We start from the raw sequence: 57,671 nt of genomic DNA on the forward strand, positions 1-57,671 counted from the left end.
CCCAGTAATGTTATAGGTGCCAGCGTCATTCCCAATTTTCCGAGTTAACGTCACTCCTAATGTAGCCTGAGTATCTGGATCAACTAACGTACCGTTAGTTTGACCGGCGGCAGTGGTGGTTGGAATGGTAAACGTCAAGGCTGGATCGTTCGTAACGCCATAATCCTTGCCACCATTTTCAATGTGAACCGTAATTGCCCGTTGTGAAACGGTCAACTTGTTCGCACCAAAGCTAGGCTTGTAATTAGGATTGGCAGTCTTCAAACTGTCTTGGGCCGCCTGAGTCAATTGAATCGTGTAGTCGCCACCGGCTTGTAATTGACCCGTAGCAACCGCTTTTGCCTTGTTATCAAAAATTTCAAAATCAGTATTATCGAGTGTGGTCTTTAAGCCCGTATCACTGTTAGTTACCGTAAATGTCGGTAAAGTATCCCCATACCCCACGGTAGCGGCATCGGCAGTAATCGTGGCATCTTTTTGCGCAATGGTCAAAGTTCCATCATTGACAGTGACGTCATAGTTTGCTGCCGTTGAGGAACCCGAAATGGTATACGTTCCAGCGTTGGTTTCGGCGCTTGGCGTCAACGTCACCTTCAAATCGGCCAGTGTATCGGTACCAACTAACTTATTATCATCACCAGAATCAAGCTTGAAGCCTGCTTGATCAACTTGATGTGCTGTACCGTCATAATCGACGTTAACATTATTGGCTGTTACCGTGATTGGCTTTTTAGCAATAGTAAAAGTCCCGTCCGTAACCTTTACGGCATAGTTCTGGTTTGCCGTGGCAGTACCGGAGATCTTATAGCTACCAACATTTTCGCCAGTCTCCCGCGTCAGAGCGGCACCAAGACTAGAAACGTCATCACCGTTGACTAAAGCAGCTTTGGCAGAATCATTGTCCAAGGTCAGAGCCGGATCGGTACTGTCGCCATAGGTCTTCCCGGCTTTTGCAGCAACAATCGAAACTTCCCGTGGTGTCACAGTTAATGGGGCCGTGCCAAACGTGAAGTTGTAATTCTTATCGTTCTTCAGGGTAGTCTGAGCAGCATCGGTATAACGAATCGTATACTTGCCACCGACTTGCAATTTGCTGATTTCGACCTTATTGCCATTGGCATCGTCAATTTCAAAATCGTCCTGAGTAATTTTAAGCGCCGGATCATCATCACCAGCCACCGTACCCAGATGGTAGTTGATATTGGCTAATGGTAACATGCCGGCAACACCGCCATATTGCAGACTAGAATCTTCAAGGGTTGGCGTCGCATCAACTGGCGTAATCGTAAGTGCCGCTGACGTGTAGAGACCAGCATTAGTATTAGTTGTCAAGCTCTTAAGATAAGTACGACCAGCATCAGTCAACTTGAAATAGTAGGTCCCCACATTTTTAGGCGTCACGTGTGCATCTGAATCCGTGGCATCAATGTAGTAGTAGTAATCCGGATTGTTAAAACCGTCCTTTTGGGCTTGAGTCAGCGTTGCACCAAATCCATCCTCATTAACATTCACGACAGGGATGCCGACAGTTTGGCCATAAGCCTGTGACCAAGACATAAAGGTCGCTAAACTAGCAACTGCCGCATCGTTGGTCGTAGTCAAATTATCCAAGTCATCTTGGAACGTTTTCAGGGTGTCATCCATGTTAGCCATGGCATTATACCCAGCTTGACCTTTTTCAAAAATTGTCTCTGGGTCCGTAGCATCTTCGGCGGCCTGCAAGTCATCCTTAGCCGTGGCATTATCTGTCGAAAGTTGCGCGTACATATCATTAACAGAATCCAAGAGTTTCTGTGCGGCGGCCTTCTGTTCCGGCGTAATCCCAGTTAAACCAACAAATTTGTCATAAATATCTTGCGTTTGCTTTTGATAATCTTTCGCCTTGGCTTGGTTGTCAGAAGCCGTTTGAAGCCATTTATCCAGTGTGGCCTTTGTTGGCACTAAAATACTCTTACTATCCTTAGGAGCCGTAGAATCTGTAGAGTCCGTTCCAGCAGCATTAGGCACCGTCGACCAAGTGTAGGCTGGCGTGCTACCATCCGTGACAGGTTTACCATCTTCACCGATTGGTGTTGCATTGAGGGCATCCGTAACGGATTGGTTCGTCCCTACCGTCACATTAGCAGTAACTGGTGTCCCATCAATCGTCTCACCAGCAGCCGTGTAATAATGTTTGATTGGGTTAACTTCCCCAGTAGTCGTGGTTCCTTCAGCCGCCGTCGTGCTCATATCAACTGGTAAATTATAGTTGACTGGCTGGCCATCTACAGGTGTAGGAATCGTAATCGTCGTTGACGTAAATCCTGGGATTTGCACTACAGTGGTCTTACCAGCGATCGCATTCACTTCTATGGGATTAATTCCTGAAATTGCTTTCCCCGTGGCCTTATCGACTGGTGTTATGGTGGCCTTAAAAGTCAAACTAACTGGAACCGCCACACTTTGAGTCTCAAGGTTAGTCACCACATAACTGTAGTAAGCACCATCGGATACAGTTTGATCATCACCGATGTAATGGATTGAGCCATTCGTAGAGGCTTGGCTCCCGTCAACAACATACACATTCCCGTCTGCATCGGTTGGAAGCACCGTCATCAAATCAGGATTAAGTGTTGGGTCTTTCTCGAGTGCTCGCTGAGCAGCAGCCACCGAAGAGAATACTAAGATAGTATCCCCAATATTAGCAGTCACCGGTGCGGGTGTAGTGGCACTAGTCGTACTCAAGGGCGTTGTCGTTGGTGTCGTGAAATTAACATTTACTTGTGCGGTCTTAGGTGTGTAATTAAACGTATCGATTCTAGCCGCATAATTATTCGTCTGTGCACCAGTAGAAGCGGCGATTGAAATTGAATAGCCGGAAGTAGTATCAGTGATTGTTCGTGTAAAATCATGCCCACCCAAACTAATCTTCAATTGTTTCGATTCAGCATCATAGGTCATTACGAAGTCATTGAACGGAGTATCTGTCCGAGCATTCAATGTCAGCGAACTTGCGGGTACTACTGTGTCAGTATCCGCTTGTAAATATCCATTACTATCCGTGGTCCGCCATCCAAAGTAATCTGCCGTACCGGGATCGGCAACATAACCATCCTCAGGACCATTGTGATAGTTATCGTAGACGAATCCAAACGCATTTTTCAAGCCGTCTAATCCCAGGCTCCGTCCTGCATCACCCTTGGTTGCAGCTGCAGGATCACCAGGAACAAAAATAATTCCAACACTATCTGCACCATCCTTGCTGTTGGTCCCAATTCCCAAAGCTCCGGTCATTGAAAAGTTATGACTAAAGTCGATGTCATGTTCAAAGGAAACATTGGCTACTTGGTGTCCAGTGATCAAATCTGGTTTGAGATCCCCAAACGTGTTATAAACTTGGTGAGCATCTGTACTGGTCAATACAACGGAGCCATCATCACCGATGGGAATGTTAGATGTATTTTTTATCCGGCCCTTCCCGCTAGTTGTATTAGTAGTATCATTATTCACAAGAGTTCCCGTGAAATGGTCCTTAATCTGGTCGGCTGAGAGCTTGACTGTGCCGTCTGCACTATTAACCTTGCTAACGTCAATCTGCTGACCCGGTGTTAACGTTTGATAGGTCGCAGCATCATTAGTTGTATCTGTTGCCACACTATCAAGCGAAAAGCTCTCTGGGGCAATCCGCATAGACGCTGGGGAAATTGATAGGTTAGCTGAAAGCGATCCTGTTGCTAATCTTCGGCTTGCTGGTGCTTGGATCGTTAACTCTTCACTTGCAGGTGCCTGGCTACCTGATGCTTGGCTTGCTGATGCTTGGCTTACCGGTTCCTGACTTGCTGGTGCCTGGCTACCTGATGCTTGGCTTACCGATGCCTGACTTGCAGGTGCTTGGCTGCTTGATTCTTGGCTGCTTGCAGGTGCTTGGCTACCTGATTCCTGGCTACCTTGGCTTGCCGGTGTTTCACCAGTACCACTATTTTTAAGTACTGCAGTCCCAGTCGTTTTCGGTGCCGGTTTTTGAGAAGTATCCGCAGATGGCGTTGCTTCCGTTGCGGCATGGGCATCAACCGTCCCTGCGCTTTCTGCGATAGTCATCGCGGAAAGGCCAACTAATAGCGTTCCAAAAATACGGGTCTTGATTTTCCAACCCGTATGGCCCTTGTATAAAATGAAATTCTTCTTGATTGATTGATTTGCTATTTTTTGTTTCAAATTTCCCGCTCCTTTTTAAACGACGGCGAATCCCCCGTGATCAATTTAATTGTCAAGCCGGCTGTCTTCAAAAGACCAGTTCGGACAATTAATTTTCAATGATTGGTTTGCTTATGGGTATTGCCATTAACTGGTACAACACCCTTAAAAATCAGTTGTGCTGTCAACGGATTCTTCCCCGTTTCTTTGCTATGTTTCCTTTTAAACCATTACACACTTTTAACCTCTATCAAAGTAAAAAGTTTCAGCATCTTCATCATCTATCAGACAGACTTATTTATATAAGTGAATTAATAAATATATTATAAGAGTGACGGGGCAAACATTCAAGCCGTTAATTATTTGAGGGGCGTCCGAGATAACAAATAATCTATACATATCCTTAAGTTGCAAGCGTTAACACTCGGAAAATTTTCTTCCTAAAAATTATTTATAGCCTGATAACATATCAATTGTTTCTATATTATTGTTTCCTTCCAACTAAATTAGCGACACGCTTGATCACTTTAAATCACAAAATGGGTTCTAGAAACCGACGACCGATTTCTAGAACCCATTTTTAATATCGCACTATTGCACCTAAAAAAGCACCCAAGTCATTACACTTGAGTGCTTCATTTAAATAACTTATTTTGCTTTACCAGTCACATTGGCAGCGTCGATGAAGGCTTTGAACAAGCCTTCTGGACGGTTTGGCCGTGACAAGAATTCTGGATGATATTGGCAACCAACGAAGAAGCGTTTCTTAGGTAATTCGATCACTTCAACTAAACGGTTGTCAGGCGAAGTCCCAGAGAAGACCAAGCCCTTTGCTTTCATTGCTTCACGGTAGGCGTTGTTGAATTCATAACGGTGACGGTGACGTTCCATAACAACTTCTTCATTATGGTAAGCCTTCGCTGCAACCGTTCCTGGCTTCAACTTGCAAGGGTAAGCACCTAAACGTTGCGTCCCACCCATATCTTCAACGTCTTCTTGATCCGCCATCAAATCAATAATGTTATCTGGCGTATTTGGATCGATTTCTGCCGAGTTGGCATCCTTTAATCCTAAAACGTTGCGGGCAAATTCAACACTGGCCATTTGCATCCCTAAGCAAATCCCTAAGAATGGCACGTCGTTTTCACGCGCGTATTGAATGGCCGTAATCTTACCTTCGATCCCACGGTCACCGAAGCCACCGGGAACCAAGATCCCATCAGCATCGCCCAGTAAGTCCTGAACGTTATCTGGTGTCACGTCTTCAGCGGAAATCTTGTTCAATTCGATTTCAGCATCGTCCGTGTAACCGGCATGCTTCAAAGCTTCAGTCACAGAGATATAAGCGTCTTGTAACGCCACGTACTTCCCAACCAAGGCGATCTTGATGGTCCGTGATAAATGTTGCACGTGATGTTCAAGGTCTTCCCACTCGCTCATATCAGCTTCTGGTGCCTTAATACCAAAGTGGTCCAAGACGATTGAATCCATATTTTGCTTTTTAACGTTCAATGGAATTGAGTAAATTGTCTTAACGTCTAAGGATTCAATAACGGCTTCGGGTTCAACGTCACAGAAGGACGCGATCTTGTTCCGCATTTCCCGCGTGATTGGTTTTTCAGTCCGAACAACTAACATGTTCGGTTGAATCCCATAGCTCCGCAATTCTTTAACAGAATGTTGGGTTGGCTTCGTCTTCATTTCACCAGCGGCCTTCAAGTAAGGAATCAAGGTCGTGTGAATGTAGAAGACGTTGTCAGAACCCAAATCACTCTTCATTTGACGTAAGGCTTCAATGAATGGTAAGGATTCAATATCCCCAACGGTCCCACCAATTTCAGTGATCACGATGTCGGAATCAGTGGTGGTCCCGGCCCGCATGATCTTTTCTTTGATTGCATTCGTAATATGTGGAATAACTTGAACCGTCGCGCCTAAATAATCTCCCCGACGTTCTTTTTGCAGAACTTCTGAATAAATCTTACCCGTCGTAACGTTGGAATACTTGTTCAAGTTAATGTCGATAAACCGTTCGTAGTGTCCTAAGTCCAAGTCGGTTTCCGTACCATCATCCGTCACAAAAACTTCACCGTGTTGATAAGGACTCATCGTACCAGGATCAACGTTGATGTATGGATCAAACTTTTGAATGGTGACTTTTAAGCCCCGGTTCTTCAATAATCGGCCCAATGAGGCTGCGACAATCCCTTTACCAATTGATGAAACAACGCCACCAGTTACAAAAATATATTTGGTCATGTGATAACTCCTTAAAGATTTATTTCGTGGGGTTTGGTTAAATAAAGAAAACTCCCTATTCCAAAAGAAATAGGGAGCTAATTACGTTCGTTTGTCTCGGTATTTCTACCAGAGAGCCCAATTAAGATAATACAAGGAGATTGCCTTTTCGTCAAGGTTGAATCTCGAGAAGCTTATTTATTTTCGTCTTCTTCGTCGTCATCGAAGTCATCATCATCGTCGTCATTTAACTCGGATAATTGGCCTTCAATACCGTCTGGTAACGTTTCGTCAGCAGCGTCATCGTCACTGTCATCAACGCCGGCTAATTCATCGTACTTGCCTTTGCCTTCTGAATCGTCGTCATCGTCGTCGCTCTCAGAATCGTCATCATCATAATTGTCATCGTCTTCGGGATCGTCGTCATCGTAATCGATCACGTCGTCATCATCCCCAGCGTCAGCTAAGAAGGCGTTAACTTTCTTACGCTTCTTACGCTTTGGCCGATCATCATCTTCGTCGTCATCGGTATGGATAACGGCTTCGTCAATGGATTCAAATGGGTACCATGCACGCAAGCCCCACATATTGTCACCGAGGGAAATGAAACTACCGTCGATGTTCAGATCGGTATAAAATTGTGATAAACGCTCCCGAATTTCTTCGTCGCTTTTACCTAAATATGATTGCACAGCATTGGTTAAATCGGCAAATGCCATCGCATCACCATGTTGTGATAAGATCGCGTGCGCAACCTCGATTAAAGATAATTCGGACTTTTTTTGTCCATCAAATTGTTTAAGTTCCAAACTGGTGCACGTCCTTTCCACAGTTTACAGTTCATCATACCAAATCAGGCCGTGAATTGCAATCTCAACTTGTAGTTACCAACCAGCTGTTCACCCGCGTATAAGTCGTAATTAACGTTGACTTCACCGGAAAATGGCCGCTCACGAAGCCGCACTTGTAACATCGGCGTCACCGTCTCAACGGGTAACATCCCCATCGGCGTTTGGTAATGTGCGCGCACCCGTTTTCCGTTTGCAAAGTGTAATCGCAACCGGTTCGTTGCACTGCGCGTCAAGACCACGTCACCATTACTTGCGAGTTTAATCGTCACCGGAATGGGTTCAGGCGCATCATCATTGACTTCCTTGTAGCGTAAGTAAAATGCCCCGCCCATTTGAACCAGCTGACCATCAACATCTAACGCATAGTTGGCCGTATCGCCGTCTTGAAGGGCCTGCGTCTCTAAATGAATGGCTACGGGTACTCCGGTTGTTAAATCATCCATAACTTTCTTTCCTCCTAATTACTGGACGTATCCGCACGACTCGATACGTCCATTATCTCCAAGTTTGTTGTGCGTTGCACGCGACTGCGCTTGCGCCTTCAAACGTCATCTTAATTATAAGCCATTCATCTTAAAATAACTAAAAATCAACCTATCGTCTAGCTCGACCTGCGCCGTAGTAGCAATTCGAGTATAATTAAGGATGAAACTGATGTCTAAACGGGGTGAATCAATTGACGCAACCAACCATTGCAACTTTAAGCCAACACTATGAATCAGCCGCGATGCTTGATAGCTTTGCGTATACGAACGCGCTACTCTGGCTGACCGCAAAACGCCGACAACCGATCGTTCACTTTTGGCAGCTCTCACAGACCGTTATTTTAGGACTGTTAGATCAGCAGTTACCACAACTAGCGACCGGTTTAACGGGACTTCAGCGGGCCGGTTATCAGACCTTGCTACGTAATTCAGGGGGTCTCGCCGTGGTCGCGGACGACGGCGTCCTCAACGTCTCGCTCTTCTTACCCGCTAATCGTAGCGACTATTCCATTACGGACGCCTACCAACTGATGACCAAGTATGTCCAGGCGGTGTGGCCCACCCTCGTGATTACCACGGGTGAGATCACCCGCTCGTATTGTCCCGGTGATTATGACCTGAGTATTGATGGTCAAAAAATCGCGGGCATGTCGCAACGCCGAACCGCCGACGCGCTGGTCATCATGCTGTACGTCAGTATCAACGGCGACCAGACCAGTCGTAGCCAACTGATCAGACAATTTTATCAGGCGGGCCTCGCTGGTCACCTAGACGACCGGTTTCCGGATATCGATCCCACGGTCATGACGACCGTCAGCGCAAAGCTCGGCACACCGTTGAGCGTGGCCGATGCCCAGCACCGATTTATCCAGGTCCTAGCGCAATTTGGCACGGTTGATACGACGACCCTACCGTTACTCACCGAGGAACCAGAATTTCAAGCCCACTTAGCTCAGGCTTACCAACAAATGCAACGCCGTCAGCAACGCTTGCGTTAACGAACGGAGGAATTTTTTTGACTTACCGCCAACAATTATTACCCATGGAAAAGGTCTTTCGGGACCCCGTCCACGATTACGTTTACGTTCAACACCAAGTCATCCTAGACTTGATCAACACATCTGAATTTCAACGGCTTCGCCGAATCAAACAACTCGGAACCACGTCGCTGACCTTTCACGGCGCGGAACACTCCCGCTTTGGGCACTGCCTAGGCGTTTACGAAGTGACCCGGCGCATCTGTGACAACTTTGCCCGTAACTATCCCACGAAGACCCCCGGCGACGGCGGTTGGGACGATAACGAGCGGTTAGTGGCCTTGTGCGCCGCACTGCTGCATGACATCGGGCACGGCCCGTATTCACACACGTTTGAGCACATTTTCCACACCGACCACGAGGCCATCACCGCACAAATCATTACGTCGCCAGAAACTGAGGTCAACCAAGTGCTCCGACGGGTCGCTCCCGACTTTCCCGAACAGGTCGCAGCCGTGATTCAAAAAACGTATCCCAATCCCCAGGTTGTGCAAATGATTTCCAGTCAAATCGACGCCGATCGGATGGACTACCTCTTGCGGGACTCCTATTTTACGGGTACGAACTACGGTAACTTTGACCTGACGCGGATCTTGCGGGTCATGCGGCCCTACCAAGGTGGCATCACCTTCATGATGGAAGGTATGCACGCCGTGGAAGATTACATTGTCAGCCGGTTCCAGATGTACATGCAGGTCTACTTTCACCCGGTCTCCCGTTCTATGGAAGTCATCTTGGATCACCTCCTAGAACGCGCTAACGACCTTTATCAAAGTCATGCTAGCGATGCCGAAGCAACGCCGCACATGTTGTTGCCATTTTTCAATAACAACTTTACGTTGCATGATTATTTGCGGCTGGATGATGGCGTCCTCAACACGTACTTTAACCATTGGCGCGATAGCCGGGACAACATCCTAGCAGACTTGGCCACCCGCTTCTTAGACCGGCGCCCGTTAAAGTCCGCCCGCGTTGACCACCTGACGCAGCCGTTAATTCCTGATTTACAGCAATTAATTGAACAGGCCGGCTTCGACAGTCACTACTATACCGATACTAACGATAGTTACGACTTGCCGTACGACGCGTACGATCCTAAGATGAAAAAACCGCGGACCCAAATCGAACTGATGCAAAAAGATGGTTCCTTACTCGAATTATCAACCGTCAGTGACCTCGTGCGGGCCATTACGGGTAAAGTCTCCGGGGACCAACGATTCTTCTTCCCGAAAGAAATGCTCAGTAAGGACGCCGAAAGTGACCTGTTCAAACCAATCTACCAAGAGTTTCAAAAATACATTTTAAATGATCGTTTAATTTTACCCAACTAACCTGGAGGAATCTAAATGTCAGTCAAGCTAATCGCCATCGATATGGATGGCACGTTACTCAATGAACACAGTGAATTAAATCCCGCAACCATCCAAGCAGTCCACGATGCCCACGCGCAGGGCGTAAAAGTCGTCATCTGTACCGGTCGCCCGTTGAGCGGCGTGACCCCCTTCTTAGAACAGTTGGGCTTAAGCGGTGACGACGATTACGTCATCACCTTCAACGGCTCGATGGCACAAACCGTGACCGGTAAGATCATTACCAGCCTGACACTGTCGCACGAAGACTACATCGACATCGAAGCCTTGAGCCGCAAACTCAACGTTCATTGTCACGTTGAGAGTGAAGACCACATCTACACGGCTAACCGCGACATCAGTCCTTACACAGTCGGCGAAAGTTCCCTCGTCAACATGCAAATTCGTTACCGGACACCGGAAGAAATGCGCCCAGACTTGCCAATCGTCAAAGCAATGGTCGTTGACGATCCAGCTTTACTGGAAGCCGCGATTAAAAAAATCCCAACCGATTTTTACGACCGTTACCACATCGTTCGCTCCGCACCTTACTTCCTAGAAATTCTCAACAACCAAGCAAGTAAAGGGAATGCGTTGAAGATGTTGGCAGAATACCTGCACTGCTCCGCCGACGAAGTCATGGCCATCGGGGATCAGGGTAACGACCTCAGCATGCTCAAATACGCCACCAACAGTGTCGCCATGGGCAATGCCATTCCAGAAGCCAAACAAATCGCAAAGTACGAAACTAAAACTAACGTTGAAGACGGCGTCGCTCACGCCATTCATACTTGGGCACTTGCCTAACGTCAGCGCACTTTAAATTGGTCGCTTCGGCGGTCAGAGCCAGTGTGCGGTGGGGTCCGGTCCCAGCCAAAGTTCGGTCTGGCACCTCGATTCAAAGCCGACAATTCACGTCTTTGAATCGCCCCGCAAGATTAGCCCGCTCAAAACCGCCGGCTAATCTTACGGCCACTGCACACTAACTCTGACCGCCTTCGCTAAACACGACCTGTTTGTTGTTGATATTATCCAAACTTTAGTCCAAAAAATAGTGCGTTGCTAAATCGTATTGATTTAGCAACGCACTATTTTTAATGACTGAAAACTCAGTTAAATTCCCCGGTTGAAGCATCTTGCTTCGTCACCTTGCCACTGTCTGGATAGTACCGATACGTTTCAGTACTGGAATCCTTCGCGTTCGCAGCAGGAATCACGTCAATCTGGTAATACGTACTTGTCTTTTTAGTGATATCAAACTCAGTGTCGTTCGCAAACGAGCCGCCCGCAGCATCTTGGAACTGTTTAATAATATCCGCAGTCGTCAAGTCACTGTCGCTACTACTGCTACTGTTGGCCGAACTCGTCGCCGTTGATGAGCCGTTCGTGTCAGAACTGCTATCACTGCTAGTCGAACTCGACTGACTATCGGAACTCGTCGCTGATGACGTACTGCTACTGCTACTCGTCACGGTCGAACTGGCACTGCCTGAACTCGTTGATTGTGAAGCCTCATAGTTCATGATGGCTTGCTTCATATCCAACGCATTTTCTTGTAACTTCTTAATAATAGGATGAATTGTATCCAACCGATCTAATTTATCAATATTTGCTTTAGCATCCGACAAATCGTGCATACTTAAGTCGTCACGCGCTGCATTATAATAACCATTAGCTAGCTTGACAGCCTGGTACTGCCGGACTAGTTTGCGGCGGGCTGCAATGAAGGCTGCATCCGTTGTCCCTTGATAATCGTTCAACGTTTGAAAATAACCCTTAGCCGAACTAAGCTGATTATCTTTCAAGGCTTCTTCTGCGTCCTGGTAATATTTTAGTCCGGTCGCTAAATTTTTAACCGCTTTGGTTGGGGCGGTTGCCCGATCCAACGTTTGGCGTGCGGCGGAAATTTTTTGTTGTGAAATTTGCTGATCTGCTTTTGTTAAAACGGCGCCGGAACTGTCGGCGGTCGTCGCTGAACTTGCGGTTGCGCCACCGGTCGTTTTCGCACATCCCGATAACGTCACTAGTCCAATCAGGGCGATCAAAATCAGGCGCCAAGGTGCTCGATAGGCATGAGCCACGGCAAACCCCTCCTTTTACTCCGTCCATTATAACATTAACCGCGAAAAAACTAATTTTAATTATCGGTAGCGGTTTCTATTTAAACTAACCTTACTAACACAGCGACGTACCAGACCGCAATTCCGAGCACGACGGTCAGGTTCGTCCAGCGATACATTAGGATCAACGCTAAGTACTCCCGAAACATTGCAAATGGCAAATAGTACCACGGCGTCCGCGCACCAATACCCGTTAAATTTAATGATAATTGCCGGGCCAAAATGTTTGCGCGCAAGACGTGGTAGTCACTCGTCACCATTACCGCATGGTAGAACGGATTCTTCCGCACCATTAACGCGTGGGAATAGCGCAAGTTTTCCTGAGTCGACGTCGACTGATTCTCTTCTTGAATCGCATCACGCGGCACCCCGATGGCAACTAAGTACCGCCGCATCGCCGTACTCTCAGCAACAACTTCATCACTACCCTGACCACCAGAAACCACGATGGTCACCGGTTCATGATACTTAGTCCGTTGCGCGTGATAAAACTTCGCAGCGGTTTTCAACCGGTAACTCAGCGTGCGCGTCGGACGTCCATCCGGCATCAAGCCAGCTCCCAAGACAATGATGTGGTCAATCTTGCGAGGCCGTCCTAGCCTGGTCGTCAAACAAGCAACCAGGTAAGCTAAAAAACTAAAGGCAAAAAAACCGGTCAATAATAATGCTAATCCTAATAATTGCCATAACTGCTTATTCTGCCACCGCTCATAATTAACAACGGATAACCCTAACATTAAGATGAGTAACGTGCCCACAATCGCTAATAGGCTGTAGTGGAAATGCCACCCTTCTTTTCGAATCAAGCGGTAGCTGTAGCGGACAAAGCTAACCGCAACCACGAAAATAATAATGGGTAGTAAAACATAGGCCAAAATTTTTAGTCCGACAATGATTAATTGCCAAAGCGGACTGGCCTGCGCACTAAACCGGTGGTAGGCCGCCAACATGAACGCCCCGATGGCAAATAAAAATAAGTGGCCCGTTAGCCAGTGCCGCCGGTCTGTTAATTGCAACGTCACGGCACCAACCAATGCTAGGCTACCCCAATAAAATGAATCCACGGCTGAGCCCCCCTTCAATTCTATTGTAATCATTTTTGCTGGTGAGACCAGTTTATTTGATTGGTCACAAAAAGACGCCGGTTGGACGATCCAACCCGACGCCTTAAAAACAGTGTTAGTTTTCTTCGTTGTGGAAACGGTTCTTAAACAACGGACTAACCGGTTTATTTTCATGGATAAATTTAATTGCTTGACCCATCAATTGACCAACGGAAACTTGTTCGATCTTATCGATCCGTTTTTCAGCTGGTAAAGCGATTGAGTCAGTCACAATTAACTTCTTGATTGGTGACTTTTCGATCCGTTCGATGGCTGGGCCAGAAAGTACCGGGTGGGTACAACTAGCGTAGACTTCGGTTGCACCGGCATCGACTAAGGCTTGTGCGCCTAAAGTAATCGTTCCGGCCGTATCGATCATATCGTCAATCATAATGGCCCGTTTACCCTTAACGTCCCCAATAATGTTCATCACTTCAGCAACGTTCGCCCGTGGACGACGTTTGTCAATGATGGCAATTGGTGCCTTTAAGAATTCGGCCAATTTACGGGCCCGGGTCACACCACCATGGTCAGGTGAAACGACAACTGCGTTTTCAGCCAAATGGTGAGTTAAGAAGTAGTCAGCCAACAGTGGCGCACCCATTAAGTGGTCCAATGGGATATCGAAGAAACCTTGGATTTGAGCCGCGTGAAGATCAAGGGCTAAGATCCGAGTTGCACCAGCGGTTTCCAGCATGTTAGCAACTAACTTAGCGGTAATTGGTTCGCGAGAACGGGCTTTACGATCTTGCCGTGCATAACCATAGTAAGGAATAACCACGTTAATGGTCTTGGCACTGGCACGCCGTAACGCGTCGATCATAATCAACAATTCCATCAAATTATCATTAACGGGAGCGGAAGTTGATTGAATGATGTACACTTGGTCACCACGAATACTTTCCTCAATGTTAATGCGAATTTCGCCGTCGCTAAAGCGATCAACCGAGGTCTTACCTAATTTAACCCCAACGGCGTCCGCAATCTTTTCTGCCAATGGTTTATTTGAATTCAAAGCAAAAATCTTTAACTTTGGATCAAAATACTGTTCTGACATAATTTCCTCCATTCGAAAATTTATTACTTACTAAATAATAGGCATTTTAGGCCGGAAAATCAAGCCCTGTTACGGTTATAAATTGCGCTAGACTGGGCTGGAGGCGCGTCTTTCGGCTTTAAGCCGGCCATTACCGCCTAAAAATTAAAGTTTCGTGAGCCCAACCAATCAAAACTTCGGGTTTAAGCGTCGTGACCGTCTTATCAGGCTGTTAGCGCTACCAGTCATTTCACGACGCAAATCCCGATCTGACGTGCAATTAACGGTTTAAATGAAATTAATTACAGAAATGAACCCGAACTTTCATACAAAAAAGTAATTTCAATTGATGAACACCCTTAAAACTTTCCCCAGCTCTGATTTTCATTCTTTTGCTATAGTAAACGGATTCGTTTAACCGCCGGAAGTAGCAAAAAAGCCTAGGATAAGATGTCCCTAGGCTTTTAGCTAAACGAAAGCTTATTTATTTTCTGGTTCGTGTGGTAATTTCTTCCAGTAATCAGGTTTGTTGGTTTGACGGGCACGGGCAATAGCCATGTCGTGGAAATCAACGTCATCCGTAATCGTGGAACCAGCAGCAATGAAGGAATGGTCCGCAACTTCAACGGGAGCAATAATATTAGAATTGCTACCGATAAAGGCGGAATCACCAACATTGGTATGGTGTTTGTTGACGCCATCGTAATTGATGAACACAACCCCACAACCAACGTTAATGTCCTTACCAAGCGTTGCGTCACCAACGTAAGTTAAATGACCGACCTTAGTCCGATCACCAATCTGGGCTTTCTTCACTTCCACAAAGTTACCTAAGTGAACGTGTTCGCCGATTTCAGCTTGAGGACGTAAGTGACTGTAAGGGCCAATGTTGCTGTCCGCGTGCATGATTGAGTCTTCTAAGAAGGAAGCAGTCACCCGAACACGGTCTTCAATGACCATGTCATGGATTTCAGAATGAGCACCAATAAAGCAATCTTCGCCAATCGTCGTGTGACCCTTGATCAAAACGCCGGGTTCGATGATCGTATCCGCGCCAATTTTGACGCCAGCGTCAATGTACGTGTCTTCCGGATTGATAATGGAGACCCCGTTTTCCATGTGAGCTTCGTTGATCCGCTTTTGCATCACTTTGGTTGCTTGTGCTAAAGCGGAACGTGTATTGACACCCATGGATTCGTCAAAGTCAGACATCCGGTAAGCCGCAACCACGTCGCCTTGATCCTTCATAATCTGAATAACATCGGTCAAGTAGTATTCACCTTGAGCGTTATCGTTCGTCACTTTGTGCAGTGCTTCGAATAACTTCTTGTTATCAAAACAATAAACACCAGTGTTGATTTCGTGGATTTCTTGTTCTTCTTTCGAAGCATCTTTTTGTTCCACGATTTTTTCAACGATACCTAAGTGATTGCGAACCACGCGACCGTAGCCTTGTGGGTCTGGCGCTTCCGAGGTCAAAACAGTCCCCGCAGCACCCTTCGCTTGATGATATTCAAATAATTCTTGGAACGTTTCCGCACGGAACAATGGGGTATCACCGCTAACGATCAGCGTCATCCCATCAGCGTCCTTCAATAAAGGTTCCGCTTGTAAAACGGCGTGGCCAGTACCGAGTTGTTCGGTCTGGGCCGCATACTTGGTCCGGTCGCCTAACGCTGCTTCAACATCGGTTGCGCCGTGGCCCACGATGGTCACAATATTGTCCATGTGAGTGGCTTCAACTTGGGTCAGCACGTGGTCGACCATTGATTTACCGCAAACTTTATGCAGTACTTTGACTAACTTGGATTTCATCCGGGTCCCTTTACCAGCGGCCATGATGATTGCATTTTTGGTTGTCATTAGAAATTTCTCCTTAGTCCTCAGATAAGTCCATCATACCAAAAAATTGGTATGGGTGACACATGTGCTTAAGCTTCCGCACCAAAAACCTTTTCCAGATAGTTACCTGGTTCGACTTTAATGGCTTTATCGCTATCGTTCACATTAGTGACTTGTAGTAAAGAGGTATAGTCATCAATCAACCGGTTGCCCGTAAAGGCAGCTTCCGCAAATACGGTGATGCCGATTAAGTTCGCGTCGAATTCTTCAATCAAGGTCTTCATCCCGTTAATGGTACCGCCGCCCTTCATGAAATCATCCACGATTAAGACGTTAGCGCCTTCCGTTAAACTCCGCTTTGAAAGTTCCATTTTCTTGATCCGTTCAGATGATCCAGAGACGTAGTTCACACTGACCGTTGACCCTTCCGTAATCTTAGAATCGTTACGGACGATGACAAACGGCACGTTAAGGTACGTTGCAACGCTTTGCGCAATCGGAATCCCCTTCGTCGCAACCGTCATCACGGCGTCAATTTTTTGATTCAAGTATTGCGTGGCAATGACCCGACCAACTTGGCGTAAAATATTCGGTTGTCCCAAAATATCGGATAAGTAGATATAGCCGCCAGGTAAAACCCGGCTCTTGTCAGCGACTTTATCCGCCATTTCGTCGATAAAAGTTTGTGCTTCGTCCTTTAAAATGTAAGGAATAAAGCGCGCCCCACCGGCAGCACCAGGAATGGTCTCCAAAATACCCGTTCCGCGGGATTGAAAAACCTTTTTCAAGATCGTCAAATCTTCACTAATAGAAGACTTTGCCGATTCATACCGTTCCGCAAAATACGTCAGTGAGACTAACGTATGGGGACGTTCCAATAAATAGCGCGTCATATCGATTAAACGTTCGCTTCTACGTACTTTCATGTTTCCACCTCAACCTAAATCATCTTTTTTATAGTCTATGCAAAATGATAACACAAACGTTCGGGAATAAGGTAGTTTTTTACAATCTTTTTAGCGAACTATCGGAATTTCTTAAGATTTGCGTTTCAATTCGGCTCGAACGACTTTTTTAGCCCCTAAAAAAGGAACAATAAAAAAAGTGATACTTAGGTACTAGCCGATTGTTAATTAACGCATATTTGGCCTTTTACTCACTAAAGGTTGAAAAGGCTAAAACTGCTATTAACACCGGAACAGTAGCGATAGTTATTCCTAAATTATCCGCTTCGTCGGATAGCCTCGGTGTGCTATGGGGGACGGTCCCAGCCAAAATGCGGTCTGCTCCCTCAATTCCAAGCCGATAACCCACGTCTTTGAATCGCCCCGCAAGATTGGCAGATAAGAAACACCTGCCAATCTTGCCGACACAGCACACCAAGGCTACCCGACTGCGCTCAAAACAGACTTACTATTATGATTTGGATAATCAGAGGTTGCCACTGATGGCATCGGTCGTGATGGTGGTGTTGGCGCGGCGTTTCTTTTGCCGAGCTTACACCACGGACGGTCCGGGACAGTTGCGCATTTTGCAAGTGTTCCGGGCGAGGGACTAGACCGCTCCCCAGGCTAGCCCCGGTCCCACGACCGCATGTCATCAGTGGCAACCGGAATAGCTTTTCCTTTTACTCACATAAAAACGCCGTTCAGCTTAAAACTGAACGACGCTTGTTTTTAATGATTAACTGCCGACGTGAATGCGTTGATACCCTAACGCAGCAAAGTAAAAGACACATTCAATTGAAGCGATAAAGAAACTGACGGGGAGGTTGGTCAAGTAACTCAGGTACAACCCGACCCACACCCCAACGAGGGCAAAGCCAATCGATAGAAAAATCATCTTGCTGACCGTGTGAACAAAGTACCGTGCGGCCGCGGCGGGTAACGTCAATAAGATAAAAATCAACAGTGACCCAACGATTTGAGCAGCCACACTGACACTCATCGCCACTAGGACTAGGAACACCACGGAAATCGCCGTGGTCCATAATCCACTGACCTTGGCCCCAATGGCGTCAAACGAATCGAACTTCAACGGCCGGTAGAGGCCTAACATGGCTAGTAACACAATCCCGGAAAGTAAAGCAACCCGTAACACATCGGTGTTGGCAATCCCTATCACACTCCCAAATAAAATACTGGTGGCATAACTGGACGTCTGATTAGACAAGGATAAAAACAAGATTCCGAGTCCAATAAACAGGGCGGAAATGGCCGAAATCGACGCCTCGCGCCGTGACTGTTTCACACTCATCTGACCGACAATGACCGAGCTGACTACGGTAAAAATCAGCATCCCACTTAGCGCGGTCCAACCCATAAAGATCCCAAACGCCGCACCGGCAAAGCCGATTTCGGACAAGGTATGGGTCAGAAATGACAGGTTCCGGGCAATGACGAATACGCCAATCGTGCCACAGATAATTGCAATAAACGTTCCGGCTAAGTAGGCGTTACGCATAAACGCTAAACTAAACATCGCTAACATTGGTGACCTCCTTCAGCGCTTCGACCGACATATCCGCAATGTTGCCGAATTGTTGTTGGCCCGGCTTTAAAGCTAAGTAATGTTTGGCGTACTGCTTAGCCAGCGGTAAATCATGGGTGACAAAGAACACCGTGATGTCACTCGTCTGGTTAAGGTTCTGCACGAGATCGAGCAGTTCATACTTCATTTCGTTATCCAGACTCGCCGTTGATTCATCTAAGATCAAAAGCTGCGGCTGTTCGACAATGGCTTGTGCCAAGTAAGCACGCTGCTTTTCGCCCCCCGAAGCCATGCCGAGTGGCCGCTGGCGAATTTTCTTAACGTTCGTCACCGCCATGGCCGTTTCGACCTGTCGCCGTTCCGCTTTAGACAACCACGGGCGCCAGCCGCGTAAGTTTAAACTAACAAAGTCTTCAATTGTTAACGGATATTCTTGGTCAAGGTTCCGAAACTGTGGCACGTAGCCCACGCGAATGGCCTTTTTATTCGGGTAATATTTGATCTGGCCCGCCGCTGGTTTCACCATGCCTAGCAAAGCCCGGATCAAGGTCGTCTTCCCGACACCATTTTCACCAATGACCGTTAAGAAATCCCCGCGTTGAATATCAAAATTTAGATCTTTAAAGACCTGATTATTTGGAAATGCAATTTCCAAATGTTGGACGGCAATTAAGGGTTCCGTCATTTCACTACCCCCATCTCAAAAAGTAAATAGTAATGATTACTGTTTTAGTTTACCTGAACCGGCCCATTTGTCAATAGAGTGCCGACACTAAAAACCACGCAATCAAAAGATTACGTGGCTTTTGGTTACGCTTCCGTTGGCTTTAAATCAGCTAATAAGCGTTGGACCTGTTGTTGATAATTTAAAAATAAACTCGTAAATTTACTATCACTAGTCGCGTCCCAAGGCTTCGGCGTGCCGCAATAATGTAAAATGCGGGTATGGCGCATCACCCAGTGAATATCGTGCTTGCTTAGCGTCCGCGTCTGGTACACCAAGTACTTTCGGGTATCGTAGTTCCAGACTTCTTCATCGATTTCCAAGATGGCTTCACCGTATAAGAAGTTCAGCACGTCTTGATCCGGCAAGATCAAATAATCGTGGTAAGCCTCAATGGCCGCCGTAATGTCTGACAAATGAATCTTCTCGCGGGCTTGGTCCACGTCGATGACCAAGACACCCGAATTGAAGTAACTCGTCGTGGTCCCTAACCGCAGCTGGTTCACATTATCAACCAGCTTAGTCACACCGCGGTGTGCGGCCGCCGCCAACATGTTACCTTGCAAGTCGAGTTCCCACAACGGCGTGATGTCATTGATGACGATAGTATCGGGATCTAAGTAGATCACCCGGTGCACGTCGGCGGGCAATACCTGCCCACAGAGTAACCGAAAATACATGGCTGGCGGGTAGCGTTTGATTAGCGCCGGTTGGTCCGTCAAATCGATTTTAGTCGTTAACGCCGTCAGTTTCCATCCCAGCGCATCGGTCAAATCCTGCACTTCTTCAATCTGGGTCGCGGTCAGTTTTTCATGTACTAACCAAATGTGAAAATCCTGGTTGCGATTATTGGCGGCTAGCGACCATAGCATCACTTTCAATGGCGGTAAATAGCCCGCATCCAAGGTCACTAGAATGTTAATTGGTGTTGACATTAGTTCTCTCCGTTTCCACTTAGTCCGGCTTCTTCACGTAAAAATTCATCGACCACTTCCTGATAGCGGTCAGGGTGGGTTCGAATCGCTTGCACGTGGGCGGCATCCGGGTCAATGTAGAGTTCTTTTTGTTGTGGCAATTGATCGTATAGTTGGTGTGCGTTGCGCACCGGCACCGTTTTGTCACGGGACCCGTGAATCATCAGAATCGGTAACCCGCTGATGGCGACCTGGTGCAAAATGCGGCCGTCTTTAAAGGCGTACCCCGCGCGCCGACTTGCAATCAAGTTGGCGACGGGCATGATTGGGTAAGCTGGCAAATGGAACTTATGCGTCAAGCGATATTTCGCCTCATCATATAGGTCCACGTACCCACTGTCTTCAATAATGGCCTTCACGTTTTCGGGTAGCGGTTCACCACTCGTGGCCATGACGGTTGCGGCGCCCATTGAAATTCCCATTAAGACAATTTCAACGTCGTCACCCAACTGGTTTAAAGCCACCGTGATCCACCGCTCATAATCCAAACGGTCAAGCCAGCCGTAACCAATCGTATGCCCTTCACTATCGCCAAATGCCCGGGCATCCGGCATCAAGACGTCATAGCCCAAGCTCATAAAAATCCGGGCGTACGGAATCATTTGCTCCCGTGAATGGCCGAGGCCGTGTGCTAGGATCACTAGCCGACCCACCGTCTTCGGGTTGGGAATATAGGTGGCCACCAAGTTTAAGCCGTCAAACGACTGGATCACCCACTCTTGTTGGGGTTGCTTTTCATACCAAAAATTTTCGATTTCGGTATTTTCAGATCGTGATAATTCCTGTCCACGGCTCTTTTGCGCATCGCTAACGTGCATCGCCATCTTATAGGCTAACACGCCACCGACTAATGAACCGGCATAAGTCGCAGTACCCACAACGCCGGCCAATTTTAATCCTAATTTCGTTGTCTGTTTCATCTTAGCCACCTCATTTCAACTTCATTTAATCATAATTTGCCACATAACACGTCATAAACCGCCTTTTCGTTATGATTCACCCTAATTGTTAACAGAAGTTCACCGCTGTAGCAAGCGCTTTCATCATCTTTTTAAAAAAAAGCCCGAGACAGCCCAGGCTTTAATACCACTAATGTTCGACTAAATTAACCGGTCGCACTAAATACACTTCGCGGCAAAAACCCTTTAGTGAATTGTAAACCCGCTGTGCGCGAGACTGCTTGCGGCAGACGCCGAAAACGGTTGGTCCGGTGCCACTCATCTGAGCGGCGTCCGCACCAAAGTTCAATAATTGTTCCTTAATTTGCGTAATTTCCGGGTAACGCCGTGACGTAATTGGTTCTAACACGTTCCCCATATTGGCAAAAACCTCAGCCGAATTCTGATTCTGAATGCCCGCCAACAACCGTTCGATGTTCGGATGGGTCGTTAGCTGATCGTAGTCGACTTGCCGTAAAATGTTAGGCGTTGACACGCTGACTTTCGGCTTGGCCAACACGATCCACATCGGCGGGAGCTTTGGTAGCGCCGTGACGATTTCACCCTTACCAGTAACGTGGGCCGTTTGGCTAAAGACGCAGTACGGGACATCGGAATCAATCTGTAGTCCGAGCCGCGCTAACGTCGCTAAGTCTAAATGTAATCCCCACATCCGGTTGAGGCCGCGCAAAACCGCCGCGGCGTCCGATGAACCGCCACCTAAACCCGCTGCGACCGGAATCGCCTTTTTGATCGTAATCCGAACGCCCCGGTCAACATGGTAGTGCCGTTTCAAGACACTGACCGCCTGAAAGGCTAAGTTACGCCGATCATTGGGCAAAAAGCCACTGTCAGTAACGATCTCAATTCGGTTCGTCTTCAGATCCTCTAGTTGCACGTAGTCGGCTAAATCGACCGACGTCATCACCATGTCCCACTCTTTATCCCCATTAGGATGTTCAAATAAAGTATCTAACCCCAAGTTAATTTTGGCTGGCGCTTTTTCCACGATTTGCACGCGTCTCACCCTCTTCCATCCCCGTGCTCGCACGAGTGCTAGCTTGCTTTGATACAATTATACTAATATCAGAGCAAAATAAAAAGACCTTGCTGGGGGTCTTAATATTGAGAATTCACGTGACGCGAATTAAGCTTCAGTTGTTTCGTCTTCAAAGGCGATTTGAACGTTTTTCGTTAACACATCGGTGTAGCTGTAGGAGACCCGTTCAAATGCGTTTTCCTGTTGGTCTAAATCTACAACAAACACAGAACGGTACGTTTCTTTTAAGATACCATGGCGTTCAGTGGTTTTCTTTCGACCCGCTTGAGCGACGACCTTCATACGTTGGCCGATCCGGGAGTCGAGTTTATCTTTAATTGCAGCTAATGAAATTGGCATTCAGAATCCTCCTCATGAAAGCTACTATACTAGCTTTTCATAGAAAAGTCAATATTATATCACAAGGTTTTCCAATGTGCAACCATTTTATAACCAGACCAATCTTAAAGTAAGCCGGCTTGGTGCAGGGCGTCCGTCAGGGTAATAAACTCGTCCACTGTCAACCGTTCTGCCCGAATTTTAGGATCGATTTCAGCTGTATCCAAGGCCTTTTGAATGGCTTCCTTAGTTTCTGGGAGCTTGCCAAAAAGGCTCTGTAAATTGTTCCATAAGTTTTTCCGCCGGTGGGCAAATCCCGCCTTAACCACTTTGAAAAAGGCGTCTTCGTCAAATGGTAAATGGGTCCGTGGCGGTAAGGCCGTTAACTTTACAATCGCTGAATCCACGTTTGGTGATGGTACGAAAACGGTCCGTGGTACCACCATTGCCATTTCAGCAGCCATCCGGTATTGCACGGCAATCGTTAACGCACCGTACGCCTTAGTGCCGGGTTCAGCGGCAAGCCGGTCCGCCACTTCTTTTTGCATCATAACGACGATGTTTTCAAAGCGCACGTCTCCCGCCAATAAATTCATTAAGATTGGCGTCGTAATGTAGTACGGCAAGTTTGCGACTAATTTCAACGGACGGCCGGGTTCCAGATGTTCTTGGATCATCGCTGGCAAGTCGACTTTTAAAATATCCTGGTTAACGATGTCGATATTATCGTAGTCGGCTAACGTTTCATCCAAAATAGGCAGGAGCCGGTCATCAATTTCAAACGCTAAGACTTTGTGGGCCGCCCGTGCTAAGTATTCCGTCAGGGCCCCAATTCCGGGCCCGATTTCAATCACGTTATCTTCTTGGCTGATGTCCGCCGTGAAAACAATGTTGTGTAAGACGTTTTGGTCCGTTAAAAAGTTTTGGCCCAGGCTCTTTTTGACTTGTAAGCCGTACGTGCGCATAATCGCTTGCGTTCGAGCTGGGTTGGCAATATCTAAAGCTTTACTCATTTGTTCACCTCTGTAGTTAGTTGTTCAACAGCGTGCCAGAAATCATCTGGCTGGACTTGAAAAAGTTGGAGTCGCTTCGGCAACTGCTTGCCGTTGACGTACCCAATTTTCAATAATTCTCCGAGTTGTTCGCGGCGTTGGCGGGCTTGTGGCCCCGCTAATAAGCCCGCTCGAATCAGGTCACCCTGACTGATCAAGGTCGCTGGTTCATCGACGCGTTCCGTGTACAAGTTCGCCAGTGCCGTCTGAATTGCTTCCGGACTAGCGTGTTCAACGCCAAGACTGCCACCCGCCTTCGTTGGGACCCCCGCTTTACGGGGCAAAAAGGCGTGCTTCACTCCCGGAACGTTGGCGGAAATAATCTTGCGAATCCGTTCACCAGAAAAATCTGGGTCGGTAAACACGATGACGCCGCGCGTCGCTTGGAGCTGTTTAATCTGGGCCAACGTTTCTTCGGAAATCGCTGAGCCGTTCGTTTCTAACGTATCGGCATCGACGGCCAAAGCTAAGCGCTTGGTATCATCCTTGCCTTCAACGACAATTACTTCTTTAATCTTTTTCAATCTTAAAAAATTCCTCTGCATTTTGATAAGTTTGGCTTGCGATGGCTTCCGGTGTGGTTTCCCGCAACTTGGCAATCGCTTCGACAACGTAACGCGTGTAAGCCGGTTCGTTCTGCTTGCCGCGGTATGGTTCGGGCGTCAAGTACGGCGCATCGGTCTCCACTAACATTTTGTCTAGCGGGGTAAGCTTAACGGAATCATGGACTTCGTCGGCGTGCTTAAACGACGCCACCCCACTATATGAGATGTGCATGCCGAGGTCCAAGAACCGCTTCAGCCATTCGGGATCACCGTTAAAGCTGTGCATCACGCCACCGGTATCACGGATGTCCGCAGCCTTTAAGATCTTGTAAGTATCTTCAAAGGCGTCGCGGTTATGCACAGAAATCGGTAACCCCATGTCCTTAGCAATGGCCACTTGGCGCGCGAACACCTTGCGTTGGGTTTCTTGGGGTGACGTATCCCAGTGGTAATCCAGCCCGATTTCACCTAAAGCAACGACCTTAGGCTTCTGCAACTGTTCAATTAAAACTTTTTCAGTTTCCTTCGTATAGTTCTTTGAATCTTCCGGGTGCCAACCAACGATTGCGACTAACTCCGGATACGTTTCCGCCAACTTGATGGCATCAGCGTTTAACTGGGTATTGGACCCCACGATGGCCATCCGAACCACGCCGAGGTCTTTAGCCTGCTGTAAGTAGCGCGGCACGTCCTGAATAAACTCTTCACTATTTAAATGGGTATGAGAATCAAAAATACGCATGTCAGAACCCCTTTTCGACTTTTGTTATCTTAGTTGATTTTAACATGGGACGCAAGCGCACAACAGATAACAGGCTAAAAGACGGGCCATTAACGTAGAAATACTAACCCGCTTCCGGTTGCCAGTGACGCCCTCTGCCGTGGGGACCAGCCTAAGCCCAAAAGCGGTCTTAGGCTTCGCTTTGATGCTTTGCCCAACCCGCAAATCATCAAAGTCGCCCCGGGTTGTCAGCCCGACAAAAACCATCGGACTAACAACCCCTTCACCGCAGAGAACGTCACTGGCAACCTACAGCTAAACTAGAGCTATCTAATCAGTCTGCATAAATACGATAAGACAAAGCAAATCAACAATTGGACCATTATTCTGAAAAAATTATCTAATTTTTTCACTTAACCATGAACATCAAAAAACACTTGCCATCCTTTACAGTAAAGTCGGACGACAAGTGTTCATCTAGTTCATAATAACCGTTTTAATTTCGTGACACAGCCGTTCGCCGACATAGCCACCCGTAAACAATACTCATCACTAGGCAAATTCCTAGAATATAGGCGGGTAAGGTCGTAATACTGCCATGATGCAACCAGCTCATCAAGTACGTCAGGGCGCTGACCGCCAAGTAGTAGCCGAGACTGAACCAGCCACTGGTACTGCCCATCACGGACTCGTAACCAATTAAGGCTCGGTTGAGCGCGTTGGGTAACGTCACGTTCAGTCCTAGGAAGACGACGAAAATTCCAACCAACATCCCGAGAACTTGATTCAAACTAGCCGCCATGACTAGCCCAACAGCCGCGACGCTACTGAGCATCAAGCCACCCAACGCGATGTGCATCGGTGACCAGTAATTGACTAGCCAGTTCACTAATAGCGCACCACCTAAGCTGGCGGCTGCCAGTAATAAACCGAGACTGCCATAAGCGACGGCTGAAAAACCAAAGTGCGCTTCAAAAATAAACGGCGCTTCGGCGTAATAACTAAACAAAATTCCATTGATCCCACTAATTAAAATCCCGTAGGTCCACACGACCGGGTCACTCAACAGCCGCTTGACGACCAATTTTTGTTGCGACCAGTTGGCCACTTTTACCGTAGTTGGACGCGTTTCGGGCAAACAAACCCCTGCATATAAGAGGCAGGCAATCGCCATCATAATCAAAACGGAAAAGACGTTGTGGTAACCCCACATGGTCTGCACACTTCCGCCGATCACCGGCCCAAGTGCTGGCGACAACGCCATAGCGGCACTGACCTTCGCAAAGACCTTGGCTCCGCTCACGCCACTAAAGCTTTCGCGCATGATAGTTTGCGTGACGACCGACCCGGCACTCGCCCCAAACGCTTGCACTAAGCGGCTCCCTAATAGCCAGTTAAATCCGGGGCTTAAAAGCAACCCTAAGTTGCCCAGTAAATAAAAGACGAGGCCGCCGAGCATGGCAGAACGCCGACCGCGGTAATCCGCGTACTGGCCCCAGAAAAGGACCCCGATGGCAAACGCCACGAAGTAAATGCTCATAGTCAGCTGACTACGACTGGCGCTGACGTGTAAGGCATTGCTTAGTGCCGGTAGGATGGGGGTAAAAATCGATTCACTGATTTGTGGGAACCCCACCAACGTGATTAATAATAGTAGTGATGGAACTTGTTTTTGGACGTTTTTCATTTAATTTAGACTCCTATTTAAATTAATTTGCGGAAAAACGTCCTTTTCCATCTACGGCCACACACACTAAAATTTGTTCGTATTTCATGCGTAGTCACCTCATTTCTTGCTCGTATCACTGTACGGGATATAATTAAATTTGTCAAAAACCATTTTTTAGCAAACTAAAAGGCCGCTCCAAATTCGAGCGGTCTTTCTGATTCAGTTATGTTTAAAGATCATAGATTAATCTACCAAGCGTATTACCAAATGTTTCTAACTTACTTGCGCCAAGTTCTCGGTTAGCTTTAGTAATATGAAAATCACTTAAATCTTCAGCCATCGCAGCCAAGTTTTTGTTTTGAGACTTGCTGAAACGTCCCTTAAAAATCTTATAAACCTTTAAAACTGCCACTTTATCTTTTGCGGCATCTTCACTAAAGTACAAATAATCAGCCAGCCCATGCCCCATTGAGTCATAGTCACCATCGGAAACAACTGCAGAGTTTTGAAAATCTGAACTAGCTGACATCATTGCGCGATTGTACGCTATTAAATCATTTTTCATAATTTTCTTTTTGTTAATTGGTGCTTTTCCGGCAATCAAATACTTGCTGTAAATCCAGCCCTTTTTCTTGCCAGCCGTAATATATGTCAAAGAAGACTTCTTCCCCGACTTCTTGATTTTAGCCTTCTTTGAGCGGTACCAAGTCGTGTACTTATATTTCTTCATGTTGTACTTTTTCTTGGTTAGCTTTGCGCTGCTGTAAATGTAACCCTTTTTACCGTGATAAGCCTTCTTCGCAACCTGAGTCGTTGAGATGACCTTCACCTTTTTACTAGAAGCATCCGCCGTAGTCGTTAGGCTTGGCGCAACTAGTGCTAACCCCAACACCAGCATTAAGCCAGCTTTTAAAAATCTTTTCATAACTAAAATCCTCCCTTTTTATAAATATAATTATAGCACCCGATTGATTTATGGGAACAAGAAAGTAAGGGGTTTCTAACTATTTAAATACTACAAATCAGCTACTGGTAAGCTAGTCCGGTTGCCTCTGATGACATGTGGTCGTGGGACCGGACCTAGCCTGGAACAAGTAACAACGATAGTAAGTCTATTTTAAGCGTAGTCGGGTAGCCTTGGTGTGCTGTGTCGGCAAAATTGGCAGGTGTTTCTTATCTGCCAATTTTGCGGGGCGATTCAAAGACGTGGGCTGTCGGCTTTGAATCGAGGTGTCAGGCCGAACCTTGGCTGGCACCGGCCCCCATAGCACAAGGCTACCCGACGGAACGAATAACTTAGGAATGACGATTGCTACTGTTACAGTGTTAATCGCAATTTTAGACTTTTCAACCTTTAGTCAAGACAACAAAAAAACCGCTACGTCACTGCCAAAGACAGTCATGTAGCGGTTTGTGTTATTCAAGTGACTAATTACGAGATCAACGATCCATTGACCATGGCTTCTGGCACGGTGATCAATTGAACTTGACCATCGTGTTCGGCAGAAAGCAACATGCCTTGGCTCATTTCGCCGCGCATCTTGCGGGCCTTCAAGTTACCAACGATGATGACTTTCTTACCAATCAAGTCTTCTGGTTCTGGATACCACTTTGCGATTCCAGATAAGATCTGACGGTGATCCGCATCCCCTGCATCCAATCGGAATTGGAGGAGCTTGTCGGCACCCTTAACTTTTTGAACGTTAATGACTTCCGCAACCTTTAATTCAACCTTGTCGAAATCTTCAATCTTGATTTCTGACTTCGTTAAGTTTAAGTGCGTTTGCGCTGGGTCCCAATCGTGTTCAACTTCAGCTTCGTGCTTTGCAGCTGCCATTGCTTTACGACCCTTTTGCTTATCTGACTTGGTCATCTGACTCTTCAAGAAGTCGATTTCTTCGTCCATATCAACCCGTGGGAAGATTGGCGTTCCCTTAGCAACAACTTGCGCACCGGCTGGTAAGTCGCTCATCTTCAAGTCAGCGATGGCTAAGTCGTTAATGTCTAAGCCAAGTTGTGTGAAGATTTCCTTTGGTGCGTGCGTCATAACGGGACTGATCAAGCTGGCGATAACGCGTAAACTAGCGGCTAAGTGGGCCATGACACTGGCTAACTTAGCTTGGTCCGCTGAATCTTCGCTCTTAGCTAATTGCCAAGGCGCCGTTTCGTCAATGTACTTGTTCGTCCGGCTAACCAGTTTCCAAACTTCGCCCAATGCGTTGGACAAGTGCAAGCTATCCATGTCATCGTTATAAGCCTTGATCACGTCAGCGGCCGTCGCTTCAAGGTCGGCGTCAAATTCAGTGACGTCCGACTTAAAGGCTGGCAACTTCCCGTCTTCGTACTTATTAATCATGGCAACGGTCCGGTTCAACAAGTTACCGAGGTCGTTTGCGAGGTCGTAGTTGACCCGAGCAACGAAGTCTTCCGGCGTGAATGACCCGTCGTTGCCATAAGGCATTGCCTTAATCAAGTAGTAACGTAAGGCGTCCAGACCGTAATGTTCCACGATCGTTTCAGGGTAAATCACGTTCCCCTTTGACTTGGACATCTTGTCATCGCTCATCAACAACCAGCCGTGACCAAAGACCTTCTTTGGCAATGGTAAGCCCAAAGCGTGTAAGAAGATTGGCCAGTAAATCGTATGGAAACGCACGATTTCTTTCCCAACCATCTGGACATCAGCTGGCCAGTAATGGTTGAACAAGTCTTCGCTATCGCCAGTCGCGTAACCAAGTGCGGTGATATAGTTCATCAACGCGTCTAGCCAAACGTAAACCACGTGTTTTGGATCAGACTTAACGGAAACGCCCCAAGTAAAACTCGTCCGCGTCACTGATAAGTCTTCCAAACCAGGTTTAATGAAATTATTGATCATTTCATTCATCCGGTTCGATGGTTCGATAAATTCAGGATGGGCTTGGTAGTAATCGTATAACCAATCGGAATACTTGCTCATCTTGAAGAAGTAGGTCTGTTCCTTAACCAATTCAACGGTGTGGCCACTTGGTGCTTTCCCACCAATGACCTTACCGTTTTCGTCACGGAAGACTTCGGCTAATTGCGTTTCCGTGAAGTATTCTTCATCGTCAACTGAGTACCAGCCTTCGTAGTCGCCTAAGTAAATGTCGCCACTCTTAAGCAACCGGTCAAAGATTTCTTGAACGGCGTGTTCGTGGTAGTCATCGGTCGTCCGAATAAACTTATCATTTGAGATTTCAAGCAGCTTCCATAAATCCTTGATCTGCTTAGCCATCCCGTCCACGTAAGTCTTAGGATCAGTGCCTAATTTTTCAGCTTTTTCTTCAATTTTAAGACCGTGTTCATCCGTCCCGGTCAGGAAGAAGACATCGTAACCCATGGCCCGCTTGTAGCGTGCTAAGGTGTCACACGCAATGGTCGTGTAAGAGTTACCAATGTGTAATTTCCCCGAAGGATAGTAAATCGGCGTCGTAATATAATAGGTTGGTTTTGTTTCTGCCATGACGTAAATCCCCTTCAAACTTGTTTGTAGTTCACTCATAATTAGTTTAGCACCGTCCATTAAAATTTACTCATTTACGGGCGACGCGACGGTTCCCGCTAACTAACGAGGGTCCCGGTGTAAACTCTTTTCCATTGTATCATACTTCCCGGTCAGGTTAGGAACTGATGAGAGCAACATCTTTCAACCGGTGAGCAGTTTAGCTATTATTTGATAACTTTCTCGCAACTTTCACTGGCGGTCGTCTAATTCATAGTATTCCTAAATAAAATCATCTAAACTAAGTACAGAGGTGAGTTCATGTTTCGTCAAATGCAATATTTCGTGGCAGTCGTCAATAATCACAGTTATACCAAAGCTGCCGAAGAGTGCCAAATCTCCCAATCGTCACTTTCCCAGCAACTAAAAATTCTTGCCGAACAACTAGGTGTGACCTTAGTCAAGCGGCAAGGACGCAGTTTTGAGTTAACTCCCGCTGGTGAATATTTTTATCATCATTGCCAAGTGGTCCTAGAACAAGTCGAACACTTAGTTACGGAAACCCAAGCCATCGAAAATCACACTCAGTCAACCTATACGTTACGTCTTGGCTATCTAAGAAAATTCGGCTCGCAAGAATTTCTACAAGCTGTCTCGGAATTTTCACAAGCCTACCCGCACGTTCGTGTCCAGATTCATAGTAATTCTTACACGGAGCTCTTTTCACAACTCCGTGATGACAAAATTGACTTGAGTTTTTCTGACCAACGGCATAACTTATCAACTAGTTATGAGAATAAATTTTTAACGTCCGCCGATTACATGGTCATTGTTGCAAACAACGCCTTTAAGACTAAAGAGACGGTCATTGATACGACTGATTTGACCGACTTGCCTTGCATTCTCATCGTGGGTGCTGATCAATACACTTCCGAACAAGCTTATTATCGAGAGGTTCTAGGCATTCAAAGTCCTTTCCAAATCGCTGCTAGTTTCGGCGAAGCTCAGATGCTAGCTGCTGCTAACCAAGGCTACGTCGTCGTCAACAGTCGCACCGGTAGTCATATTGATCCCAATACTAACCGGGTTTTGAAGTTGGTCGACCACGGTCGCGACTTGACTCAACATTACTATGCCTATTGGAAAAAAGATAATTCTGGGTATTATATTGAAACTTTTGCTGAAATTTTAAAAAATCAATTCCATTAAAGCGTTCAGACCATCTGAGCGCTTTTTTGCTGGCTTCAAACCTCACCTTCCTGCAATCATCGCAATTACCGATTGATTCCATCGAAAAGTCAGATTGGTTACGAAACTTATCCAAGCTATGATAAGACTCGTTCACATCAATCAACTTAGAAAGGGAGTCGTTAATCATGACAAGCGAACAAGTCGCCTTGCTCAATTGTACCCACCAAATAATGACGGCGTTAATAACTAAAAATGTCGGTTTACTCAATCAGATGTTAGCACCCAGTGCCGAGTACACCCCCCTTGATGGTCATCCAGTCTCTAAATATGACTGGATCGATATGATTCAAAACGACACTTTACTTTACTTGGACTTTTCAACCATTTCGACACCTAAAATCAACGGTAGCCACGGCAGCGTCTGTATGCCCACACAAATTCAGTTTGCTAGTAACCGTCCAGCTACCGTCCAACTGCAATGGACCTTTATTGCCGATAATCATCGCTGGTTATTAATTAACCAAGTGGCTCGCCGGAACCAATCGGAAAAACCGATTAGTCGCTTCACAAATTAGAATTGGTTCTGTCCCAACGACTGATTAAACTTAAATCAACCTAAAAAACAAACAGGAAGTGATTCAGTGTTACTTTTAGTATTCCCAGTGGCAATGGGGGCCGGTTTAGCCATGCAAACCGCAGTCAATGCCAAAATGCGCCAAATTGTCTTATCCCCCTACCTATCTTCTGGCCTTTCATTTTTAATCGCTTGGCTATTTTTACTGCTACTCAGTATCGCCACCCATCAACCGTTACTCATTAGTCCAACTGTTATTAGCCAAAATCCCAGTTGGCTCTGGTTAGGCGGCCTGTTCGGGACCATCGCCTTAACCGGTAATGTCATCTTATTTCAGGCAATTGGTAGCTTACAAACCACTGTGTTACCGATTATGGGGCAAATTTTTATGAGTATCATTATTGATCAATTTGGTCTCTTTAATTCGCCAATTGTCCCCCTGACCATCGCCAAGTTAGTCGGATTGCTACTAATCGTTGGTGGGGTCGTGCTGTCACTTGGCATCCTTGATTATCATGAACCGTTCAGTTCAGAAGCAGGAACCGTTAATCATCAGCTTAAAACCCATTTTTATCAAATCTTTGCCGTCATTTCCGGAATGCTCATGGCGATGCAAACAGCGATCAACGGTCATCTGGGGACGGTGCTCCAATCACCCGTTCAAGCCGCATTTATCTCGTTCACGATTGGGGTCGTTTGTTTACTGTTAGTCAACCTCATTACTTTGACTAACGTCGGTACCTTGCGTTTGGCAGTTAAACAAGGCCCACACTACTGGTGGATTTGGATTGGCGGAATTATTGGAGCTTTATATATTTTAGGCAGCGCGTGGTTAGTCCCCCGTGTTGGGACTGGCCAAGTCGTTGTCCTAGCCCTATTTGGTCAATTACTAGGAAGTGCCTTGATTGAGAACTACGGGCTTTTCGAATCAGCCGCTAATCGCATGACACGCTCTAAGTCGATTGGCTTACTATTAATGTTTATTGGTGTCTTAACCGTTAAATTTATTACCCTTTAGGAGGAAAATATCATGAAAAATATTTTAATTTTAGGTGCTTCTGGATCCATTGCAACCTTGGTCGAACGCCAATTACTTGATCGCCCGGATGTCCAAATGACCCTCTTAGCTCGTCATCCCGAACGTCTGGCAGAAGATATTCATCACGACGCTCGTGTCAAAGTAGTCGTAGCCGATGTCGTCAAAGATTATGACCAACTGGTGACAGCCATGAGCGGACAAGATATCATCTATGCTAATTTGTATGGCGCTAACCTCAAACAACAAGGACAGGCCGTTGTCAAAGCGATGCGTGCGACCGGGCTCAAACGTATTATTTGGATCTCGGCAAACGGTATTTACCAAGAAATCCCAGGAAAGTATGGCATTTGGAACGCCCAAATGCTTGGAAGCACTCTGGATGCCTACGCTGCCGGTGCTAAGGTGATTGAAACCAGTCAGCTCGACTATACCATCATTCGACCCGCCTGGTTTTCTGACAAACCAACGATCAGTTACGAACTAACCCAAAAAGGCCAAGCCTTCAAAGGTACCGAGGTCTCACGCCTGAGTGTTGCTAGCTATATCAGCACCTTGTTATTAGACCCACAACAAGCGATCAAACAATCAATCGGGATCAACGAACCTAATACGGATGGGGCTAAACCCAGCTTTTACTAATTTTAAAATCTGAAAGAAGTTTTACTAATGAAACTAATGGTTTTAGGCGCTTATGGCCAACTTGGGCGTCGAATCGTGGAACTTGCCAACCAACGACACTGGCAAGTCGTTGCGATTGCCCACCGCGCGCACGCTGAAATCAATTTAAATCCGGCTACAATACTGATCAAAGATGTCCGTCAACTGACTAAAACTGATGTCGCTGGTTTTGACGTCATAGTTGATGCAACTGGTGGTTGGCAGCCCAAAACAGCTCCCATTATTTACGATGGCTTAGCGCACGTGGTTCAGTTGCTATCTACCGGCCAGACCCGCTATTTAAAGGTGGGCGGTGCCAATACGCTCTATATCAACCGTGACCACTCACAACAGTTACAGTCGTTGGATAGCTACTATCCAGCTAAATACCGCTACTTATGTAACGTTCATAATCAGGCGCTAACCCTGTTACGAACTTACTCGAACATTCCTTGGACTTACGTGACTCCACCGGTTAACTTTGTACGTCAAGGCGCAGCAACTGGTCATTATCACGTTGATGGTGAAGATTTTCGTCCCAACTTACGCGGCGACGACGGGCACAACGACTATATCAGCTACTCGGACTTTGCCTTGGGCATTATTGAAATAATTGCCCAGCAACGCTACTTACGCCAGCAGATTACGCTGGTCCACGGCGACCTACCTACTACTAATGAATGAGGTGATTTTTTGAAAATTATGGTCATTGGGGCTTACGGTCATGCGGGGCGTTTAATCATGCAAACGGCACTCAAGCGTGGTCACACGGTGATTGGGATTGCCCACCGTCAGCATCAAAATGTGAATCAAGCCCATGTCACCATTAAAGATATGATGGCTCTTAATCAACAAGACGTTGCTCATGTCGATGCCATTGTTGATGCGGTTGGTGCTTGGACACCCAGTACTGAAATTGTTCATTACCAAGGCTTATTGCACATGATGACCCTCATTAAGGGAACCAATATTCACTATTTAAAAGTTGGCGGTGCCAACACGCTGTATATCGACCAAGCGCATCAGCACACCTTACAAGAACTGCCACTTTATTATCCCGATTACATGCAAGATTTATGCACTGCTCATACGGAAGGGCTCAAAATTTTGCGGACTTATACCCATGTTGATTGGACCTACGTCACGCCAGCTTAAAATTTTGATCCGACCCGGCGCGGTAATGGCACGTACCATGTTGATGGGGAAAACTTTAAAGCCCCCCAGTCTAAAAATCCTAATGATGGTCGTCATGACTACATTACTTACGCGGACTACGCTAAGGGCATGCTTGATATTATTGAGCAACACCGTTATATCCGACAACGGATTACCCTTGTCAGTGGCAACAATCCCGTTCCAACACAACGCTATTAACGTGATTTAATCCAAAGATAGACGTGTAACCCAATTCGGTTGCACGTCTATCTTTTTTGACTGAGTTCTTTAAAAACCGGGTCACACAATTATTAACCTACACTTGTACGTGCTTATTTGACTAACTGAACTTTTGACCACCAAGTCTGACATGCCGCTTCCGCATGCGCCACTTGACCGCCAGTGAGTCCCAACCCGGTTGCGACCTTCACGCCTGGAAGCAACTGTTTGAAATCTGCTTCGTAATCATCCGGCGTTCCGGCATCGGTGTAGAACGGTGCCACAATGCCTTGGTAATTGCGTAGCTGGGACAAGAAAGTCCGCACCGGTGTCGCCACTTGGCCTGACCAGACTGGTCCACCTACTAAAATTATTGAATACTGCGTTAAATCCGGTAACGAATTAGTCAGCGTTGGCAACTGACCCGTCGCTAACTGTTGCTTCGCTTTGTCGGAAGTGGCGTACATATCACCTGAAAAAGTACCCGCAGCAACCGTGAGATCCACGCGAGTCGCCTTGGTCACAGCTTGTAACGCCATCGCCATTCTAGCGGTCGTCCCCGACCATGAATAAGTCACTAATAAAACTTTATTTGCCATGTTAATGCCCACCTTTACTCGTTTGAATACCTTTAGCCTAAACCTTAAACCGCACTTTAAGTCAAGTCGGCGTTAAAAATAGCGGTTCAGAAATTAGGATTTCTGAACCGCTATTTTAAATTGTGCTGCTTATCGGCTGGCATTCGCTAAAACAAGTCCAACTGTTGGGGCCCCAGATCACCAAAGGAAATTCCCAGCATATCTTTTAGCGTTAACGCGTTATCGGCCGCATCGCCACCGGAATTGTTATTGAAGATCACACAGACTTCTTTAGCCTGTTGCTGCAACTGCTCAACGGTCGCTTTAAATTCCGTCAATTCCGCATCACTATACCGATACAAGGTTCGTTGACCGCGCCAACCGGGCCCCTTTGTCGACCATCCTTGCTGATTACGACCATGCAAGCGCATCAGCGCAAGTTGGGGACTCGTGACGACTGGTTCAAAGCTCACCCCATCATTTAAAGCGTGCGGTTCATCCACAACGACGTGGGCCACACCTAAATCCTTCAAGAAATCAAAGACTGAATCCTTAACGCCCGGTTCATACCAACTCTGGTTACGAAACTCCACGGCAATTGGCAGCCCTGGTAACCAGTCCACCATCCGCTGTAAGTAATGAAAGTTCTTGTTAGAGCGTTCAAAAAACGGCGGGAACTGGAATAGAATTGCTTTTAGCTGGTGGTGTTGCGTCAACGGTTTGATCATGGCCCGGTATTCCCGGTAAGCCGTCTTCAAGGCGTCCATCGACAGGCCTTCGTCTTGCACGTTATGCAAAGTCATGACCTGATTGGCCTTCAAGATAAATTGAAATTTATCCGGAACCTCCTTTTGCCACTTAGCAACGGTCGTCACCTTGGGAATCCCATAAAACGGGGTGTCGACTTCCACGACCGGCAAGACCCCGGAATATTCAGTTAAGGTCAGCTTGTCGGTTCCCCCAAGTAAGCTAGGGTGTTCCGTCCAAGTTGTTAGGCCAATTGTAATCATCCCACGTTCACATCCTTAAAGAAGTCCACCGCATTTTGCTGAACCATCGTAAAGTCAAATGGCAACTGTAGCGGTTCCTCGTTAATTGCTAACACCTGCGCCTGCGGATTGCGATAATCGATCAGCCCAGCAAACGGATAGACCCGAAACGACGTCCCACAAATCACGACGAGGTCGGCTTGCTGTAAATATTCGACAGCGCGTTGAATGTTCATCTGGCCGATGCCTTCATCGTATAACACGACGTTAGGGCGTAAATAGCCATGATCAAGCTCGTGGTATGGTGACTTTAAGTAGTCCTGCCAATCCACGTGCTGCTTACATTTCGTACAGTAAATCTGATATAAGTTGCCGTGAAACTCCACTAAGTTTTTGGTGTCGGCCACGTTATACAGATTATCAATATTTTGTGTGATCACACTGGCCCGTCCTTGCTGGGTCAACGCCGCCATTTTTTCATGGATGACGTTGGGCTTAGCTTCCGGGTAATACAAGTTTTCCTTCAAATACTGATAAAAGTCTTCCGGATGATCTTGTAAAAACGCGTGGCTGAGATAGTACTCAGCGTTGTGATGTTCAGTGTATAAGCCGTTTTTAGAACGGTAGTCGGGAATTCCCGAGGGCGTCGAAACCCCGGCGCCGGTCATAAAAACAATGTGTTGACTCGTTGCAAGTAATTCTTGTGCGGTATTTTCCATACTGCCACCCCCCGTTTAAAACTAACGTAACGTATATGGTAAATTCATTTCTTGGAATAATTCCTTGACGGTCTTGTCATAAGTTTCCTTGAAGAAGGCGTCGCTCTTCTTTTGGGTCGGTGCCGGCAAAACAAAGGCATTTTGTTGGTCGCCCTTATTGAGCCCGATGTACGCCCGGGTGTGTTTCTCTTTATCCAACATATCTGAATGGTAGATATCAAAGAGTTGCCGCACTTCAAGTCGTTCCTGACGTTCGCTCAAGACACTCTGCATCGTCACGAATTCGGTACCGTGTAACATTGGCAAATGCCAAGCCGTCATCTGCTCATCGAAAGCCTTAAAGAGCTTCACCACGGCGCGCCGCATCGCAAACGGTGTATCGACCGCTTTTTGCGTGATGACTTCGTATAACTTTTGGGCTGCAGGGAACGCCTGTGGGAAGTCATCCGCCACGCGGGCAATCAACTCAGGCTTTAGTTCACCATCGAAAAAGACTAATAAGTCCGTTAACGTTAATAATCGTAACGTCATCATGGCGTCAGTCTTCTTGGGGTCTTCCGGGTCGATGGTTGCGTAGACCCCTTTCACGTATAAGTCTTCGATGTTGACGTCAATCAAATCATGTTGCCGCTGTTTTCCAACGACCAAAACGTGGCTAACCATGTCGTAAAGTTCCATGGCAATGGCCATCAGTTGCTCGTCCAACTGTTGATCACGGGTCGTTAAGTTAAAGGTGATCTGTGGAAAACCTTGTAGTAACAACAATAAATGCAATAATTCGTGCGAAGCCGTGTAATTTGGCGCCGTAACATCGTTAACTTGCACGGTCAAATCACCATCATTCATCACCTGTTGGGCTTGGTCATGCCGGACATAGCCCGATTGATCCTGCCCAAAGCTGACACTAATGTTGCCAGGATACAGTGAATTGGCGGTACTTAATAAGTCGGTTACGGTTTGGTTCAATTTAGTTTCAGTCATCGTTTTCTTCCTTTGATTGGCGTAACGCCGCAATTAGTTTTTGAGTCGTCGTTAAATCTTGCTGCGGTGCGAGTTCTAGTCGCTGTAAGATAACGGGGAGTTCGTCCGGTGTTGCACCCGCGGCCATGGCCAGTGATTTTAATTGAAGGTGCATGTGCCCCTGCTGAATCCCAGTCGTCACTAAGGCGCGCAGTGCGGCTAAGTTTTGAGCTAAGCCGGCCGCGACCATCACGCGTTCCAATTCGGGTGCCGTCTTGATACCTAGGACGCGCTGGTTTAACTGGGCCAACTCGTTGATTTTAATCGAGCCCCCAACGACGCCGACTGGTAGGGGCAGTTCCAAACTGCCACGCAAAACTTCACCATCGGTCGTCCAAGTGCTCATCCCACGGTACTGGCCATCCTTGGCAGCGTACGCGTGCGCCCCGCTTTCAAGTGCCCGCCAGTCATTGCCAGTTGCGATGGCGACCGCGTCGATACCGTTCATAATGCCCTTATTGTGGGTCGTTGCCCGGTACGGATCAATCTGAGCGACCGTGCTGGCAGAAGCCATTTTCTGCGCAACGAGTGCGCCGGAATAGCGGCCAGCCTGCAACAGGCCGACCGGAATCGTACACTCGGCTTTGACCAGGCTAGCCGTCGCGTAGTTCGATAAAATACTCATCAACGGATTCGTCTTCGTAATGACACTAATTGACTTCGCCACGGCTTCCAACATGCTGTTCAGCATATTGGCGCCCATCGCAGCCTGGACGTCCACGAATAAGTCGACGGACAAATAGCCCTGGCCAAGGACCCGGGTACGAATCCGGCGGGCCCCACCGCCACGGCGCTTCAAGCTGGGGTGCGCTTCATCGGCAATTTTTAGCAACGTCGCCGAATGTTTCTCGATCAAGGTAGCGGTCGCTTGCGGATCAGCCAACTTTTCTAAAACAATCTGACCGACCATCTCGCGCTGTGTCAAACTCGTCGTAAATCCACCGGCACGCTTCACAATTTTAGCCCCGTTGCTTGCCGCCGCAATAACGGACGGTTCTTCGGTTACCATGGGCACGATTTTCGGTTGGCCATCAATCACAAAATTAACGGCTAATCCCATGGGTAACGGATAGTCCGTTAAATAATTCTCAATAATCTCGTGATGTTCGGTCACGTAGTACTTCTTAAACAGGGCTTGTTCAGCCGGTGTTAACTGGGCCTGTTCCGCAACAATGGCGGTTCGTTCAGCCCACGTTTTTTGATAAAAATGGCGGAAATCCGCAGTCATGATATCATTCCCATCTTAAGGTTCAATTTTCTGAATTCAAATGTTCTGAGATAATGCCTTCACGGACACCGCTCTCCGAAAAAATCACCCGGTCACTGTCGAGCATTTGGAGTAGCGTCACTAGTGGCAGCATCCCGCCAACAATAATATCGGCACGGTCGTATTCCATGCCAGAAATATCTTGGCGCCCCTGCTTAGAACGCGTCAACATATCCAAAAAGGTATAGTACACCGTTTCAGTTTTCAGGCGGTAGCCGTGAATATCTTCTACCTTCAATTTTTTCTGACGCCGACGGTTAATCCGGGCCAACGTCCGATTAGCGCCACCTAGCAAAATAATCGGGTAGTGCATCGCTTCGGTTAGCCACCAAACATCAGCCAAACGGTTCCGTAAAAACATCTGCGCCCGAAATAGACTGTCAGATGGCACCACGTCATCCAATTCAAATTGTTCTGATAAGGTCACCGCACCAAACGGCAAACTGATCAACTGTTGTTTACACCCATTTTTGACTAAAATTAGTTCGCAACTGGCGCCACCGGTATCCAAAATCAAACAGTCGTGAATTACCAGAGAGTTGGCCACACCTAAGTAATCGTAGTAGGCTTCATCGTCACCAGACAACACTTTTAAATCCAAGCCCACTTCTTGTTTGACTTGATTTAAAAACGCCCTTTGATTTTTCGCCATCCGGACAGCCGCCGTGGTAATTCCAATGACATCGGTATTTGGCATCTGCTCATATAGCCGCCGAAAATTTAACAACGCCTTAATTGTCCGTTCAATCGCAGCTGGTTGTAAGACGTGTTCCGGCCCCATCGCCTCGGATAACCGCGTATCTTCTTTGACCCGTCTGATCTCCTCAGCGTGACCATTGGCATGCAACCGACTAACCGCCATCCGCGCTGAATTGGAGCCTAGGTCTACAATTGCTAAATTTCTCATAAAACACCACGCTCGCTTTTCCCATTGAAGTTTTAGTTAGGTTTATTTTACCATTAATCCCCCGCCGACTGGGGTTGAGTGCCGCAAGCCGAGTAAGACTGGTGAAATATGCTCCAATCAAAAAGGAGCCCGCAGTCTTAGCCACAAGCTCCATCGTTATTCTAATGTTCAGTTGCCATAAATTCAGCAATGATCTTCCGCACCTCATCCGTCGACTTAGCGTCCATCATCTGATTACGCAGTTCCGTCGCACCGAGTTCCGGGCGTGCGTAAATCTTGAAGAACCGTTTGAGTGACGGAAAACGGGGCACGTCGTAACGGGTCGCAAAATCATCAAACAGATTCAACTGCATTTCTAATAAACCCAATAATTCATCTAATGAATGCGCTTGTGGCTGGGCTTCAAAAACAAACGGGTTAGCAAAGACCCCGCGGCCAATCATCACGCCATCGAGGCCAGGGTGTTGCTTTGCTAACTCAAGCCCGTCCTGATAGGTCGCGATGTCGCCGTTGATTTGTAGCAACGTTTCCGGAGCAATCACATCCCGCATCCGAATCAAGTCATCGATGACTTCCAAGTGCGCCGGCACCTTACTCATTTCCTGTTTCGTCCGTAGATGAACCGTCAAAAGGGCCACGTGTTGTTCCAGTAAAGTTGGAATCCAACTTCGGTATTCATCTAATTTGCTGTAACCGAGCCGTGTTTTTGCACTGACCGTTAGCCCGGAAGTCTTGGCCGCGGCAATCACGTCGGCAGCCCACTGCGGGTTACGAATCAAGTCACTGCCACCATGATTTTTGATGACCGTCCCATCCGGACAGCCCATGTTAATATCCACGGCGCTAAAGCCTTGGTCACGTAACGCCGCCGCACCGGTTTCAAAGTCAACCGCTTCATTGCCCCACAGTTGTACAACTGGCCTGTGAGCTTCCGCTGGCGCCACGTATAGGCGTCCGTGAACTGGAAACTTGGTGTTCGGATTCGTGATGCTCTTGGCGTAAACAAATTCGCTGAAAAATGCATCGGGTCCGCTGGCGTGGGCAACAACTTGCCGAAAGACCGTGTTACTGACGGCTTCCATCGGTGCCATGGTAAAAAAAGGCCGCCCAGCTTGGCGAGCGCGCGTTGCAATTGGGGTCCAAAATGAGGTTTCTGTCAAAATAAGTCCTTCCTATCTGTTGGTATGAATGATTTTTATTTTAGCATGAACGGACTGTAAATACCCATATCCCGTTTAATTGCCGCCAACAGTAGCTTAAATTAACTACTTAATTTCTTTCACAAAATAAATTAAGTGCATCCTCGGTTGAACTTCATCACAACGATGTGCAACCTGCTTATAGCCCAATTTCCGATATAAATGAACTAGTTTAGTCTCTTCAGCAATCGTATCCACCTGCCACTGACGCACTTCCGGATAGGCATTTTCAACAGACAGTAACATGCGCTGGGCGTAGTGTTGTCCCTGAAACTGTGGTAAAACCAACAGTGGTGAAATACGGACTACTTGCTGACTGGCATCAAAAACAAGGCCTAAAAAGCCAACCGTCTGATGGTCAACTTGATAATAGTAAAACCGTCTGTTAGGTTCTCGATACTTAGCACGCAAGTCTGATAGTGATTCCAAGTAAGGATTCGTCAATCGGTCGTGATACTTTTCATATAACGGCTTAAACGCTCGTTGATACATGGCTTGCACCCGTGACAATTCCGTTGATTCGACCTTTATCAATCCCATATACTACCTCAATCTACTACTAGTTAAACACCTTTAGTCCGCTTTTCATCAATTGTAGGTAATGCAATTGCTTCTAAAAAACTAACCTGTTTAACATCTTGGCGTGGCAAGTCAATCACGCGTTGATACTTTTCTTCAAAATCGGTGGGACTACACCACTTCGTTCCAATTTCATCGTACGAATCTTCTTCAGAAATGTCCCCATCAAGTGCAGTCGCAATCGCATCGACCAGCACGTAAAAAGCGTGACTGGTAATCATTAACTCATCACGATATGGCGTTGAAACTAACACCCGCTTCTTCTTTTTAAACGGTTGTACGGTAATCATTTCCCCAATTCGCTTAATAGGCAATTCATGCCATTTCTCGTCATATTCCCAATAGCGTAATCCCAACGCGATTGTAAGCTGTTCATTTAATTCTTGATCAGCACCGGTGTGGTTCACCGCAACGGCTTCATCTTTTCCCAGTTGCCACATTTTGACGGCTAACTTTTCCCAAGATAGCTTCGTTTCAAAGCGGTGTTTATATTTGATAATTGCTCGCATCTTTAAATCTCCTTAATATAGATAACTGAATTTTGAAAATTCAGTCTCATCTAATGACAAGGTATCTCCCTCTAAAGCGCTAAATCGCTGTAACACTTCTCTTGGCGCATCCAATAATGATCGGTACTTCAACTCAAACTCAGAGATACTTTGCCACGTTTGCCCCTCATCTTCACTAATCTTACCGTGGGTCGCTTGGGCTACCTCCAAAATCAGGACAGCGTAAGCCCGCACCTGCATCACAGTTTCGGCACAGAAAGGCGTGGTAATTTGCAACCGCCGATAACGTTGTAATGGGGCCATATAGATGGACGAGTACTCTCTTCTTGCTGGAAACTGTTGCCATAATGGATTACTTGCAATATCTTTAAATTTAAAAAGTGCTGGACACACATCAAATGTTTGACGCTCATTTAACTTGGGTTCATCAGAGTCTTCTTTCAGTGACAGTGCAACCTCTGTTGGTGTTAGTTGCCACATTTTTGCAACCAGTGCCGACAATGATAAGTCTTGTGTCCACTCATCCTCCATCCTAATCAACGCTTTCATATTTTCCTCTTTTCTCACCACCGCAACGGAAACGGTGGGTCAATTTCATCATCATGACTTATACTCAACGTTTGTAACGCGGTGATACGGTGAATTTCCGCCCGATTCAATGTCAAAATAGTTGCGTACGGTGCTAGAAACTCCTCACGGCTTATCCAGGTCTTTCCCAAATCCAAACTAATGGTTCCAGGAAGTTGTTGCATCAGTAAGTCGACCATGACAACGTAGGCCCGCACAGTTACAAGCGCTTCAGCTTGATATTGAGTTGCTAACCAAAGACGGTATGGCTGTTTGAACGGTTCAACGCCTACCCGACTATCTACCTCCGACAACGCTTCAAAACCGCCGTTAGGAACAAGCCGCTCATAGTCTGGAATAAAGGGCTTCACATGCCAACTATGATCAACATTCAACTGCTCATCCCAGCCATCATGACTGAATTCAATCGGCTCATCTGGCGTTAGTTGCCACATTTGGCGTACAAAATTCTGTGCTGAAAAGTGCGTCCGTTGAGATTGATATTTTAAAATAGCCTGCATTTAGTCAGTCCCCTTCCTGTGAAAAGTTCGGCAATTCAAGTGCCGTCAAGCGGATAATTTCATCCCGCGACAGCTTCACGATTGGGTGGTACTTCTGGTCAAACGCCACACGCTTCTGCCAGGAGCGCCCGTTATCCTCACTGACACGACCACCCAGAATCCCCAACATTCGACTAATTAAGACGGCGTAGGCACGGGTTTGTACCAATGTCTCGGCGGGACAGTCTGTCTGAATTAACAGCTGATGCTTTTGTTCAGTGGCCCGCATCTCAATCGAACTATACTCATGATCATTTTCCAAGGCATCCCAGTCATCATTATCCCGAATTTCGGGTAGATCAAACCACGCCGGTCGGACAAACATTCCAAGCTGGTCATTTAATACGCGGTCATTACTGATCAGTGCCATTCGATTCTGCCACATCGCGTCCACATCGTCGTTCGTCAATTGACACATGGCACGAAACAGCTTAATAACATGTAATTTATGCTTCGGCTTATGACGATAATTAATTAACGCTTTCACCCGAGCACCCCCTCGCTATTTTCTTTTATATTACGCGTTTAATAATTAAATGACTACTGCATTTATAATCCAATTAATACTAACAGTCGAATAGGCTTAAATAACGACAAAAAAGGAGACCCAAAACGAGTCTCCTTTAGAAGGTTCTATTGATTTAAATAAATCGAATGATCAGAGGTTGTTGCTGATAGCATAGGTCGTGATAGTGGTGTAAGGGCAATGTTTTTTGCCCTTACACCACGGACGGTCCGGGACAATTGCGCTTTTTGCAAGTGTTCCGGGCGAGGGTCGAGACCGCTTCTCAGGATCGATCCGGTCCCACGACCGCATGCTATCAGCAACAACCGGATTAGTTAATTATTTAAAATAGTTAATCCCAATGGCATCTTTCATTTCGTTCCAAGTTTGATCAGCAACGACGTTAGCTTTGGCCGTCCCGTCTTTCAAAATCTGGAGCACTTGGGCAGGATCAGCTTCGTAAATCGCACGCCGTTCGCGGATTGGCCGTAATTCACCGTCCAAGACTTCCATCAAGTAACGTTTGATCTTAACGTCACCTAAGCCACCGTGTTGGTATTGGGCCTTCAAGTCAGCGACTTTATCTTTGTCAGTATCGAAGATGTCTAAGTAAGTAAAGACCACGTTGCCTTCAACTTTACCAGGATCTTCAACGTGAATGTGATCTGGGTCAGTGTACATCGACATAACCTTTTTCTTTAAGGTATCCACGTCGTCGGAAAGGTAGATAGCGTTGCCCAAGGACTTGCTCATCTTAGCGTTACCGTCTAAACCAGGAATTCGGCCTAACCCCTTTGCTGGGAAGTAGCCTTCTGGTTCAACCAACGTATTGGTGTCATAAGTTCGGTTGAAGCTCCGCACGATTTCACGGGTTTGTTCCAACATTGGTTCTTGGTCATCCCCAACGGGTACCGTCGTTGCTTTAAACGCCGTAATATCAGCGGCTTGGCTAACTGGGTAAACGAAGAAGCCCGCTGGCACACTTTCACCAAACGCCTTCTGTTTAATTTCCGTCTTAACGGTTGGGTTCCGGTTTAACCGTGCGACCGTCACCAAGTTGAGGTATTGGTTCATCATATCCGTCAAAGCTGGAATCTGTGATTGCACTAAGATCGTCGACTTCTCAGGGTCGATACCGACGGCCAAGTAATCCATGGCAACCTGCAATAAACTCTTCCGAATCTTTTCAGGATCATGGGCGTTATCCGTCAAGGCTTGGTTATCCGCAATCATAATGTAAGAATCGTAATCACCCGTATTTTGTAATGCGACCCGGTTACGTAATGAGCCAACATAGTGGCCAATGTGTAGCTTACCGGTTGGGCGGTCACCCGTTAATAATACTTTTTTTGTCATCGTCAAACATCCTTTCATACCTATCCTCATTCACCATCTACTAGGACGAAAAAACGTCCTAATCGACTTCATCAGTCAATTAGGACGCATCACCGTGGTACCACCTAAATTGCAGAAACATGTTTCTGCCACTCGTACGCCGATAAGGGTGGGTTCCCGGTTTTCACCGAATCTCCAAAAAGCCAATTCATTTGTCCGTTCCGACTTTCAGCATTTGCCAGATCTCTGTTGATGGACGCCTTACTGTTCTTTTCTTCAAAGATTAATTAGCTCTAGTCTAAGCGTTATCACGGACGCTGTCAAAGTTAAAATAGGTTCAGTTTACCAACCCGTTCAACAGCTTCAACTAGTCGTTCTTCGGAGACTAGTAAGCCGATGCGGACGTAGCCTTCCCCGTGTGGCCCAAACCCATTACATGGCGCAACGGCCACGCTGGCTTGATCTAACAGTAAGTTAGCGAACTGTTCGCTGGTGTAACCGGCAGGGACTTTCATCAAAGTATAGAAAGCACCACCCGGCTTATAAGCTGGCCAGTTGATCTTGGCCGCAGCACCCAATAAGGCGTCGCGCCGAGATTCATAACGGTCACTGATTTCCTTAGCCGCACTTTGGTCGCTATTCAAAGCCACGCTCCCAGCCCGTTGAATCGCTGGGAAGACGCTGACAAATAAATGATCTTGAATGAGGTTAATGGCTTCAATCATGTCTGGATTACCAACCGCAAACCCTAAGCGCCAGCCGGCCATGTTGTACGTCTTGGAGAAGGAATAAAATTCGATCCCGACGTCCTTGGCACCTGGCGTCTGCAAGAAACTAATCGGCCGTTTTCCGTCATAGCCGATTGCGCCGTAAGCAAAGTCACTGACCACGCCAATTTGATGTTCCTTAGCGTAGGCTACCGTTTGTGCGTAAAATTCAGGCGTTGCGACCGCACCAGTCGGGTTGTTCGGATAGTTCATATACAATAACTTGGCAGCGTCGGCCACGGCCGGGTCAAGGTGGTCAAAGTCTAATAAGAAGTTGTTTTCTTCCAATAATGGGTAAGTTTCGAGTTTCACTTTTGCTAACGCGACCCCGGAGAAATAGTCCGGATAGCCGGGATCTGGCATCAAAATGGTCTCGCCCGGATTCATTAACGCGTAGGGTAACTCCACTAGCCCAATCTTGGTCCCACCCAAAACAGCGACTTCTTTTTCGGGGTCCAGCTTAACGCCGTATTCCCGTTCGTAAAAATCAGCACACGCTTGTTTGAAATCCGGTTGCCCGCGGAACTGCGCGTATTTATGGGTTGCCGGGTCTTGCGCTGCGGTCGACAACGCTTCAACGATGAAGGGTGGCGTCGGTTGGTCCGGGTTCCCCTGGCCCAAGTTAATGACGTCCGCGCCGCTCGCCACTTTGGCGTTAACGTGTTGAACTAAACTAGCAAAAAATTGTTTGGGTAAATGTTGCAAAATATTAGACTCTGAGAATTCCATGGAGGCACCACTTTCTATTCATGATTTTTTTAATCGTTTAAAATCCAATTTAATATAATTCTGGACGCCGGTCGTCAAATACGGGGATCTGACCCCGGACTTGATCAACTTGCGCTAAATCAAGCTGGGCCGTGACGATCTGCGCGTGGTCTTCCGCTTGCGCAATAATACTGCCGAGCGGGTCGATGACCAGTGACTGGCCGCCAAAGTCGTTGTCCGGATCACTACCGACCCGGTTAACGGCTACAACGAAGGCTTGGTTTTCAATAGCGCGCGCCTGTAAGAGTAACCGCCACTGCGGCAGTCGCACGGTCGGCCATTCAGCGCTGACAAAAATCACCCGGGGACCCTGAGCCGCCTGTTTACGTAACCACTCTGGGAAGCGAATGTCGTAACAGATGACACCCATCGCGGGCACGTCGTCAATTGCAAATAAGTTTTCAGTCGCACCGGCCGTGATGTAGCGGTCTTCGGCCATCAAGCCAAACCGATGAACCTTGTCATAACGACTCAACAGTTTTCCCTGTCGATTGACCACTAACATTTCGTTATAGTATTGCCCATCTCGAGCCACTGCCACCGAACCGCCAACAATGTTGACGTTAAATTTTTGGGCCAGCTGACTCAGGAGCTTTAAGGTCCGCTGACCTTCCTCGTCCGCTAGAACGTTTAATCGTTGTAACGCGTATCCCGTATTCCACATTTCTGGCAACACGATTACGTCTACCGCTTGTTCCGCGGCCCGCTGAATTGCTGCTTGAACTTGAGTAAAGTTGGCATCCGGATCACCAAATTGAACGTCAATTTGCGCTAAGGCTACTCGCAATTTCTCACCCCATTGATTAGAATTATTAAAATCATATTAGAATACTTTTTGAATCCATGCAAGCGCTGACGAGAATTTATTGCCACTGGTCAAGCGCTTTAATTGACACCCCGCCCAAATCCGCCTAGAATTGTTCAAGCAATTTAGACGATTTAACAGACGGGAGGCCCTTTTCTTGGCAACATCAGAGCAGGAGCAACAACAAGAACAACGGCGGGTCGATCGGGTCATTGAGCAAATTAAAGAACGGTCAAAACAGACCGACGATTTATTGGCCAAGGCCCATCGAGAAACCGATGTGATTCAAACAAACTATGGTGATAATAACTCCGTCAACACGTTCGAAGTCGACGACCGGATTGAAACCAACGCCGAACTTCAACAACAAAAACAAATGGTCGAACGAGCCGTGGAGTCTGAGTCTATTTTAAAACGTCAGGTCGGCGTTTTAAAGGATTTGCGCAACTCACCTTACTTCGGCCGTATCGATATTCAAGACGACCCTAGTGATGAGCCCGAAAGGTTATACATTGGGACCGCCTCATTCGTAGACGCTGACCAAAATTTCTTGGTCTACGACTGGCGCGCCCCGATTTCTTCGGTCTACTATAACGGCACGCTGGGACAAGTCGACTATCAGACGCCAGCCGGCCAGCAAACGACCGAATTAATGAAGAAACGCCAATTTCAAATCAATCAGGGTCAAATTAAAAACATGTTTGATACCAACGAAACCGTTGGCGACGAAATTTTACAGTCCGTACTTGGCGAACAAAACGACGCGTACATGCAAAACATCGTTGCGACGATTCAAAAGGAACAAAACGACATCATTCGTGACACTTACAGCGATTTACTCGTGGTCCAAGGCGTCGCGGGTTCTGGGAAAACGTCCGCCATCTTACAGCGAATCGCCTTTTTACTCTACCATTCGCGTGCATCCCTTGAAGCGGATCAAATGGTCCTATTTTCACCTAACCGACTCTTTAGTCACTACATTTCAGAAGTGCTCCCGAGTTTAGGTGAACGCAATATGCGGCAAGTGACCCTCGCTGAATTTCTCAGCGCGCGGTTCCAAGGTCTGACCGTTGAAAGTCTCTTCGAACGTTACGAAAGTGACCGCAAAAATTCGGCACTAACACCAGCCATCCGGGCATTTCAGGAGAGTGCCGACTTCATGCGTCAAGTTGACCATTACTGTCACACTTTACCGGCTGATCAGATGCGCTTTACTAACATTGTCTTTAACGGCGAGATTTTCTTCCATAAAGCTTCCATCGAAAAAATTGCGGCGGAACTTCCCGCCGCCATGCAACCAGCCGACCGCTTTTTAGCCGTTAAAAACACCTTGATCAAACGCTTGAAACACCGGATCGACGATGAAGCGCAAGCCGACTGGGTCAACAACATCATTGATCAATTGACCGACGAAGCTTACCATGACCTCCTTGGCGACAAGCGGCGCGGTGAGTTCCAGTCCATGGATGACGAAGTTTTCTACATTGGTAAGCAGATCGTGACTAAGCGCCTGCGCCAAGTTTACGATGCCATTTATAACGGCTACTTCTTAGATACCTACGAACAGTACAATGATTTTCTGGGCCAAATCACGCGCCCAGACGACGTGCAACCTGACCAGTGGCGTGCCCGGATGCAAGCTTTCCGTAGCGGTATCGAGTACCATCGCATCGCCCTCGTGGACTGCTCACCACTGTTACTGCTCCGCGACATTTTAACGGGGAGTGGTCAGAACCGGCGGATGCAATACATCTTTGTCGATGAAATGCAGGACTACTCGCTAGCGCAACTGCTCTACATCAAGCACGCCTTTCCGTTAGCAAAGTTCACTTTATTAGGGGACAGCGAACAGGCCCTGTTCAAAGATATTGAACAACCGCAACAATTGCTGGAACGGCTCCGTGACGCCTTCAACGTTCGACGCGCCAACCTTATCACCTTAAACAAGAGCTACCGTTCAACCAAGCAGATCACCAACTTTGCTAAGGCCCTCTTGCCCGACGGTGACCAGATTCAAGCGTTCACACGTGAAGGCGACCTTCCTAAGGTAATGATTCGCTACGGAACGGACGCCGCGTTAAGCGGTCTATTGACCGAAGTTCAGTATCAGTTAAAATCAACCCACACCGTTGCCGTTTTAACTAAGGACCTTGCCGAAAGCAAACGCGTTTATCAATACTTGAAGCATCACACGGTCGCCACCTTAATGGCTGACAGTGACCGCACCATGCCACAAGGGGTCATCGTCATGCCAATCTACCTAGCCAAGGGACTTGAATTCGACGCGGTCGTGGCCTACGATGTCTCGGCAGAAAACTATCCGGACGCCGCTTCCGTTGGGGTGCTCTACACCATTGCGTCCCGGGCCATGCACCACTTGACCCTGCTCAGCATCGGCGACGTCGCCCCACTAGTCGCCCACCTCGATCCAACCTTATTCACGATCGAGCATCAGGTCCGTGTGTAACGGTTAAATTAACCGCTCCGTCGGACAGAAGCGGTGTGCCATGGGGGACGGTCGCAGCCATAATGCGGTCTGCTCCCTCAATTCAAAGCCGATAAACCACGTCTTTGAATCGCCCCGCAACATTAACCGGCAAAAAACGCTGGCTAATGTTGCCGCCGCGGCACACCACTTCTGTCCGCCTGCGCTAAATACAGTTTTACTGTTATTACTGATCTTAAATTTATTGAATAAGCTGAGGCTGTCACTGATAGTATCGGTCGAGGCTTAAGACCACATGTTATCAGTAGCGACCAGAACTGTTGATTCAAGTTGTGCTCGGTGATTAACTGATTTGATTATCGTCTCCATAGCACACCGGTTCTGCCTGCCGAAGCGGGTAAATAAATATATGTTTTCACAAAACTAAAAGCCTTGTTATTAACACCGTTAAAGTGTTAGTAACAAGGCTATTTTAGACTCAAAATTTAAAATTAATTTTCTTCTACAGACTTGGGGGTCCTAGTTGCGTGCGGGGCACGGTGGATCGCATCCTTCAATACGAATGGTGCAATCATGGTGACCAAAATAATGACCAGAATCACATCGGAATAATAGTCACCGGATAATAAGTGTGCTGAAAACCCAATTTGGGCCGTAATCAACGCCATTTCACCACGCGAAATCATCCCGGCTCCGACTAAATAGTTACTATGCCCACTGAAGCCGTTCAGTTTTGCGCCCAGGCCGCAACCCAATAGCTTGGTTAGGACACCGAGGACCGTCATTACCGCAATAAACGGCAAGGCTTCCCAGAACCCTTTAAACGTCATGTTCAGGCCGACACTGACGAAAAATAGCGGGATAAACATCGTGTAGCCAACCGGTTCAATCGAAACGTCCACAACGTGTTGGTAGTCCGTTTGCGCAATGGCGACGCCGGCAAAGAACGCGCCAATCGCACCGCTTAAGCCAACCAAGTCCGCTAACCACGCCATAGCCAAACAAATAATGATGGCCACGATGGTCGGACTAGCCGCCATTAACAAATGGTCACTCAGCCGCATTAAGTACGGTGCCACCCATTTAATGACAACAAAAACGCCAATAAAGAAAGCGACTTGTTCAAGCAACACGACACCCAAATTAGTCTGGCTCACACCGCTTTGATGCCCCATCATCGAAATCATGATACTGAGTAAGATCACGCCAATGATGTCATCCGCGACGGCGGCCCCTAAAATCGTCGCGCCTTCCTTAGTATCCAGCGCCTTGAATTCCTTTAAGACTTCCACCGATATTGAAACGGAGGTTGCAGAAAAAATCACCCCAATAAACAACGATTCGAACCAGCTAAATTGGAATAACCGGCTGGCGACGCCCATGATGACCACCGGAAAAATCACCCCGATAATTGCCACCACGATTGCCGGCCGCAAGTACTTGCGCAGTAACGCCAAGTTACTCTCTAGGCCACCGATAAACATCAGCACGACAACCCCGATGTCCGAAAACGTTTGAACCATCGTTGTTAAGTGGACCCAGTTGAGGATTGCGGGACCCAGTACGATTCCGACTAAGATCTCCCCAATCACCGCCGGAATTCCCATCCGGTGCGCAAAGTGTCCCGCTAGCGTGGTCGCAACGATCAACAAACAAAGTATTCCCAAAAAAGCCATCGACTCACCATCCATTAATTAGTTACTTTCTATCATACACCATTTAATTCCGGTTCATTTTGTAATTCCGCGCGGCTACCCCTTGCTGAATCACGTGCCAGCTTAGCCCAATCATCAACCCAATCAGTGCGGGCAAGGCCCAATCTAGCCCGAGTTTTGCCAGTGGTAAGTAGCGGTCATCCCACGCCAGTAACTGCTGAACCCAGCCTAAGTGCGTAATAATGGCGGGTGCCGCCCCCAACGCGTCTAAGATCGCCGGAATTAAGGTCAGCGCAGTCGTCCACCGGTAAACGGCGGGGTCGTTGTGAAAAATTGGGGAAGCAATGGCTAAGATAATTAGCGTGATTGCCAGCGGGTATAAAAACATGAGCATTGGCGTCGACCACGCAATGATCTGGTCCAAGCCGATGTTAGCGATCAAGAGTGAGGCGCCGCAAGATAGTCGGTTCCAAGTCCGATAACTGATTTTTGGAAATTTGGCGTGCAAGGCTTCCGAAAACGACGTCGTTAAGCCAACCGCCGTTGTTAGACAAGTTAAGGTCGCCATGATGGCTAAAATAATTTCTCCGGGAACGCCCATCAAAGCGTTCGCAATTTGTGAAAAGGCGATCCCACCATCAGTTGATAATTTAAAATGTGCCAGTGACGTTGCGCCGAGCCAGATTAAGCCTAAATAAATCAGGACTTCTAGACTAATACTAAGTAGACTGGATTTGGCCGCCGTTTGAGCAATTGCCTTAGGTTCTTTTTGACCAAGGCCGCGAATCGTCGTAACCACCGCGATCCCGAATAGTAAGGCTGCGAGTGCGTCCATTGTGTTATAGCCTTGCAAGAAACCGTTCAAGAAGGCCCCACCCTGATAAGCCGTCGTGACCCGGGCCGTTCCAGCGGTTCCGAGTGGGTGCGTGAAAGCTAGTCCAAAAATCAATGCTAGTAAGATTAAAAAAGTCGGATTGAGGAGTTTTCCAATTGTATCAATAATCCCAGTTGGTTTGCGGGACGCCCAGTAAGTAAAGCTAAAGAAAAGTAGCGAATAAATCAGTAAGTATAGTGGGGCTTGACTGGCACTAACGTGGCTTGCAATTCCAATTTGAAACGGCGTGGTCGCCGTCCGGGGCGTCGCAAACAACGGGCCGAGGGTCGCACAAGTTAAGATCATAAAGGTCGTCGCGTAGCGTTTGCCAATCGGTTTAGCTAAATCGTAAATGCCGCTACTCCGGGTCACGCTGATTGCAATGATGCCAAGTAGCGGCAGGATCGTCCCCGTCAACAGGAACCCCCAACCAGCCGTTAACCAGTGGCCGCCCGCTAACTGGCCTAGATGAATGGGAAAAATCAAGTTACCGGCGCCAAAAAACATGCCGAATAGCATTGAGCCAATAATAATATAGTGTTTGAGCGATAATTTTTGCGTTTGCATTTTATAAACCTCCGTTTGTCATGTTCAACACCAACTGTCAGCGATTTTCTTACACTCGGTTCAAACCACCGTCACTACTTCGATAATTCCGCATAAGCCTCAAGTTCCCTTCGAAATCAAAAAAGCGTCCTTACCGAATCCAATTGGATTCAGTAAGGACGCTTGCGCGTGGTACCACCTTATCTTCGTATTTTGCGAACCGCAAAATACCTCATCACGTACGGCAACTTTAAGTTGCGATACGTTTGTCCAATAATGGGGACCCCCAGCTGACACTCGTCAATCGTCGCATCAGCAGTTCACAGGTTACTTTCGGGTTAGGACTAGTATCGCCTCGCAGACACCGACGACTCTCTGAAACTAGGCCCAAACTTACTCTCCTGATCTTCACGTTTAATCTCATTTATTTTTAATGATTGCAATCATAAACTCATTTTTGTGAGCTGTCAATCTTTTTTTAGGCGCTAATTCACCAAAACCAGTTTCTGAATGGCGTCCGCCACGCCGCCCTCATCATTCGTGAGCGTCACGTAATCCGATGCCTCTTTGGCGACGTTGCTACCATTTCCCATGGCGACCGCGGTGCCGGCAAACGCAAACATTGGCAAATCGTTACGTTCATCGCCGATCGCCATCACTTCGTCAGCTTGAAGTCCTAAGACCTTGGCTAAATCTTTAAGCGCCTGGCCCTTATTGACCTGAGCGTGCATCAGTTCTAAGAAGTTCGTGGCCGCCCGAACAACGTACAGATCGCCACCAAACGTTTCTCTAACTAGTGGTTCCACGGCATCTAGTTGCGGGCCTTCTCCGACAAATAATCCCTTTGCAATCTGAAAATCAGCGGGTAATTCATCCGGTTCACGCACCAGTAATCCCGCCTTATTTTCCCAAGCTTGCACGACCGTGACCCAGTTGACATCCCGGTCGGCCGTATAAATCGTGCTTTCCGCATCCAGGACGTTAAATGGCACGTGGTGTTCCTTGGCAAACGCCGTCATTCTGCGATAATCAGCGTTTGCCACTAAGTGCTTCGCGACAACGCGACCGGTAATACTTTCAATCACCGCGCCGTTATACGTCACAACGTACTGGTCGTCACCCGTAATGCCTAATTCCGCTAAGTAGCGTTTGACCCCCGCTAGAGGACGGCCGGTACAGAGGACAATTTTAACGCCCTGCGCCGTTGCTTTTTGGACTGCTTGAATCGTGCTTGTCAGTAATTTCCCCGCCGAATTGAGTAACGTGTCGTCAATATCGATTGCAATTAGTTTAATCGTCATAGTTAAATTTCCTTTCGTTCACGAATTCGGTTACAATTAACCATATCACCGAAGCCGCTTTCCTAATTGTCCTTAATATAGCATGGACTAATCAGCATAATGGTTGATTTTTGAAAGCTAACGGTGACATTTTTAAGACGCTAACCAAGTGAGGCACTTTATGAAAATTTTACACGAGGCGGTCCAAACAATTCCCCGCCTACCCTTTAAATTTTACGAACACGATCCCCTAACGCCCATTGCCGTGAAACCACACTGGCATCAAGGGATTGAACTTAACTACTTAAACGCCGGCGCAACGTTAAAATTCGTTACGGACGGACACACCACCGAATACCGTCCGGGCGACCTCTGGACCGTTAACCGGCGCGTCGTTCACAGCGCGAGCGGCCCCGAACAAGTCGACTGGGACGAGTTCGGCCTAATTATTGACGATGACTTTTTAACGAACCGGGTCGCCGAAAGTGTCAACTGGCAACTAAACTTGGCCGGTGTGACTTCCAATCAGGACCATCCCGAAGCTTATGCGCTCATCCGCGAGCACCTCGTTGCCATCCGAAAACTCTTAAAAGAACCAACGACCGACCTGCTACGACTCGAAATTCTCAGCCATTTTTACGGTCTATTAGCCACGCTGGGCGCGTCGTTTACGACGCCGTTAGACGATCACGACGTTAACCCAAACTTTTCATTAGTCGATCACGTGATGACGACTATTAATCAGCGCTATTCCGAACCCATCAGCGGGAACACCCTTGCAGATGACTTTCACGTTTCTTTGACCACACTCAACCAGCAGTTCAACACAAACGTTCAGCTGTCGGTCAACCGCTACTTGCGCCTGATTCGGCTCATGAACGCCCGCCGACTGCTTCTCGAAAGCGACCGCAAGATTGAATACATCGCAACGAGCTGTGGTTTTCCCAACGGTAAGACGTTTAACCGGAATTTCAAAACCTGGAAGGGCATGACCCCGACCGATTATCGGCAAGCTTATGCCCGTTATCACAAAATTGACACCAGTTGCTTGTAAAAATGTCCGCTACCCCCTTTTTCCGCATGGTAAACTACGGCCATCAACTAAAGCAAAGGGGACCCACAACATGATTAAATTAATGGCAACTGATATGGACGGCACCTTCTTAAAAGACGACATGACTTACGACGAAGCAAAGTTCGCATTACTTTACCAACAACTCCAATTGCGCGACATTCGCTTCGTAATTGCCAGCGGTAACCAATATTACCAACTCAAGTCCTTTTTTAAGGACTATCCCGAACTGATCTATGTCGCTGAAAACGGCGCCTACATTCGTGACCAACAACACGTTTACGCGCAACACGCCTTTGCGCCGACAGCGGTGACGACGATTTTAGAAAAGATCCAAGCGATTCCTGAACTCAAATTACTCGTCTGCGGCGCGAAGAGTGCTTACACCCTGAACACGACCGACCCACAACACGTTGAAAACATGCGCCACTATTACTACCACTTGGCCGTGATTGACAATTACCAAGCCATCGATGACGACATCTTAAAGTTCGCCATCAGTTGTCCCCCAGAAAAGACCGACGCCATTGTCGCACAACTGCGGACCGCACTAGCCGGCTTAGGCGAGCCAACTAGCAGTGGTCACGGCGACATCGATATCATTCAACCCGGAATGAATAAGGCGGCCGGGTTAAAGGAATTCGGTCAAATCCTCGGGATCGAATTAGCGGACATGGTCGCTTTCGGTGACGGTGGTAACGACCTCGAAATGCTCCGTGAAGTTGGCTTAGGGGTCGCAATGGCAAACGCCCAACCCGCTGTAACGGCCGTGGCTGACCAGACGACGGGCACCAATCAAGCCCAGGGCGTTTTAACGACCATCGCCCAACTCTTAAGTGACTAGCAATGACGCAACCTAACTTAAAAACGACGCTCAGCATTCTGGGCCTGTCCACCGTCAGTAGCGTGGCAACCATCATTACGGGCGTTATTCCCCAACTCAAACAAACTTTTCCAACCGTTCCGACCACCGTTATCGAATGGCTAGTCACGATTGCGAACCTGAGTGCGCTGATCACCCTCTTGCTTAACCCGTGGCTCGTCAAATGGTGGGGCATTCGCAAGACCGTTATCAGCGGTTTGCTCATTAGTGCCGTTGTGGGAATCGTTCCCGCATTCACAAGTCATTTCGCATTAATTATGATTAGCCGAATTTTACTTGGCGTTGGGATTGGTCTGTTTTCGCCCCACGCCATTAGTTTAATTGCGCACAGCTATCAGGGTGACTTGCGCGCCCGCCTGCTCGGCTACCAGACGGGGTTGTCAGCCTTAGGCAACGCAGTGTTGCTCAGTTTAGCTGGTCTACTTATCGGCCTCAGTTGGCACGCCGTTTTTTGGTTATACGGGCTACTCGCTATCATCGCCCTGCTCGTGGCACGCTACGTCCCCGAACCCGCACAAGCATCGGTCGTGACAACGGTGACTAAGACGGCCACCTTGCCACGGCGCCAGTGGTTCCTCGTCGCGTTGACCTTCCTCACTTATTTGCTGATTTGGGGTGTTCAACTAAAATTACCAAGCTACTTTGAACTTCGACACTTTGGTAATGCACAAGTCCTAAACCTCACACTAGCCGCAATGAATGTCGGCGGCTTGTTGGCGGGTCTCAGTTTCGGGGCGCTTCACAAACGGCTACACCGTTTCACTTTGACCTTGGGTTATGCCGGGGCGGCGTTGGCAGTCTTACTGCTGTGGGCGACG

Annotated in this window: 52 protein-coding genes and 1 other annotated feature (2 of these 53 cut by a window edge); of the genes, 13 read left to right on the forward strand and 39 right to left on the reverse strand. The window is 47.4% G+C overall.

Annotation, left to right across the window (positions count from 1 at the left end):
* From AAA939_RS01300 to AAA939_RS01315, 4 genes are all read right to left on the reverse strand, one after another.
* Nucleotides 1-4,194: the start of an MBG domain-containing protein gene (locus tag AAA939_RS01300; RefSeq protein ID WP_338208139.1), read on the reverse strand. Its footprint begins 5,559 nt before the window's first position; the window shows 4,194 of its 9,753 coding nt (coding positions 1-4,194); its start codon is at nt 4,192-4,194; its stop codon lies beyond the left edge, outside the window.
* 627 nt (nt 4,195-4,821) lie between these two features.
* Nucleotides 4,822-6,432 (reverse strand): CTP synthase, encoded by a 1,611-nt coding sequence (locus tag AAA939_RS01305; RefSeq protein ID WP_338208138.1) that lies wholly within the window; start codon nt 6,430-6,432, stop codon nt 4,822-4,824.
* A gap of 173 nt (nt 6,433-6,605) precedes the next feature.
* A complete protein-coding gene (rpoE, locus tag AAA939_RS01310) occupies nt 6,606-7,220 on the reverse strand; it encodes a DNA-directed RNA polymerase subunit delta (protein ID WP_338208137.1) in 615 nt (204 codons plus the stop codon).
* Between the two features lie 44 nt (nt 7,221-7,264).
* The gene (locus AAA939_RS01315; RefSeq protein ID WP_338208136.1) at nt 7,265-7,705 is read right to left on the reverse strand and encodes a YwiB family protein; all 441 of its coding nucleotides are present in this window, start codon (nt 7,703-7,705) and stop codon (nt 7,265-7,267) included.
* Nucleotides 7,706-7,938: 233 nt separating this feature from the next.
* Between AAA939_RS01315 and AAA939_RS01320 the strand changes: the two genes are divergently transcribed.
* From AAA939_RS01320 to yidA, 3 genes are read left to right on the forward strand one after another with little or no spacing between them, the layout of a single operon-like run.
* Nucleotides 7,939-8,745, forward strand: coding sequence for a lipoate--protein ligase family protein (locus AAA939_RS01320; protein WP_338208135.1), 807 nt, complete (start codon nt 7,939-7,941; stop codon nt 8,743-8,745).
* Between the two features lie 17 nt (nt 8,746-8,762).
* Nucleotides 8,763-10,115 carry an HD domain-containing protein gene (locus tag AAA939_RS01325; protein WP_338208134.1) on the forward strand — a complete coding sequence of 451 codons (1,353 nt, stop codon included), beginning with the start codon at nt 8,763-8,765 and terminating at the stop codon, nt 10,113-10,115.
* Between the two features lie 15 nt (nt 10,116-10,130).
* On the forward strand, nt 10,131-10,940 hold the full coding sequence (gene yidA / locus AAA939_RS01330) for a sugar-phosphatase (protein WP_338208133.1): 810 nt from the start codon (nt 10,131-10,133) through the stop codon (nt 10,938-10,940).
* Nucleotides 10,941-11,242: 302 nt separating this feature from the next.
* Here the strand turns inward: yidA and AAA939_RS01335 are convergent, their stop codons facing one another.
* The 17 genes from AAA939_RS01335 to metG form a co-directional block, all read right to left on the reverse strand.
* The gene (locus tag AAA939_RS01335; protein ID WP_338208132.1) at nt 11,243-12,214 is read right to left on the reverse strand and encodes a hypothetical protein; all 972 of its coding nucleotides are present in this window, start codon (nt 12,212-12,214) and stop codon (nt 11,243-11,245) included.
* A gap of 80 nt (nt 12,215-12,294) precedes the next feature.
* Nucleotides 12,295-13,317, reverse strand: coding sequence for a YdcF family protein (locus AAA939_RS01340; protein ID WP_338208131.1), 1,023 nt, complete (start codon nt 13,315-13,317; stop codon nt 12,295-12,297).
* Between the two features lie 115 nt (nt 13,318-13,432).
* Complete coding sequence (locus AAA939_RS01345; protein WP_338208130.1) at nt 13,433-14,413, reverse strand: ribose-phosphate diphosphokinase; 981 nt, start codon at nt 14,411-14,413, stop codon at nt 13,433-13,435.
* Nucleotides 14,414-14,872: 459 nt separating this feature from the next.
* The gene (gene glmU / locus AAA939_RS01350) at nt 14,873-16,255 is read right to left on the reverse strand and encodes a bifunctional UDP-N-acetylglucosamine diphosphorylase/glucosamine-1-phosphate N-acetyltransferase GlmU (protein WP_338208129.1); all 1,383 of its coding nucleotides are present in this window, start codon (nt 16,253-16,255) and stop codon (nt 14,873-14,875) included.
* A 68-nt stretch (nt 16,256-16,323) separates the two neighbouring features.
* Entirely contained in the window at nt 16,324-17,160 is an 837-nt protein-coding gene (purR, locus tag AAA939_RS01355; protein ID WP_057706540.1) for a pur operon repressor, read from the reverse strand.
* Nucleotides 17,161-17,917: 757 nt separating this feature from the next.
* Nucleotides 17,918-18,715 carry a metal ABC transporter permease gene (locus tag AAA939_RS01360; protein ID WP_338208174.1) on the reverse strand — a complete coding sequence of 266 codons (798 nt, stop codon included), beginning with the start codon at nt 18,713-18,715 and terminating at the stop codon, nt 17,918-17,920.
* Entirely contained in the window at nt 18,708-19,409 is a 702-nt protein-coding gene (locus AAA939_RS01365; protein WP_057706539.1) for a metal ABC transporter ATP-binding protein, read from the reverse strand. Before AAA939_RS01365 ends, AAA939_RS01360 begins: the two co-directional genes overlap by 8 nt.
* Nucleotides 19,410-19,534: 125 nt before the next feature.
* Nucleotides 19,535-20,383 (reverse strand): glycosyltransferase family 8 protein, encoded by an 849-nt coding sequence (locus AAA939_RS01370; protein ID WP_338208128.1) that lies wholly within the window; start codon nt 20,381-20,383, stop codon nt 19,535-19,537.
* The gene (locus tag AAA939_RS01375) at nt 20,383-21,342 is read right to left on the reverse strand and encodes an alpha/beta hydrolase (protein WP_338208127.1); all 960 of its coding nucleotides are present in this window, start codon (nt 21,340-21,342) and stop codon (nt 20,383-20,385) included. The genes AAA939_RS01370 and AAA939_RS01375 overlap by 1 nt, the downstream gene beginning before the upstream one ends.
* Before the next feature lie 169 nt (nt 21,343-21,511).
* A complete protein-coding gene (gene ispE / locus AAA939_RS01380) occupies nt 21,512-22,378 on the reverse strand; it encodes a 4-(cytidine 5'-diphospho)-2-C-methyl-D-erythritol kinase (RefSeq protein WP_338208126.1) in 867 nt (288 codons plus the stop codon).
* A 129-nt stretch (nt 22,379-22,507) separates the two neighbouring features.
* Nucleotides 22,508-22,759 (reverse strand): Veg family protein, encoded by a 252-nt coding sequence (locus tag AAA939_RS01385; RefSeq protein WP_057706535.1) that lies wholly within the window; start codon nt 22,757-22,759, stop codon nt 22,508-22,510.
* A 104-nt stretch (nt 22,760-22,863) separates the two neighbouring features.
* Nucleotides 22,864-23,751: a 16S rRNA (adenine(1518)-N(6)/adenine(1519)-N(6))-dimethyltransferase RsmA gene (gene rsmA / locus AAA939_RS01390; RefSeq protein ID WP_338208125.1), complete on the reverse strand. Its 888-nt coding sequence runs from the start codon at nt 23,749-23,751 to the stop codon at nt 22,864-22,866.
* Complete coding sequence (rnmV, locus tag AAA939_RS01395; protein WP_338208124.1) at nt 23,748-24,314, reverse strand: ribonuclease M5; 567 nt, start codon at nt 24,312-24,314, stop codon at nt 23,748-23,750. The genes rsmA and rnmV overlap by 4 nt, the downstream gene beginning before the upstream one ends.
* Nucleotides 24,301-25,077, reverse strand: a complete 777-nt coding sequence (locus AAA939_RS01400; protein WP_338208123.1) for a TatD family hydrolase — start codon at nt 25,075-25,077, stop codon at nt 24,301-24,303. The genes rnmV and AAA939_RS01400 overlap by 14 nt, the downstream gene beginning before the upstream one ends.
* A gap of 475 nt (nt 25,078-25,552) precedes the next feature.
* A complete protein-coding gene (locus AAA939_RS01405; protein WP_338208122.1) occupies nt 25,553-26,743 on the reverse strand; it encodes a multidrug effflux MFS transporter in 1,191 nt (396 codons plus the stop codon).
* 211 nt (nt 26,744-26,954) lie between these two features.
* Nucleotides 26,955-27,650, reverse strand: a complete 696-nt coding sequence (locus AAA939_RS01410; protein WP_338208121.1) for a hypothetical protein — start codon at nt 27,648-27,650, stop codon at nt 26,955-26,957.
* Between the two features lie 507 nt (nt 27,651-28,157).
* Nucleotides 28,158-30,209 carry a methionine--tRNA ligase gene (metG, locus tag AAA939_RS01415; RefSeq protein ID WP_338208173.1) on the reverse strand — a complete coding sequence of 684 codons (2,052 nt, stop codon included), beginning with the start codon at nt 30,207-30,209 and terminating at the stop codon, nt 28,158-28,160.
* 300 nt (nt 30,210-30,509) lie between these two features.
* Here metG and AAA939_RS01420 point away from each other — a divergent pair, with 300 nt between their 5' ends.
* The 6 genes from AAA939_RS01420 to AAA939_RS01445 all read left to right on the forward strand — a co-directional run bounded on the left by AAA939_RS01420 (nt 30,510) and on the right by AAA939_RS01445 (nt 34,804).
* Nucleotides 30,510-31,397, forward strand: coding sequence for a LysR family transcriptional regulator (locus AAA939_RS01420; protein WP_338208120.1), 888 nt, complete (start codon nt 30,510-30,512; stop codon nt 31,395-31,397).
* Between the two features lie 167 nt (nt 31,398-31,564).
* Complete coding sequence (locus AAA939_RS01425; protein WP_338208119.1) at nt 31,565-31,954, forward strand: hypothetical protein; 390 nt, start codon at nt 31,565-31,567, stop codon at nt 31,952-31,954.
* Between the two features lie 66 nt (nt 31,955-32,020).
* Entirely contained in the window at nt 32,021-32,971 is a 951-nt protein-coding gene (locus AAA939_RS01430) for a DMT family transporter (protein ID WP_338208118.1), read from the forward strand.
* A 12-nt stretch (nt 32,972-32,983) separates the two neighbouring features.
* On the forward strand, nt 32,984-33,631 hold the full coding sequence (locus AAA939_RS01435) for an NAD(P)H-binding protein (protein WP_338208117.1): 648 nt from the start codon (nt 32,984-32,986) through the stop codon (nt 33,629-33,631).
* A 27-nt stretch (nt 33,632-33,658) separates the two neighbouring features.
* Nucleotides 33,659-34,333 carry an NAD(P)-dependent oxidoreductase gene (locus AAA939_RS01440; RefSeq protein ID WP_338208116.1) on the forward strand — a complete coding sequence of 225 codons (675 nt, stop codon included), beginning with the start codon at nt 33,659-33,661 and terminating at the stop codon, nt 34,331-34,333.
* Nucleotides 34,334-34,351: 18 nt separating this feature from the next.
* Nucleotides 34,352-34,804: an NAD(P)-dependent oxidoreductase gene (locus AAA939_RS01445; protein WP_338208172.1), complete on the forward strand. Its 453-nt coding sequence runs from the start codon at nt 34,352-34,354 to the stop codon at nt 34,802-34,804.
* Nucleotides 34,805-35,136: 332 nt separating this feature from the next.
* Here the strand turns inward: AAA939_RS01445 and AAA939_RS01450 are convergent, their stop codons facing one another.
* The 15 genes from AAA939_RS01450 to AAA939_RS01520 all read right to left on the reverse strand — a co-directional run bounded on the left by AAA939_RS01450 (nt 35,137) and on the right by AAA939_RS01520 (nt 48,079).
* Nucleotides 35,137-35,622: a flavodoxin family protein gene (locus AAA939_RS01450; protein WP_338208115.1), complete on the reverse strand. Its 486-nt coding sequence runs from the start codon at nt 35,620-35,622 to the stop codon at nt 35,137-35,139.
* 146 nt (nt 35,623-35,768) lie between these two features.
* Nucleotides 35,769-36,611, reverse strand: a complete 843-nt coding sequence (locus AAA939_RS01455; protein ID WP_338208114.1) for a DUF72 domain-containing protein — start codon at nt 36,609-36,611, stop codon at nt 35,769-35,771.
* Complete coding sequence (locus tag AAA939_RS01460; protein ID WP_338208113.1) at nt 36,608-37,309, reverse strand: NAD-dependent protein deacylase; 702 nt, start codon at nt 37,307-37,309, stop codon at nt 36,608-36,610. Before AAA939_RS01460 ends, AAA939_RS01455 begins: the two co-directional genes overlap by 4 nt.
* A 21-nt stretch (nt 37,310-37,330) precedes the next feature.
* Complete coding sequence (locus tag AAA939_RS01465; RefSeq protein WP_338208112.1) at nt 37,331-38,290, reverse strand: IpaB/EvcA family protein; 960 nt, start codon at nt 38,288-38,290, stop codon at nt 37,331-37,333.
* Nucleotides 38,283-39,557 (reverse strand): hydroxymethylglutaryl-CoA reductase, degradative, encoded by a 1,275-nt coding sequence (locus AAA939_RS01470; RefSeq protein WP_338208111.1) that lies wholly within the window; start codon nt 39,555-39,557, stop codon nt 38,283-38,285. The genes AAA939_RS01465 and AAA939_RS01470 overlap by 8 nt, the downstream gene beginning before the upstream one ends.
* 22 nt (nt 39,558-39,579) lie before the next feature.
* Nucleotides 39,580-40,503 carry a Ppx/GppA phosphatase family protein gene (locus AAA939_RS01475; protein WP_338208110.1) on the reverse strand — a complete coding sequence of 308 codons (924 nt, stop codon included), beginning with the start codon at nt 40,501-40,503 and terminating at the stop codon, nt 39,580-39,582.
* 161 nt (nt 40,504-40,664) lie between these two features.
* Nucleotides 40,665-41,663: a tRNA dihydrouridine synthase gene (locus AAA939_RS01480; RefSeq protein WP_338208109.1), complete on the reverse strand. Its 999-nt coding sequence runs from the start codon at nt 41,661-41,663 to the stop codon at nt 40,665-40,667.
* Nucleotides 41,664-41,768: 105 nt separating this feature from the next.
* Nucleotides 41,769-42,242 (reverse strand): GNAT family N-acetyltransferase, encoded by a 474-nt coding sequence (locus AAA939_RS01485; protein WP_338225891.1) that lies wholly within the window; start codon nt 42,240-42,242, stop codon nt 41,769-41,771.
* A 23-nt stretch (nt 42,243-42,265) separates the two neighbouring features.
* Nucleotides 42,266-42,790 carry a hypothetical protein gene (locus tag AAA939_RS01490; protein ID WP_338208107.1) on the reverse strand — a complete coding sequence of 175 codons (525 nt, stop codon included), beginning with the start codon at nt 42,788-42,790 and terminating at the stop codon, nt 42,266-42,268.
* A gap of 12 nt (nt 42,791-42,802) precedes the next feature.
* Nucleotides 42,803-43,339 carry a hypothetical protein gene (locus tag AAA939_RS01495; protein WP_338208106.1) on the reverse strand — a complete coding sequence of 179 codons (537 nt, stop codon included), beginning with the start codon at nt 43,337-43,339 and terminating at the stop codon, nt 42,803-42,805.
* 14 nt (nt 43,340-43,353) lie between these two features.
* On the reverse strand, nt 43,354-43,878 hold the full coding sequence (locus AAA939_RS01500) for a hypothetical protein (protein WP_338208105.1): 525 nt from the start codon (nt 43,876-43,878) through the stop codon (nt 43,354-43,356).
* A gap of 4 nt (nt 43,879-43,882) precedes the next feature.
* Nucleotides 43,883-44,404 (reverse strand): hypothetical protein, encoded by a 522-nt coding sequence (locus AAA939_RS01505; protein WP_338208104.1) that lies wholly within the window; start codon nt 44,402-44,404, stop codon nt 43,883-43,885.
* 357 nt (nt 44,405-44,761) lie between these two features.
* Nucleotides 44,762-45,778: a tryptophan--tRNA ligase gene (trpS, locus tag AAA939_RS01510; RefSeq protein ID WP_338208103.1), complete on the reverse strand. Its 1,017-nt coding sequence runs from the start codon at nt 45,776-45,778 to the stop codon at nt 44,762-44,764.
* A 305-nt stretch (nt 45,779-46,083) separates the two neighbouring features.
* Nucleotides 46,084-47,253, reverse strand: a complete 1,170-nt coding sequence (locus tag AAA939_RS01515) for a pyridoxal phosphate-dependent aminotransferase (RefSeq protein WP_338208102.1) — start codon at nt 47,251-47,253, stop codon at nt 46,084-46,086.
* 49 nt (nt 47,254-47,302) lie between these two features.
* Nucleotides 47,303-48,079, reverse strand: coding sequence for a carbon-nitrogen family hydrolase (locus AAA939_RS01520; RefSeq protein WP_338208101.1), 777 nt, complete (start codon nt 48,077-48,079; stop codon nt 47,303-47,305).
* 175 nt (nt 48,080-48,254) lie between these two features.
* On the opposite strand from AAA939_RS01520, the gene helD reads away from it, so the two are divergent.
* Entirely contained in the window at nt 48,255-50,564 is a 2,310-nt protein-coding gene (gene helD / locus AAA939_RS01525) for an RNA polymerase recycling motor HelD (protein WP_338208100.1), read from the forward strand.
* Nucleotides 50,565-51,034: 470 nt separating this feature from the next.
* Here helD and AAA939_RS01530 read toward each other — a convergent pair whose 3' ends face one another.
* The 3 genes from AAA939_RS01530 to AAA939_RS01540 form a co-directional block, all read right to left on the reverse strand.
* Nucleotides 51,035-52,219: a cation:proton antiporter gene (locus tag AAA939_RS01530; RefSeq protein WP_338208099.1), complete on the reverse strand. Its 1,185-nt coding sequence runs from the start codon at nt 52,217-52,219 to the stop codon at nt 51,035-51,037.
* A gap of 43 nt (nt 52,220-52,262) precedes the next feature.
* Nucleotides 52,263-53,639 carry a branched-chain amino acid transport system II carrier protein gene (gene brnQ, locus AAA939_RS01535; RefSeq protein WP_338208098.1) on the reverse strand — a complete coding sequence of 459 codons (1,377 nt, stop codon included), beginning with the start codon at nt 53,637-53,639 and terminating at the stop codon, nt 52,263-52,265.
* Between the two features lie 151 nt (nt 53,640-53,790).
* Nucleotides 53,791-54,036: a binding site (T-box leader), on the reverse strand.
* 67 nt (nt 54,037-54,103) lie between these two features.
* Entirely contained in the window at nt 54,104-54,919 is an 816-nt protein-coding gene (locus AAA939_RS01540) for a Cof-type HAD-IIB family hydrolase (RefSeq protein ID WP_338230423.1), read from the reverse strand.
* 160 nt (nt 54,920-55,079) lie between these two features.
* Between AAA939_RS01540 and AAA939_RS01545 the strand changes: the two genes are divergently transcribed.
* The 3 genes from AAA939_RS01545 to AAA939_RS01555 form a co-directional block, all read left to right on the forward strand.
* Complete coding sequence (locus tag AAA939_RS01545) at nt 55,080-55,952, forward strand: AraC family transcriptional regulator (protein ID WP_338208096.1); 873 nt, start codon at nt 55,080-55,082, stop codon at nt 55,950-55,952.
* Between the two features lie 70 nt (nt 55,953-56,022).
* Nucleotides 56,023-56,814: a Cof-type HAD-IIB family hydrolase gene (locus tag AAA939_RS01550; RefSeq protein WP_338208095.1), complete on the forward strand. Its 792-nt coding sequence runs from the start codon at nt 56,023-56,025 to the stop codon at nt 56,812-56,814.
* A gap of 2 nt (nt 56,815-56,816) precedes the next feature.
* Nucleotides 56,817-57,671 carry the 5' portion of an MFS transporter gene (locus AAA939_RS01555; protein WP_338208094.1) on the forward strand. It continues 297 nt past the right edge of the window, so only the first 855 of its 1,152 coding nucleotides appear in the window; the start codon lies at nt 56,817-56,819; its stop codon lies beyond the right edge, outside the window.

Origin of the sequence: Lactiplantibacillus paraxiangfangensis, assembly GCF_036246185.1 — a bacterium.
GTDB lineage: Bacteria > Bacillota > Bacilli > Lactobacillales > Lactobacillaceae > Lactiplantibacillus > Lactiplantibacillus paraxiangfangensis.

What these genes read in the sequence shown, in the direction of transcription:
- AAA939_RS01550 (WP_338208095.1), top strand. Translation starts at nt 56,023, where the DNA reads ATGATTAAATTAATGGCAACTGATATGGACGGCACCTTCTTAAAAGAC.
- AAA939_RS01495 (WP_338208106.1), bottom strand. Translation starts at nt 43,339, where the DNA reads ATGAAAGCGTTGATTAGGATGGAGGATGAGTGGACACAAGACTTATCA.
- AAA939_RS01450 (WP_338208115.1), bottom strand. Translation starts at nt 35,622, where the DNA reads ATGGCAAATAAAGTTTTATTAGTGACTTATTCATGGTCGGGGACGACC.
- AAA939_RS01545 (WP_338208096.1), top strand. Translation starts at nt 55,080, where the DNA reads ATGAAAATTTTACACGAGGCGGTCCAAACAATTCCCCGCCTACCCTTT.
- AAA939_RS01420 (WP_338208120.1), top strand. Translation starts at nt 30,510, where the DNA reads ATGTTTCGTCAAATGCAATATTTCGTGGCAGTCGTCAATAATCACAGT.
- AAA939_RS01540 (WP_338230423.1), bottom strand. Translation starts at nt 54,919, where the DNA reads ATGACGATTAAACTAATTGCAATCGATATTGACGACACGTTACTCAAT.
- AAA939_RS01530 (WP_338208099.1), bottom strand. Translation starts at nt 52,219, where the DNA reads ATGGCTTTTTTGGGAATACTTTGTTTGTTGATCGTTGCGACCACGCTA.
- AAA939_RS01500 (WP_338208105.1), bottom strand. Translation starts at nt 43,878, where the DNA reads ATGCAGGCTATTTTAAAATATCAATCTCAACGGACGCACTTTTCAGCA.
- AAA939_RS01305 (WP_338208138.1), bottom strand. Translation starts at nt 6,432, where the DNA reads ATGACCAAATATATTTTTGTAACTGGTGGCGTTGTTTCATCAATTGGT.
- AAA939_RS01440 (WP_338208116.1), top strand. Translation starts at nt 33,659, where the DNA reads ATGAAACTAATGGTTTTAGGCGCTTATGGCCAACTTGGGCGTCGAATC.
- AAA939_RS01370 (WP_338208128.1), bottom strand. Translation starts at nt 20,383, where the DNA reads ATGTCAACACCAATTAACATTCTAGTGACCTTGGATGCGGGCTATTTA.
- AAA939_RS01470 (WP_338208111.1), bottom strand. Translation starts at nt 39,557, where the DNA reads ATGACTGCGGATTTCCGCCATTTTTATCAAAAAACGTGGGCTGAACGA.
- AAA939_RS01315 (WP_338208136.1), bottom strand. Translation starts at nt 7,705, where the DNA reads ATGGATGATTTAACAACCGGAGTACCCGTAGCCATTCATTTAGAGACG.
- AAA939_RS01400 (WP_338208123.1), bottom strand. Translation starts at nt 25,077, where the DNA reads ATGCGTATTTTTGATTCTCATACCCATTTAAATAGTGAAGAGTTTATT.
- AAA939_RS01360 (WP_338208174.1), bottom strand. Translation starts at nt 18,715, where the DNA reads ATGTTTAGTTTAGCGTTTATGCGTAACGCCTACTTAGCCGGAACGTTT.
- AAA939_RS01445 (WP_338208172.1), top strand. Translation starts at nt 34,352, where the DNA reads ATGGTCATTGGGGCTTACGGTCATGCGGGGCGTTTAATCATGCAAACG.
- brnQ (WP_338208098.1), bottom strand. Translation starts at nt 53,639, where the DNA reads ATGCAAACGCAAAAATTATCGCTCAAACACTATATTATTATTGGCTCA.
- trpS (WP_338208103.1), bottom strand. Translation starts at nt 45,778, where the DNA reads ATGACAAAAAAAGTATTATTAACGGGTGACCGCCCAACCGGTAAGCTA.
- AAA939_RS01405 (WP_338208122.1), bottom strand. Translation starts at nt 26,743, where the DNA reads ATGAAAAACGTCCAAAAACAAGTTCCATCACTACTATTATTAATCACG.
- glmU (WP_338208129.1), bottom strand. Translation starts at nt 16,255, where the DNA reads ATGACAACCAAAAATGCAATCATCATGGCCGCTGGTAAAGGGACCCGG.
- metG (WP_338208173.1), bottom strand. Translation starts at nt 30,209, where the DNA reads ATGGCAGAAACAAAACCAACCTATTATATTACGACGCCGATTTACTAT.
- AAA939_RS01455 (WP_338208114.1), bottom strand. Translation starts at nt 36,611, where the DNA reads ATGATTACAATTGGCCTAACAACTTGGACGGAACACCCTAGCTTACTT.
- rsmA (WP_338208125.1), bottom strand. Translation starts at nt 23,751, where the DNA reads ATGAGTAAAGCTTTAGATATTGCCAACCCAGCTCGAACGCAAGCGATT.
- AAA939_RS01475 (WP_338208110.1), bottom strand. Translation starts at nt 40,503, where the DNA reads ATGAGAAATTTAGCAATTGTAGACCTAGGCTCCAATTCAGCGCGGATG.
- AAA939_RS01515 (WP_338208102.1), bottom strand. Translation starts at nt 47,253, where the DNA reads ATGGAATTCTCAGAGTCTAATATTTTGCAACATTTACCCAAACAATTT.
- AAA939_RS01365 (WP_057706539.1), bottom strand. Translation starts at nt 19,409, where the DNA reads ATGACGGAACCCTTAATTGCCGTCCAACATTTGGAAATTGCATTTCCA.
- AAA939_RS01435 (WP_338208117.1), top strand. Translation starts at nt 32,984, where the DNA reads ATGAAAAATATTTTAATTTTAGGTGCTTCTGGATCCATTGCAACCTTG.
- AAA939_RS01490 (WP_338208107.1), bottom strand. Translation starts at nt 42,790, where the DNA reads ATGCGAGCAATTATCAAATATAAACACCGCTTTGAAACGAAGCTATCT.
- AAA939_RS01485 (WP_338225891.1), bottom strand. Translation starts at nt 42,242, where the DNA reads ATGGGATTGATAAAGGTCGAATCAACGGAATTGTCACGGGTGCAAGCC.
- AAA939_RS01465 (WP_338208112.1), bottom strand. Translation starts at nt 38,290, where the DNA reads ATGACTGAAACTAAATTGAACCAAACCGTAACCGACTTATTAAGTACC.
- AAA939_RS01425 (WP_338208119.1), top strand. Translation starts at nt 31,565, where the DNA reads ATGACAAGCGAACAAGTCGCCTTGCTCAATTGTACCCACCAAATAATG.
- AAA939_RS01345 (WP_338208130.1), bottom strand. Translation starts at nt 14,413, where the DNA reads ATGTCAGAACAGTATTTTGATCCAAAGTTAAAGATTTTTGCTTTGAAT.
- purR (WP_057706540.1), bottom strand. Translation starts at nt 17,160, where the DNA reads ATGAAAGTACGTAGAAGCGAACGTTTAATCGATATGACGCGCTATTTA.
- AAA939_RS01460 (WP_338208113.1), bottom strand. Translation starts at nt 37,309, where the DNA reads ATGGAAAATACCGCACAAGAATTACTTGCAACGAGTCAACACATTGTT.
- AAA939_RS01385 (WP_057706535.1), bottom strand. Translation starts at nt 22,759, where the DNA reads ATGCCAATTTCATTAGCTGCAATTAAAGATAAACTCGACTCCCGGATC.
- AAA939_RS01410 (WP_338208121.1), bottom strand. Translation starts at nt 27,650, where the DNA reads ATGAAAAGATTTTTAAAAGCTGGCTTAATGCTGGTGTTGGGGTTAGCA.
- AAA939_RS01375 (WP_338208127.1), bottom strand. Translation starts at nt 21,342, where the DNA reads ATGAAACAGACAACGAAATTAGGATTAAAATTGGCCGGCGTTGTGGGT.
- yidA (WP_338208133.1), top strand. Translation starts at nt 10,131, where the DNA reads ATGTCAGTCAAGCTAATCGCCATCGATATGGATGGCACGTTACTCAAT.